The 56,196-nt window shown below is 67.3% G+C and carries 45 protein-coding genes and 1 tRNA gene; 24 read left to right on the forward strand and 22 right to left on the reverse strand.

Annotation, left to right across the window (positions count from 1 at the left end):
• Positions 1 to 247 (reverse strand): ABC transporter permease subunit (locus VB775_RS07165; protein ID WP_323216673.1); only part of this gene is annotated, 247 nt, incomplete at its 3' end.
• Positions 248 to 334: 87 nt separating this feature from the next.
• Positions 335 to 1,045, reverse strand: a complete 711-nt coding sequence (locus VB775_RS26395; protein ID WP_416235811.1) for a hypothetical protein — start codon at positions 1,043 to 1,045, stop codon at positions 335 to 337.
• Between VB775_RS26395 and VB775_RS07175 the strand changes: the two genes are divergently transcribed.
• From VB775_RS07175 to VB775_RS07185, 3 genes are all read left to right on the forward strand, one after another.
• Entirely contained in the window at positions 945 to 1,367 is a 423-nt protein-coding gene (locus VB775_RS07175; protein ID WP_323216675.1) for a hypothetical protein, read from the forward strand. The genes VB775_RS26395 and VB775_RS07175 overlap by 101 nt on opposite strands.
• A gap of 99 nt (positions 1,368 to 1,466) precedes the next feature.
• Positions 1,467 to 5,399, forward strand: a complete 3,933-nt coding sequence (gene dnaE, locus VB775_RS07180) for a DNA polymerase III subunit alpha (RefSeq protein ID WP_323216676.1) — start codon at positions 1,467 to 1,469, stop codon at positions 5,397 to 5,399.
• A gap of 66 nt (positions 5,400 to 5,465) precedes the next feature.
• On the forward strand, positions 5,466 to 6,107 hold the full coding sequence (locus VB775_RS07185; protein WP_323216677.1) for an ECF-type sigma factor: 642 nt from the start codon (positions 5,466 to 5,468) through the stop codon (positions 6,105 to 6,107).
• Here the strand turns inward: VB775_RS07185 and VB775_RS07190 are convergent.
• Entirely contained in the window at positions 6,104 to 6,466 is a 363-nt protein-coding gene (locus VB775_RS07190) for a hypothetical protein (protein WP_323216678.1), read from the reverse strand. The genes VB775_RS07185 and VB775_RS07190 overlap by 4 nt on opposite strands.
• A 229-nt stretch (positions 6,467 to 6,695) precedes the next feature.
• On the opposite strand from VB775_RS07190, the gene VB775_RS07195 reads away from it, so the two are divergent.
• On the forward strand, positions 6,696 to 7,769 hold the full coding sequence (locus tag VB775_RS07195; RefSeq protein ID WP_323216679.1) for a PhoH family protein: 1,074 nt from the start codon (positions 6,696 to 6,698) through the stop codon (positions 7,767 to 7,769).
• A gap of 73 nt (positions 7,770 to 7,842) precedes the next feature.
• Entirely contained in the window at positions 7,843 to 10,299 is a 2,457-nt protein-coding gene (locus tag VB775_RS07200; protein WP_323216680.1) for an HDIG domain-containing metalloprotein, read from the forward strand.
• A gap of 6 nt (positions 10,300 to 10,305) precedes the next feature.
• Here the strand turns inward: VB775_RS07200 and VB775_RS07205 are convergent, their stop codons facing one another.
• Positions 10,306 to 11,061, reverse strand: coding sequence for a type II secretion system protein (locus VB775_RS07205; RefSeq protein WP_323216681.1), 756 nt, complete (start codon positions 11,059 to 11,061; stop codon positions 10,306 to 10,308).
• 630 nt (positions 11,062 to 11,691) lie between these two features.
• Between VB775_RS07205 and VB775_RS07210 the strand changes: the two genes are divergently transcribed.
• On the forward strand, positions 11,692 to 12,381 hold the full coding sequence (locus VB775_RS07210; RefSeq protein ID WP_323216682.1) for a hypothetical protein: 690 nt from the start codon (positions 11,692 to 11,694) through the stop codon (positions 12,379 to 12,381).
• A 2-nt stretch (positions 12,382 to 12,383) separates the two neighbouring features.
• Here the strand turns inward: VB775_RS07210 and clpB are convergent, their stop codons facing one another.
• The 3 genes from clpB to VB775_RS07225 form a co-directional block, all read right to left on the reverse strand.
• On the reverse strand, positions 12,384 to 14,999 hold the full coding sequence (gene clpB, locus VB775_RS07215) for an ATP-dependent chaperone ClpB (RefSeq protein WP_323216683.1): 2,616 nt from the start codon (positions 14,997 to 14,999) through the stop codon (positions 12,384 to 12,386).
• 240 nt (positions 15,000 to 15,239) lie between these two features.
• Entirely contained in the window at positions 15,240 to 15,461 is a 222-nt protein-coding gene (locus tag VB775_RS07220; protein WP_323216684.1) for a hypothetical protein, read from the reverse strand.
• A 144-nt stretch (positions 15,462 to 15,605) separates the two neighbouring features.
• Positions 15,606 to 15,944: a DUF4286 family protein gene (locus tag VB775_RS07225; RefSeq protein ID WP_323216685.1), complete on the reverse strand. Its 339-nt coding sequence runs from the start codon at positions 15,942 to 15,944 to the stop codon at positions 15,606 to 15,608.
• 205 nt (positions 15,945 to 16,149) lie between these two features.
• On the opposite strand from VB775_RS07225, the gene VB775_RS07230 reads away from it, so the two are divergent.
• Both VB775_RS07230 and VB775_RS07235 read left to right on the forward strand, forming a co-directional pair.
• Positions 16,150 to 16,221 (forward strand) — tRNA-Gly (locus VB775_RS07230).
• Between the two features lie 205 nt (positions 16,222 to 16,426).
• Positions 16,427 to 17,569 carry an alpha/beta hydrolase-fold protein gene (locus tag VB775_RS07235; RefSeq protein ID WP_323216686.1) on the forward strand — a complete coding sequence of 381 codons (1,143 nt, stop codon included), beginning with the start codon at positions 16,427 to 16,429 and terminating at the stop codon, positions 17,567 to 17,569.
• A gap of 124 nt (positions 17,570 to 17,693) precedes the next feature.
• Here the strand turns inward: VB775_RS07235 and VB775_RS07240 are convergent, their stop codons facing one another.
• The gene (locus tag VB775_RS07240) at positions 17,694 to 18,488 is read right to left on the reverse strand and encodes a hypothetical protein (protein WP_323216687.1); all 795 of its coding nucleotides are present in this window, start codon (positions 18,486 to 18,488) and stop codon (positions 17,694 to 17,696) included.
• A 291-nt stretch (positions 18,489 to 18,779) separates the two neighbouring features.
• Here VB775_RS07240 and VB775_RS07245 point away from each other — a divergent pair, with 291 nt between their 5' ends.
• From VB775_RS07245 to VB775_RS07295, 11 genes are all read left to right on the forward strand, one after another.
• Positions 18,780 to 23,072: an integrin alpha gene (locus VB775_RS07245; protein WP_323216688.1), complete on the forward strand. Its 4,293-nt coding sequence runs from the start codon at positions 18,780 to 18,782 to the stop codon at positions 23,070 to 23,072.
• Positions 23,073 to 23,076: 4 nt separating this feature from the next.
• Positions 23,077 to 23,688, forward strand: a complete 612-nt coding sequence (locus VB775_RS07250) for a hypothetical protein (protein WP_323216689.1) — start codon at positions 23,077 to 23,079, stop codon at positions 23,686 to 23,688.
• Positions 23,689 to 23,811: 123 nt separating this feature from the next.
• A complete protein-coding gene (locus tag VB775_RS07255; protein ID WP_323216690.1) occupies positions 23,812 to 25,446 on the forward strand; it encodes a hypothetical protein in 1,635 nt (544 codons plus the stop codon).
• 182 nt (positions 25,447 to 25,628) lie between these two features.
• On the forward strand, positions 25,629 to 26,306 hold the full coding sequence (locus VB775_RS07260; RefSeq protein ID WP_323216691.1) for a hypothetical protein: 678 nt from the start codon (positions 25,629 to 25,631) through the stop codon (positions 26,304 to 26,306).
• Positions 26,307 to 26,552: 246 nt separating this feature from the next.
• Positions 26,553 to 29,198, forward strand: coding sequence for a hypothetical protein (locus tag VB775_RS07265; RefSeq protein WP_323216692.1), 2,646 nt, complete (start codon positions 26,553 to 26,555; stop codon positions 29,196 to 29,198).
• 60 nt (positions 29,199 to 29,258) lie between these two features.
• Positions 29,259 to 30,092, forward strand: a complete 834-nt coding sequence (locus VB775_RS07270; protein ID WP_323216693.1) for a type II secretion system protein — start codon at positions 29,259 to 29,261, stop codon at positions 30,090 to 30,092.
• A 15-nt stretch (positions 30,093 to 30,107) separates the two neighbouring features.
• The gene (locus VB775_RS07275) at positions 30,108 to 30,479 is read left to right on the forward strand and encodes a hypothetical protein (RefSeq protein WP_323216694.1); all 372 of its coding nucleotides are present in this window, start codon (positions 30,108 to 30,110) and stop codon (positions 30,477 to 30,479) included.
• 48 nt (positions 30,480 to 30,527) lie between these two features.
• The gene (locus tag VB775_RS07280; protein WP_323216695.1) at positions 30,528 to 31,703 is read left to right on the forward strand and encodes a HAMP domain-containing sensor histidine kinase; all 1,176 of its coding nucleotides are present in this window, start codon (positions 30,528 to 30,530) and stop codon (positions 31,701 to 31,703) included.
• Positions 31,639 to 33,012: a sigma-54 dependent transcriptional regulator gene (locus VB775_RS07285; protein WP_323216696.1), complete on the forward strand. Its 1,374-nt coding sequence runs from the start codon at positions 31,639 to 31,641 to the stop codon at positions 33,010 to 33,012. The genes VB775_RS07280 and VB775_RS07285 overlap by 65 nt, the downstream gene beginning before the upstream one ends.
• Positions 32,910 to 33,161, forward strand: coding sequence for a helix-turn-helix domain-containing protein (locus VB775_RS07290; RefSeq protein WP_323216697.1), 252 nt, complete (start codon positions 32,910 to 32,912; stop codon positions 33,159 to 33,161). Before VB775_RS07285 ends, VB775_RS07290 begins: the two co-directional genes overlap by 103 nt.
• 502 nt (positions 33,162 to 33,663) lie before the next feature.
• On the forward strand, positions 33,664 to 35,472 hold the full coding sequence (locus VB775_RS07295; RefSeq protein WP_323216698.1) for a M12 family metallo-peptidase: 1,809 nt from the start codon (positions 33,664 to 33,666) through the stop codon (positions 35,470 to 35,472).
• Between the two features lie 96 nt (positions 35,473 to 35,568).
• Here VB775_RS07295 and VB775_RS07300 read toward each other — a convergent pair whose 3' ends face one another.
• The 8 genes from VB775_RS07300 to VB775_RS07335 form a co-directional block, all read right to left on the reverse strand.
• Positions 35,569 to 36,039, reverse strand: coding sequence for a 6-carboxytetrahydropterin synthase (locus VB775_RS07300; protein WP_323216717.1), 471 nt, complete (start codon positions 36,037 to 36,039; stop codon positions 35,569 to 35,571).
• 51 nt (positions 36,040 to 36,090) lie between these two features.
• On the reverse strand, positions 36,091 to 36,870 hold the full coding sequence (locus VB775_RS07305) for a 7-carboxy-7-deazaguanine synthase QueE (RefSeq protein WP_323216699.1): 780 nt from the start codon (positions 36,868 to 36,870) through the stop codon (positions 36,091 to 36,093).
• Positions 36,867 to 37,619 carry a 7-cyano-7-deazaguanine synthase QueC gene (gene queC, locus VB775_RS07310; protein ID WP_323216700.1) on the reverse strand — a complete coding sequence of 251 codons (753 nt, stop codon included), beginning with the start codon at positions 37,617 to 37,619 and terminating at the stop codon, positions 36,867 to 36,869. The genes VB775_RS07305 and queC overlap by 4 nt, the downstream gene beginning before the upstream one ends.
• A gap of 162 nt (positions 37,620 to 37,781) precedes the next feature.
• Positions 37,782 to 38,375 (reverse strand): guanylate kinase, encoded by a 594-nt coding sequence (gmk, locus tag VB775_RS07315; protein ID WP_323216701.1) that lies wholly within the window; start codon positions 38,373 to 38,375, stop codon positions 37,782 to 37,784.
• Between the two features lie 28 nt (positions 38,376 to 38,403).
• On the reverse strand, positions 38,404 to 38,919 hold the full coding sequence (locus VB775_RS07320) for a hypothetical protein (protein WP_323216702.1): 516 nt from the start codon (positions 38,917 to 38,919) through the stop codon (positions 38,404 to 38,406).
• A 250-nt stretch (positions 38,920 to 39,169) separates the two neighbouring features.
• Positions 39,170 to 40,084 carry a hypothetical protein gene (locus VB775_RS07325; RefSeq protein ID WP_323216703.1) on the reverse strand — a complete coding sequence of 305 codons (915 nt, stop codon included), beginning with the start codon at positions 40,082 to 40,084 and terminating at the stop codon, positions 39,170 to 39,172.
• Positions 40,029 to 41,126: a hypothetical protein gene (locus tag VB775_RS07330; RefSeq protein WP_323216704.1), complete on the reverse strand. Its 1,098-nt coding sequence runs from the start codon at positions 41,124 to 41,126 to the stop codon at positions 40,029 to 40,031. The genes VB775_RS07325 and VB775_RS07330 overlap by 56 nt, the downstream gene beginning before the upstream one ends.
• Positions 41,126 to 42,175: an SUMF1/EgtB/PvdO family nonheme iron enzyme gene (locus VB775_RS07335; protein WP_323216705.1), complete on the reverse strand. Its 1,050-nt coding sequence runs from the start codon at positions 42,173 to 42,175 to the stop codon at positions 41,126 to 41,128. The genes VB775_RS07330 and VB775_RS07335 overlap by 1 nt, the downstream gene beginning before the upstream one ends.
• Positions 42,176 to 42,618: 443 nt before the next feature.
• Between VB775_RS07335 and metK the strand changes: the two genes are divergently transcribed.
• The 4 genes from metK (at position 42,619) to guaB (ending at position 48,104) form a co-directional block, all read left to right on the forward strand.
• Positions 42,619 to 43,794 (forward strand): methionine adenosyltransferase, encoded by a 1,176-nt coding sequence (metK, locus tag VB775_RS07340; RefSeq protein WP_323216706.1) that lies wholly within the window; start codon positions 42,619 to 42,621, stop codon positions 43,792 to 43,794.
• Between the two features lie 147 nt (positions 43,795 to 43,941).
• Positions 43,942 to 44,781, forward strand: a complete 840-nt coding sequence (locus VB775_RS07345; protein WP_323216707.1) for a DUF481 domain-containing protein — start codon at positions 43,942 to 43,944, stop codon at positions 44,779 to 44,781.
• A gap of 102 nt (positions 44,782 to 44,883) precedes the next feature.
• Positions 44,884 to 45,840, forward strand: a complete 957-nt coding sequence (locus tag VB775_RS07350) for a mechanosensitive ion channel family protein (protein ID WP_323216708.1) — start codon at positions 44,884 to 44,886, stop codon at positions 45,838 to 45,840.
• Between the two features lie 695 nt (positions 45,841 to 46,535).
• Positions 46,536 to 48,104 (forward strand): IMP dehydrogenase, encoded by a 1,569-nt coding sequence (gene guaB, locus VB775_RS07355; protein ID WP_323216709.1) that lies wholly within the window; start codon positions 46,536 to 46,538, stop codon positions 48,102 to 48,104.
• 140 nt (positions 48,105 to 48,244) lie between these two features.
• Here guaB and ychF read toward each other — a convergent pair whose 3' ends face one another.
• Positions 48,245 to 49,348, reverse strand: coding sequence for a redox-regulated ATPase YchF (ychF, locus tag VB775_RS07360; protein WP_323216710.1), 1,104 nt, complete (start codon positions 49,346 to 49,348; stop codon positions 48,245 to 48,247).
• Between the two features lie 319 nt (positions 49,349 to 49,667).
• Here ychF and VB775_RS07365 point away from each other — a divergent pair, with 319 nt between their 5' ends.
• Positions 49,668 to 50,909 carry a Fic family protein gene (locus tag VB775_RS07365; RefSeq protein ID WP_323216711.1) on the forward strand — a complete coding sequence of 414 codons (1,242 nt, stop codon included), beginning with the start codon at positions 49,668 to 49,670 and terminating at the stop codon, positions 50,907 to 50,909.
• Between the two features lie 10 nt (positions 50,910 to 50,919).
• On the opposite strand, the gene VB775_RS07370 is transcribed toward VB775_RS07365, so the two are convergent.
• The 5 genes from VB775_RS07370 to VB775_RS07390 all read right to left on the reverse strand — a co-directional run.
• Positions 50,920 to 51,768 (reverse strand): hypothetical protein, encoded by an 849-nt coding sequence (locus VB775_RS07370; RefSeq protein ID WP_323216712.1) that lies wholly within the window; start codon positions 51,766 to 51,768, stop codon positions 50,920 to 50,922.
• A 37-nt stretch (positions 51,769 to 51,805) separates the two neighbouring features.
• Positions 51,806 to 52,897 (reverse strand): NAD-dependent epimerase/dehydratase family protein, encoded by a 1,092-nt coding sequence (locus tag VB775_RS07375; protein WP_323216713.1) that lies wholly within the window; start codon positions 52,895 to 52,897, stop codon positions 51,806 to 51,808.
• A 246-nt stretch (positions 52,898 to 53,143) separates the two neighbouring features.
• A complete protein-coding gene (locus VB775_RS07380) occupies positions 53,144 to 54,181 on the reverse strand; it encodes a hypothetical protein (protein ID WP_323216714.1) in 1,038 nt (345 codons plus the stop codon).
• Between the two features lie 101 nt (positions 54,182 to 54,282).
• On the reverse strand, positions 54,283 to 55,842 hold the full coding sequence (locus VB775_RS07385; RefSeq protein WP_323216715.1) for a PQQ-dependent sugar dehydrogenase: 1,560 nt from the start codon (positions 55,840 to 55,842) through the stop codon (positions 54,283 to 54,285).
• Between the two features lie 85 nt (positions 55,843 to 55,927).
• Positions 55,928 to 56,196 (reverse strand): hypothetical protein (locus VB775_RS07390; RefSeq protein WP_323216716.1); only part of this gene is annotated, 269 nt, incomplete at its 5' end.

The raw sequence follows: 56,196 nt of genomic DNA on the forward strand, positions 1-56,196 counted from the left end.
TGCGCACCACCGCGATCGCGATCATCGCGTTGACGATGTTGGGGCCGAGCGCGGCCACGATCGCGATCGCCAGCAGGATGCCGGGAAGGGCGAGGATCACGTCCATCACGCGCATGATCACGTCGTCGACCCAACCGCCGACGTACCCGGAGACGGCCCCCAGCACGACCCCGAAGGCGAGGCTGATCACGGTCGCGATGAGCCCCACCATCAACGAGACGCGCGCCCCGACGATCAGCCGCGACAACAGGTCGCGTCCGAGCTCGTCGGCGCCCAGGACGAACTGGGTGTTCCACTGCCCGTCGACCCACAGGCCGCGCGGCGCCGCGTAGCGCTACCAGATGTCCTGGGCGTACGGGTCCATGGGCGTGACCCAGGGGCCGATGAGCGCCAGGACCACCAGCAAGGCGATGATCGTCGTGCCGAACACGACGTTCTTGTTGCGCCGGAGCCGGCGCCAGGTCGGGTTGCCGCGGCGCGCGGGCGCCGGCGCGGCGGCGGGCGGGCTGTTGGGCGGCGCGATCGGCGCCGCCATCCCCGAGCACGAGATCAAGCATGTGGAAGAGGCGATCTCGAAGGGCAGTGTGCTCGTCGGTGTGCACTGCGACGACTCCGACGATCGCGAGCGCGTGCGCAAGATCTTCAAGAACACGGGCGCCTCCAGCGTCTCCAGCGCCTGATCGGACTGAACCCCATGGGGTGTGACCGGCACGAACACCGCGCTCCCCGTCACCGCTGGTCGGGGATGCTCGGCGCAGCGGTTCTCGCGGCGATCCTCACCCTCGCCGGGGTGTGGGTCGCCGGGAGGGTCGCGGGTTTCCTGTCGATCGGGGACGAGCCGCCCTCGCCCCCGCCGCGCGAGTCGATGGATGCCGCCCCCGGCCCCGACAACACCCACACCACCATGCCCCCGCCGCCCCAACCCACCTGAGACGGAGTCACGCGTGACGCGCTTTGTCCGACGAACATCCCCGGCGGCGTTCGTCGTCGTCGTCGGCGCGATCGTGGGCTGCGGCGGCTCGTCGAACCCCAGCGGCGTGCGCATCGGCGATGAAACGCTCCGCCAGTTCAAGGCGGGCGTCACGACCGAGGCGTGGCTGATCGCGATCCTCGGTGAGCCGACCAGTTGGTCGGTCGTCGAGGGCATCCCCAACACGAAGGTCTTCCGCTACTCGCTCGACGAAGAGTCGAGCGGCTTCCTCTCCCTGTTCTCGGGGTCGTCCTCGCAGAACACCGCCGTCGTGTACTTCATCCTCACCGACGGCGTCATGACGCGCTACTGGACCGACCGCGACACCGAGCGGACCCTGCTCGGCAACCCCGTGCCCGACGCTGGCGGACAAAAAACCGGCGGGCTCATCCCGTGATCTCTTGAAACCCGGTGGACTGCCTGGCTGTTGCCGACCTGTCACGTGCGTCGCACTACAATGCGTCCACGCCCACCTGTAGGGCGCGGAGACCACGAGATGGCCGTAGAAGCACAAGATGTTGTATCGACGGTGGATGCGATCCCCCGCGAGCAGCAGTTCGTCCATCTCCACCTGCATTCGGAGTACTCCCTGCTCGACGGCGGGAACCGGCTCGACAAACTCATCGCGCGTGTGAAGGCCCTGGGGATGACCTCGGTCGCTGTCACCGACCACGGCAACCTGTTCGGCGCGATGGCCTTCTACTGGGCCGCCAAGAACGCAGGGATCAAGCCCATCCTGGGGTGCGAGGCGTATGTCGCGCCCAACCACCGGACCGACAAGGTCCACACCGGCGTGCAGGACGGCGGGTTCCACCTCGTGCTGCTCGCGGAGAACAACGCCGGCTGGCAGAACCTGCTGTACCTCGCGTCCGAGGCGTACCTGACCGGCTTCTACTACAAGCCGCGGATCGACAAGGAACTGCTGTCGACGCACGCCGACGGGCTGATCGCGATCAACGGGCACCTGGGCTCGGAACTCGCGCACCACCTCGTCGAGTTCGAGAAGACCAAGGACCCGGCGCACTGGAAGAACGCGATCGCGTGCGCCGAGTGGCACGCGCAGACCTTCAAGCCCGGGCCCAAGGGCCCTCGGTTCTATGTCGAACTGCAGCGCCATGTGCCCGAGCAGGAGGCGATCAACCCGCATCTCAAGCGGCTGGCGCGCGAACTCGAACTGCCCTTGGTCTGCGACAACGACTCGCACTTCCTGCTGGAAGAGGACTGGGACGCGCACGACACGCTGTGCTGCATCTCGATGGGCAAGATCAAGTCGGAAGAGAACCGGCTGAAGTACCCGAAAGACCTCTTCGTCAAGTCGCCGGCGCAGATGCGCGCGCTCTTCAGCGACTGCCCCGAGGCGGTCGACAACACGGTGTCGATCGCCGAACGCTGCGAGGTCGACATCGAGATCGGCAACCACGCGCCGGTCGTGCGCGTGGTTCGCCCGAAGAAGGCAAAGAAGTACGCGGGCGAGAAGGACCTGACGGCGTGGTTCAAGGCGTTCTGCGCCGAGTTCACGCTGGAGCCGTTCGATTCGACCAGCGCGAGCGACGAGAAGGAAGCGAAAAAACTCGAGAAGGAGTGCGACGACACGCTGCGCGACCTCTCGAACGCCGGGTTGATCTGGCGCTACGGCCCCGAGATCCTCAGCGACGAGGACGACGCGACGCGCACCGGCGAGGAGAAGCGCGCGATCCGCGCCCGGCTCGAGCGCGAACTCACCATCCTCGCAGACAAGTCGATCTCGGCGTACTTCCTCATCGTGTGGGACTTCGTGAACTGGGGTCGCCAGCGCGGCGTGCCTGCCATGGCCCGTGGCTCCGGCGTGGGGACCATGGTCGGCTACGTGCTGGGCCTCTCCAACGCGTGCCCGGTGCGCTACGGCCTGCTCTTCGAGCGCTTCACCGACCCGAACCGATCGGAATACCCCGATATCGATATCGACCTGTGCCAGGACCGGCGCGCCGATGTCATCAACTACGTGCGCGAGAAGTACGGGCATGTCGCGCAGATCATCACCTTCGGGACGCTGAAGGCGCGTGCCGCGATCCGCGACATCGGTCGTGTGATGGACATCCCGCTGCCGGAAGTCGACAAGATCGCGAAACTGGTGCCCGAGGGGCTGAACGTCACGATCGATGTCGCGCTCCAGCAGGAGCCCGACCTGAAGTCGATGTACGACGCGGACCCGCGCACGAAGCAACTGCTCGACACGGGGCGGACGCTCGAGGGCCAGGTGCGCCACGCGAGCGTGCACGCCGCGGGCGTGATCGTCGCGACGCGCCCGCTGCACGAGATTGTGCCGCTGTACAAGGCGCCGGGTTCGGACGACGTCGTGACCCAGTGGGACGGCCCGACCTGCGAGAAGATGGGCCTTCTCAAGATGGACTTTCTGGGCCTGCGCACGCTGAGCGTGATCGAGCGGACCAAGCACCTGATCCGCACGACGCTGCCCGAGGGCGCGATCCGCGCCGCCGTCGGGTGGGACGATTCGCGCGTGGGCGATCCGCTCGACCTCGACCGGCTCGCCTTCGACGACCAGCGCGTGTTCGAGTGCTTCCGGCGCGCCGACACGACGGGCGTGTTCCAGTTCGAATCCGGCGGCATGCGCCGGCTCCTTTCCGAGATGCGCCCCGACCGGCTCGAGGACCTGATCGCGGCCAACGCGCTCTTCCGCCCGGGTCCGATGGACCTCATCCCGACCTACAACCGGCGCAAGCACCGCGAGGAGCAGGTCCCCTCGGTCCACCCGATCGTCGATCGCTTCACCGAAGAGACCTACGGCGTGATGGTGTACCAGGAGCAGGTCATGCAGATCTGCCATGAACTGGGCGGCATCTCACTGCGCGATGCGTACTCGCTGATCAAGGCGATCAGCAAGAAGAAGCAGAAGACCATCGACGCCGCCAAGCCCGAGTTCATCGAGGGCGCGGTCAAGAAGGGGATGGGTAAGCGCGAGGCGGAAGAGCTCTTTGAACTGATCCTGAAATTCGCGGGCTACGGCTTCAACAAGTCGCACTCGACGGCGTACGCGATCACGGCGTACCACACCGCGTACCTCAAGACCTATTTCCCCAACCAGTACATGGCCGCGTTCCTGACCTACGAGAGCCAGGCGCTGAAGGTCGACGAGTGGATCAAGTATCTCGATGACTGTCGCAAGACGGTGTTCCCCGATTCGGTGAACGGCTCGCATGTTGGCGTCGAGGTGAAGCCCCCGGACATCAACCTGTCGGAGTCGGATTTCTCGGTCGTGTTCGTCGAGGGCGAGACGCGTGATAACTGCCACGGGCACGTTCGCTTCGGGCTGCGCGCGCTCAAGGGCGCCGGCGCGAAGGCGATCGAGGCGGTCATCGCCGAGCGTGTACGGTCGGGCCCGTTCACCTCGCTGCACGACTTCTGCGAGCGCGTGCCCGCGGGCTCGCTGAACAAGGCGACGATCGAGGCGCTGGTGTGCGCCGGCGCGTTCGATTCGGTGCACGGGCGAGAGAAGCGCGCCAAGATGGTCGCGACGATCGAGTCGGCGGTCGCGGCGGGGCAGACGCTCGCGCGCGATCGCGCCGCCGGGCAGAACGCGCTCTTCGGGTTCGGTGGGGGGGATGACGCCCCTGCGCCGACGCCGCCCCTGGCGAGCACCGAGCCGTGGGGCGAGAAGGAACTGCTGCAGCGCGAGAAGGAAACGCTCGGGTTCTACTTGTCGTCGCACCCGCTCGCGCAACACGGCGAGAAGCTCGAGCACTTCGCGACCGCGACGACCGCGACGGTGCGCGAGGCAAAGCAGGACGAACGACACGTGGTGGGCGGGCTGGTGAAGTCGGCGCGCATCATCGTCACCCGCAACGGCAAGACCGCCGGCTCGAAGATGGCGATCGTCACCTTCGAGGACCGCGCCGGGACCGTCGAGTCGGTGCTCTTCTCCGACTGCTACGCGAAGTACGGCCATCTCATCGTCGAGGACGCGATCCTGCTCATGATGGGCAAGGTCGACCACTCGCGCGGCGACGCGCAGATCATCGTCGACAAGGTCTGCGACCTGGAGACGGCGGCGACCGAACTCGGGCGGCGCATCGAGGTCGTCATCGACGAGCGCCGGCTCAACGGCTCATCCGAGAAGGCGCTGCGAGACCTGCGCCGGGTCGTCGAGGCCCACGCGGGGCGCGACGAGCCGGCGACCCTGCCCAGCGGGGAGAAGCGCCCCAGCGCCACGCCCCTTCAGATCGTGCTGCGCACCCGGGCCGGCAAGCGCGTCACGCTCGAAGCGTCGGCCTGGCGCGTCAGCCCCACCGATGACCTGCTCGCCGCCCTCACCAGGACGATGGGGAACCACAATGTTCGACTGGTGACCGACACCTCGCCGGGCATCGAAGAGCGACCCCGGTACCCGTCGCGCGGCCAGAGATCAGGGATGCGCGAACCGGCTTTCGCGTGAGGGCTAGTTTGCAGAACCGGGGCTTTTACCTGTCCAATTCGACGAAAGAGAAAGTACTTTCATAGGGTGGACAAAGATCCGGGATCCATCACGAAAGCGGTCAACACGCTGGGGACCGTGAGCGGTGGCTCCGCCGACGAGGCGGCTATCAATTTGTTGTACGAAGAGTTGCGTCGTCTGTCGGCGTCCGCGGTCCGCCACGAGCGCGTCGAGTACGGCGTGCTCACCACCGACATCCTCCATAAGGCGTTCGAGCGCCTGTTCCTGCGCCCTCGCGCCCAGGGCAAGCCGGTTCACTGGAAGGACCGGCACGAGTTCTACGGGGCGGCGGCCCAGACGGTGCGCAGGATCCTGATCGAGGAAGCCCGCAAGCGACTCGCGATCAAGCGAGGGGGCGGCATCAGGCATGTCCCGATCGAGAACATCCGAGACGCGCTCGCGGCCCCCCCAGACTTCCTGCTCCGGCTGGATGAAGAACTGGCGGCGTTGCGCACGCTGAACGACCGGGCGGCCCGCGTCGTGGAGTTGCGCTTTTTCGGGGGGTATTCGTCGGAAGAGATCGCCGAGGCGCTGGGCGTCTCGGCGCGCACGGTGCGGCGGGACTGGGACATCGCGCGTCTCTGGCTCTACCGGCGCATCCGGGACGAGGACACCGGGGAGTACGCGGCGCTGGCCGAGGGCGAGGATGCCCCCGAGGAAAGGGCCTAGCGATCGTGCGCGGGTCGATAGGCGAGCAGGTCGGCGCGCAGGGCGTGTCGTCGTTCGTCCTCGCCGAACGCACCGAGGGTTATGTCGAACGTGATCCAGGGGTCGGAGGGCAGCGAGTTCTCGACGGTCCGCGACGCCTGGACGCGCACGACGCCGCGCTCGCCGCGGATGCCCAGCAGGTGGAATTCGCGCGCCGTCTCGGTGCGATCGACGACCTCGAGGACCGCGAACCCGCTGCGTCCGGACGCCCAGTGGACGCTTGAGAGGATGTCGCGCCACGACGCGTGGACGACGGGCCAGGGTGGGGGCGTGTCCCCGGTCCACTCGACGCGGCCGCGCAGGTCGCCGGGGCTCTGCACGCCCAGCGGCGTCGGGTCGCCCCGCGAGTCGGCGCCCCCGGCGCCCCCGGTCCCCCCGGCGCCCCCGGTCCCCCCAGTGTCGGCGCCCCCGAACAGACCCCCTGCGCCGAGAAGGATCAGCGCGAGCGTCCCTCGCGTACAATGACGCGGTATGAGCCGCGTGACGATCGGGCCCCTCGCTCTCGGTGGGAGTGTGTTCAGAGGGGTCGGTCCCTGGAGTTTCCTGCGAGTGGATGTCACCATCCGTGTCCCTTCCGGCGCCGACCGTGTGACCTTCCTGGGCTCCGGCGACCGCAACCTGAAGATGATCCGCGAGGCGCTGGGCGTTCATGTCGCGGCGCGCGATGACGATATCCGAGTTTCGGGCGAGCCACAGGCCGTCGCCGCCGCCCGTCGAGTGCTGGAGCGCATCGGCGTGCTGACGGGCGAGACCGGCGCGTCGGGGAGCGAGCGGATGCTGTCGCGCCGCGAGGTGCTGAACATCATCGCCGACGCGGCGTCCGACACGGTGGGCGAGGGCGCCGAGTTCGAGAGCGAGGACGCGATCGAGTACCACCTGCGACAGGACGACCGCGCCGCGTGGGAGGGCCCGCTCGAGGCCTACGCCGCCGGTCGGCGCGTCGCGGGCAAAAGCGACAATCAGACCGCCTACCTCGAGGCGATCCGCACGCACGACATGGTGTTCTGCATCGGCCCGGCCGGCACGGGCAAGACCTACCTCGCGGTGGCGGCGGCGGTGCACGCGCTGAAGACCGGACGAGTGAAGAAACTCGTCCTCGTGCGCCCGGCCGTCGAAGCCGGCGAGAAACTCGGCTTCCTCCCGGGCGACCTGCAGGCGAAGGTGAACCCCTACCTGCGCCCGCTCTTCGACGCGCTGCACGACATGATGGACTTCCCGACCATCAAGCGGTTCATGATCAACGACGTGATCGAGGTCGTCCCCCTCGCGTACATGCGCGGGCGCACGCTCAACGACGCGTGCATCATCCTCGACGAGGCGCAGAACACCACCGTCTCGCAGATGAAGATGTTCCTGACGCGCATGGGCCAGCGCTCGAAGATGATCGTGACGGGCGACACCACCCAGACCGACCTCGACGACCCCACGCAGTCGGGGCTCATCGACGCCGCCCGGCGTTTGCGGCGCGTCCCGGGGATCTCCTTCGTCGCCCTGGATCGCGCCGACATCGTCCGCCACTCTCTGGTTCAGAAGATCGTCGAGGCCTACGGCGACGACCGGGCCGGCGAGAGGCCCGAGAACCATTCGCAAGCCCCGCCCGGACCGGGCGGGCCCACGTCCTGAAATCACGAATCGGCCCGATCGGGCCGATGGAGCATGAACGCGCCCCATGGGGGGCGTGAGCGAAGATCAACGCATGGCAGAGCGCCCCGTCATCCGAAGCGCACGCACCGCGCCCTCGCGAGGAGTCGCTGCGCGCCGGCGCGAGCTGCGCAAGGCGCTCGAGCGCCGCGAGGGGAACCTGCTGCGTGACCTGGCGCACAACCCGCAGGCCGGGCTGGCGCTGGCGATCGCGTTGTCGTTCGCCGTGCTCGCGGGGCTGGTGGGGGCGTGGGCGCACGATCGTGCTCGTGTCGCGATCGGGCGTACGGCGCAGGATTCGCAGCTCGTGCGCGTGGAGTTCACGCGCGAGAACACGACGGCGACGGAGAGCCGTCGCGAGTCGGCCCGCCAGCAGTCGCCGCGCGTGTACGTGGGCGACCAGGCGATCTTCCAGGAGTTGGAGTCCTCGTTCGCGCGCCTGCCGCGCTCGCTGGCGCAGGCCGAGTCGCTCGAGAACGTCGCGCTGGAGATCCGCTCGCTTTTCCGGCTGGACGAGGCGTCGCTGAGCGCGATTCGCGCGCAGGCGACAGCCGACGACGGCGTGAGCGAGCGCTGGTCCGCCGCCGTCAAGTCGTTCATCCGCGAACTGGAACGCACGCCGATCCTGCGCGCCGAGGAATACCAGGTCCAGGACATCTCGCCGGGCAACCGGATGGAGCTGCGCCTGCCGGGCGTGGTGAACCCTGTGCCGAAGGACCGCGCGCTGAGCGTCGCGAACGAGGAGCGCCTGCGCGAGGAATTGCGCCGGCTCGCCCGGCGCGCCGGCTTCGACGACGCCGAGGCGCGCCCGCTCGTCGACCGGATCGCGCCGCCCCGTGGCGCGCGCGCGACCTTCAGTTTCGACGAGGTCGCGACGCAGATCGAGCGCGAGCGGGCCGCCAACGCCGTCCGTCCGGAACTGCTCGTCTACAAGAAGGGCGACGTACTGCTGCGCCGGGGCGAGATCATCGACGCGTCGCGCGCCGAACTCATCCTCGCCGAGCGAGAGGCGTACCGCGCCGCCGAGGCGCGCGAGCACCCGCTCTCGCGCCCGCTGCGAGGGCTCGCCACCGTCACGCTCTTCGCGATCGCCACGCTGGGCGCCTCGCTCTACATCGTCGTGTTCTACCCGGCCGGCGAGCGCCGCCCGTCGCGCCTGTTCCTGGTCGCGCTGCTGGCGCTGGTGACCTTCTTCGTCGCCGCCTGGGCGGCCGAGGTCAGCCCGGGCGCGATCTACCTCGTCGCGACACTGCCGACGCTCTTCTTCGCGTCCGTGCTCGTCATCGTGTACGACCAGCGCTGCGCGCTTCTCATGGGCGGGCTGCACGCGGCCCTCCTGGCGGCCACCCTCCAGTTGCCCCTCGCCTTCGCGATGGCCCTGCTCGTCGCGATTGCCGCCATGATCGCGCAACTCGCCGAGATCCGCCAGCGCACCACGCTGATCCGCGCTGGGCTCATCACCGCTGGCGTGGCGTTCCTCATCGTCTTCGCCACCGGCGTCTTCGAGCGACCCGTCTTCGACCCCACCCGCGACGACGCCGAGCTGCTCACCCCCGCCCGGCGCGAACTGGTCGTCGACGCCTCCCTCTTCGCGGTCTCCGCGATGCTCGTCTCGTTCCTCACGCTGGGGCTCCTCCCGGCGATCGAGCGCCTCTTCGATGTCCTCACCGGCATGCGCCTGATCGAACTGCGCGACCCCAAGCAGCCCCTGCTGCGCAAACTCGCCCAGCGCGCCCCCGGCACCTACACCCATTCCATCACCGTCGCGGCTCTCGCCGAGTCCGCCGCCGACGCCGTCGGCGCAGACTCCCTCCATGTCTATGTCGGCGCGCTCTACCACGACATCGGCAAGATGAACAAGCCCGACTATTTCGTCGAGAACCAGGGCGGCGGCTTCAACCGCCACTCGCGCCTCTCGCCGGCCATGTCGCTGCTGGTCATCGTGGGCCATGTCAAAGACGGCGTCGAGATGGCCTACGAAGAGGGCCTGCCCCGCTCGCTGCGCCACTACATCGAGTCCCACCACGGCACCACGCTCGTCGAGTACTTCTACCACCGCGCCAAAGAGCAGGCCGAAGAGAACAAAGAGGGCGCGCCGGCCGAGATCGGCTACCGCTACCCCGGGCCCAAGCCCCAGACCAAAGAGGCCGCGATCCTCATGCTCTGCGACGCCGTCGAGTCCGCGACGCGCGCCCTCGCCGAGCCCACGCCCTCGCGCATCGAGTCGGTCGTGCGCACCATCTCGCTCAAGCGCCTCATGGACGGCCAGTTCGACCAGTGCGACCTGACCCTCCGCGAGCTCCAGGTCATGGAGGACGCGGTGATCAAGTCGCTGAACTCGATCTACCACGGGCGCATCGCGTACCCCTCGTCGTCGGGCGGCGAGAAGAGCGAGAAAACGCGCGGGCACAGGGCCGGTCAGAGCGTGCCCGCGCAGCAGACGCAGTCAGCGCCCACCAGCGGCGCCCCGGCGCCAGAGACGGCGCAGGCCGCGAAGCCGACGGGGACCTGAGCGCGTTCAGATGTCGCGCCCGAGCACGCCGTTTTCGGTGGTGAGGACGGGCGCTTCCCAGATGACACTTGGCAGGTCGACGCCGGGGAGCATGGTGTCGAACGAGCGCTGCTCGCCGTGGCCGTCGACGAAGTGCACGAAGTGCTTGAGTTTGTTGAACTCGCCCTTGCGCACCGTGTTCCACCGGATGAGCAGCCCCTTCGCGCCCGGGAACGCGACGGCGTGCTCGGGCATGGGCTGGTGGTTGCGCACCTCGGGCGTGCGCCCGTGCTCGAAGAACCAGGGCGTCGCGAACGCGCCGAACATCATCAAGTCCCGGGCGGCGGCGTCGTAGGGGCGCGCCGGGACATCCCACTCGGGATCGACCTCGGGCCCGTTGCGCGCGAGGGCGCCGTCGTAGCCGTCGAGGATGAGTTTCCACCACCACGCGAGCGGCTGGCCCCAGTAGGTCCCGTCTGGGTCGAACCCGCCGATGCCCTGCGGGTTGTCGAGCCGGGGCGTGTACTCGATCGGGGCGAGCGCCGTTCCGGGCACGCCGTAGTAGGGGTACCACCCGCGCCGATCCGTCGTGTATCGCTGGAGTTCCGCGTGCACCTGGCGCTGGTGGGCGAGAACAGTGCGCTCCTTGGCGATAAGCCGGACCTCACGCAGCGTGGGGATAAGGATGCCCAGGAGTATCGCGATGACACCAATGGAGACGAGGAGTTCGAGGAGGGTGAAACCCCTGCCGCGTAGATCCCTGAGAAATGTTCTGCTGGCCATCGCAAAATCTCCGGAAACAGTCTTGACAGCATACCCCCCCCCGCGGTAGGGTGCAAGACTGAAGGTGGCCACCGGGGCCGCCGAAGGGGAACTTCTGGAGAGGATCAACAGGTGAAGAAGAGCAACGGCGTCGTGGCAGCGATGGGTCTCGTGGTCGGATTGGCGATCGGACTTCTTGGTGTCCCTTCCAGCTCTGCGTATGCGGAGCTTGACGGTCCGTGTGACCCAACGGGTCTTCCTGAGCCATGCAACGGCAACGGCACCACGAACTGCACGAGCTGTACAGCCCGAACCACTAACTGCCGTGGTGGCAAGCTGGCATACTGCTGCGGCAACGGTCAGACTCAGCGTGACTGTGAGTGTCACTCTGCGACGAACCCGCCGAGCAATTGCAGCGGCGCTTGAGACGCCACGGCGATTAGATTCAGAGGAGAACTCACAATTCAGAAGCAAACATTGGCTCTGGCCACTTGCTTTGTCGTGATCGGCATAGTTGGAGGCATTGTAGTTCGGCAGGCCTTGATCAGAGGCCCTAAGCACGATCTGCCTGCCGAGGCAGTGCCACAAGCACGCGCCGCGGTGAAGCATTTCGAATCGACAAGGCAAGTCCCAGCAACAGATGTGCGGCAGATGGCCGAGGCGATTTCGCGTGCGCAGCCAATCAAGGGGCAGCGCGACGAGATCGACCTCAATGCTGATGCCCGTGCAGCATTTTTCACTATGGTCGCAGAATGGCTTTCGTATCGGGCGAATCTCGATCACGATGGCTATGTTGCATGGATGCACAGCAGAGACTACTCCCTCGCGCTCGACGATGTTGGAGGAGAGTCGCGGCGCGGCCTCTCTCGTGAAGATCGGGAGATGGCCTGGCGCTATTACACGGGAGAAGATCTGCCGGACAACCTGGCCCCCGCCGAGTTCTTCCGGGTCTGCTTCGTGGGCTGTCTGAATGCAAAAGGATCCTTTTTGCGCCCCGCCGCGGTATCTGAAGACGCGTTGGTATCTTTCCGCGCGATCCAGTCCGTGCGGTCTAATCCCTTTCCGCTTCCGATCGATGAGTTTCCCGAGGAGGAAACCTGGGTCGGTTTCGCGTCATCGGGAGACCGGGAGCACTGGAGGCCTCCGATATCGTATGCGGAGGTGCTCAGCCGGGATCGTGTCGCAGTAACTGCTGTGCTACTGATGGCTGTGCGCGGGCAGGGGGGGCAATGGGTGCCTACCACGCTCGCCGCATATTACGACATGGGCTCGAGCGAATGGCACATTCTCACCGTTGTCTACTCTAATTCGTTTTACCGTGGCATCGCCATAGAGCGCTGACCTCACACCGCCCCGAAGGTGAAACTCTTCCCCTCGTACCCCACGCGCACCGTCTGCCCGTCGGCGATCTCGCCCGACAGGATCCGCGCGGCGATGGGGTTCTCGAGGCGCTGCTGGATCACGCGCTTGAGCGGGCGGGCGCCGTAGACGGGGTCGTAGCCCTCGTTGGCGATCGCGTCGATCGCCTCGCGCGTGAGGTCGATGCTGATCTCGCGCTCGCTGAGGCGCTGGCGCAGGCGCGCGAGTTGGATGTCCACGATCTGCGCGATCTGCTCGCGGCGCAGCTGGTGGAAGATGATCGTCTCGTCGATGCGGTTGAGCAGCTCGGGGCGCAGGAACGCCTTCAATTGCTCGCGCACCGCCGCCTCGATCTCCCAGTCGTCCGCGCCCTTGCCGGTCAGTTCCTGGATCTGCTGGCTGCCGATGTTGCTCGTCATGACGACGACGGTGTTCTTGAAGTCGATGGTGCGCCCCTGCCCGTCGGTCAGGCGCCCGTCGTCGAGCATCTGCAGCAGCACATTGAACACATCGGGGTGGGCCTTCTCGATCTCGTCGAAGAGCACCACGGCGTAGGGCCTGCGCCGGATCGACTCGGTCAGGCGCCCGCCCTCCTCGTAGCCCACATACCCCGGGGGCGCGCCGATCAGACGGGCCACGGCGTGCTTCTCCATGTATTCGCTCATGTCGATGCGCACCAGCGCCTCTTCCGTGTCGAACATGAACGACGCGAGCGCCTTGCACAGTTCCGTCTTGCCCACGCCCGTCGGGCCCAGGAACAGGAACGAGCCGATCGGGCGCGCCGGGTCGCCCAGCCCGGCGCGGCTGCGCCGGACCGCGTCGCTCACGGCGCGCACCGCGTCCTCCTGGCCCACGACGCGCTTGCCCAGTTCGCCCTCCATCTGCAGCAGTCTCTCGCGCTCGCCCTCGACGAGTTTGCTCACCGGGATGCCCGTCCAGCGGGCGACGATCTGCGCGATCGCCTCGGCGTCGACCTCCTCGCGGATGAGCGAGTCGCCGCGCTGCTGGCGCTCGTCGATGGCCTTCTCGGCGCCGTCGAGCCGCGCCTGCAGGTCGCGGAGTTCGCCGTACTGGATCCGGGCGGCGGTCTCGAGGTCTCCCCGGCGCTGGGCCTGCTCGAACTCGACGCGCTTGGCGTCCATCGTCTCGCGGATCGACTTCACCTCGTCGTGAAGAGACTTCTCCTCTTCCCAACGCGCCGTCAGCGCGCGGTTCTTCTCGTTGAGGTCCGACAGTTCCTGCTCGACGCGCTCGAGTTGGCGCGCGCTCTGCGCATCCGCACCGGCGCCGCCGGACTTCGCCTCCATCTGCAGCGCCTGGCGCTCGATCTCCAGTTGCATGATGCGCCTGCGAAGTTCGTCCAGTTCGGTCGGCAGACTGTCCGCCTCGATGCGCAGGCGGCTCGCGGCCTCGTCGATCAGGTCGATCGCCTTGTCGGGCAGGAAGCGCTCGGTGATGTAGCGGTTGCTCAGCCGCGCGGCGGCGACGAGCGCGCTGTCGACGATCCGCACGCCGTGGTGCGCCTCGTAGCGCGGCTTGAGCCCGCGCAGGATCGCGATGGTGTCCTCGACGCTGGGCTGATCGACATACACCGGCTGGAAGCGGCGCTCGAAGGCCGGGTCCTTCTCGATGTGCTTGCGGTACTCGTCGAGCGTGGTGGCGCCGATACAGCGCAGCTCGCCTCGCGCCAGCGCCGGCTTAAGCAGGTTCCCGGCGCTCACCGCGCCCTCGGCCTGCCCGGCGCCCACGATCGTGTGCAGTTCGTCGATGAACAGGATCACGCGCCCCTCGCTGGCGGCCACCTCGCGCAGCACGGCCTTGAGGCGCTCCTCGAACTCGCCGCGGTACTTCGCGCCGGCGAGCAGCTGCCCGACATCGAGCGCCACGATGCGCGCGTCGCGCATCGACTCGGGGCAGTCGCCGTTGACGATGCGCAGGGCCAGGCCCTCGGCGATCGCGGTCTTGCCCACGCCCGGCTCGCCGATGAGGACGGGGTTGTTCTTCGTGCGCCGGCTGAGGACCTGCATGCAGCGACGGATCTCTTCGTCGCGCCCGATCACGGGGTCGAGTTTGCCGGCCGCAGCCTTCTCGGTCAGGTCGATGCCGTACTTCTTGAGGGACTCGTAGTTGGACTCGGCGCCGGGGTCCTGCACGCTGGTCACGCCGCTGGCGGCGCGCACGGCCTTGATGGAGTCCATCAGGCGCTTGTGCGAAAGCCCGACGACCGAGAGCGCCTGCTTCGCGTCGGTCGCGACCTCGCTGAGCGCGAGGAGCAGGTGCTCGGTGGAGACATAGGCGTCGCCCATCTCGCGCGCGTCGGCGTCGGCCTTCTGGAGGATGGAGAGCATCGCGCGCCCGGGCTGGGGCGGCGTGCCGCTGACCTTGGGCATGCGCGAGAGTTCGGCGTCGACGACCTGCGTGACGCGCTCGGGCTGGACGCCGGCCTTGGCGACGATGGACGCGCCTGTGCCGCCGCGCTCCGAGAGCAGGGCCGAAAGCAGGTGCATGGGCGAGACCTCGGCGGCCTGTCGCTCGAGGGCGAGCCCCTGCGCGTCGGCGAGCGCCTGCTGGGCGAGGGTTGTGAAACGGTCTGGGCGCATGGCGTGTCTCCTGAGGCCATGCAAGGGTACAAGCGCGGCGCCAGACGGCGCGTGCGGATTCGTGCCCAGTCGGCCTGCTGCACAACGCCCATGGCGTGCACAGGAGAGTACGCCTGCCGGAGTGGCAGGCTGGCTCGCCAGAGTTGTCGGATCTGGGAAGTATGCATGACGCAACGAAAACGCCCCCGAGTTGCTCGGGGGCGCGTGGGTCGATCGTGAAGGTGTGGTGCGCCGGCGTCGCTAGGCGTTCTTGTCGATCAGGTTGCCGGAGGTTTCCTCCGGGCCTCGCACGCCGCTGACGGCGCCGCGGGAGGCTTCGCCCTTGGGGCCGGCCTCGGCGGCGTCCTTGATCATCGCGACGGCCAACTCGCCCTCGAACTTGGCGTTGTCGAGCGCCTTCTTGGCGACGGCGGTCCCGATGCTGCTGCGCAGGTTTGCGCCCGTAACTTCAGAGAGTGACATGCACCCTTCATCGACACGATCCGCGAGGGGATCGACCGGCCTGCGCGCGGATGTCGGGTGTGGGCGATGTTCTCGGACGGGGGGTGGCGGCGGGCCGGCTGGGGAAGTGGGGGTGGTCCGCGAACGAGCCGGGCTTGGCGCCGGTCAGTTTTTCGGGCCGTGGATCTCGCCGACGGTGCGCTGGTAGTGGATGCTGGGGCTGCCGTCGCCCTTGGGGGGGAAGAGTTCCATGCCGCGTGCGCGCAGGCGTGGGGCGTGTTCGCGGACATAGGTCATGTACGCGGCGCGGTCGGCGAAGACATAGCGGCACTCGATCACGGGCACGGGGCCGGTGCTCTCGATGTCGAGTCGCACCGCCTCGGCGCTCAGGGCGCCGGCGTCGAGCAGGTCGCGCAGGTGCTCGCCGGTCATCCAAGAAAGGAATCGATCGGCGGTGGCGGCGTCGGGGAGCGCGGCGCGGACGGTGTACGCGATCTTGGGCATAGGGCGAAGGGTAGGGGGCGGGGGCCGGAGGGGCCTCAGGGAGCGGATAACCGAACCTGCCCGGGTTCCTTCGCGGATCGTTGACACCCCGGGGGACCCCCTCTAGTCTTCGCGGCTCGCAACGGGCGGTCTGGACTCCGAAAGGGGGCCAGGCCGGTGGGACCCGTCGGTTCATGCCGTCATCCCCTCGTCGCGGCGACATCTCGCGGGTGTAGCTCAGTGGTAGAGCGTCACGTTGCCAACGTGAAAGTCGAGGGTTCGAGTCCCTTCACCCGCTTTCGGCGCACAGCCAGGCGTCGTCGCGATGCGCGATGACCCGTCGATCCGGGGTCTCCGGGCTCTGGATGCCGGCGTTGCCGCTGGGGCACATTCCTTCCTCGTATCGCAATATTCCGGCCTGTGGGGCGTTGTGCCGGGGCGTCATTGCGTGGCGTACGCCCGGTCGGGCGGGTTGCGCTGACTGGCTCTGAATCGAGGAACGAATGCAGTTCGATCGTCACCAGGACACATCTTCGCAGCGGCGATCACCTCGGCCCGAGCGGGCGCTGTCGTGGCGAACGGCGGCGGGTGTGATCGCGCTGGTCTGGGCGGCGCCGGCGATGGCGCAGTGGGTGATCCCGCCTGTCGACGCCGAGCGCGTGGAATACCGCCTGTTCGACAGCGACGCCGCTGGAGTCGAGGTCAGTTACCACATCTATACCCCGCCGCAGTATGACACCCAGACGGATCGATGCTTCCCGGTGCTGTACTGGCTCCACGGCAGCGGGGCGCAGACGACCAGCATCATCCCCATCAGCCGGCTGTTTCACGACGCCATCGTCGAGGGGCGCATCCCGCCCATGATCGTGGTCATGCCCAACGGCATGAGTTATCGCATGTGGTGCAACTCCTTCAACGGCCTCGTGCCGATGGAATCGGTTGTGCTCGACGACCTGATTCCCGAGGTCGACGCCAACTTTCGCACCATCGCGCGGCGCGAAGGGCGCCTGATCGAGGGCTTCAGCATGGGTGGGCAGGGAGCGGCGCGGCTCGGTTTTCGTCGCCCCGATCTGTTCGCGGGCGTGTCGATTCTGGGCGCCGGCCCACTGCAACTCGACTTTCTCGATGCGCCGAAGGGTGGTTCGATCCCCCCGGAGCTGCGTCTGCAGATCTATCAGTTCGTCTGGGGGAGCAGCCCGGCGTACTACCTCGAGCAGCATCCTCGCACCGTCGCGGCCATGAACGCGCAGGCCATTCTCGCCAGCGGGCAGATGATCCGTCAGGCGGTGGGAGAACTTGATTATGTGCTCCAGATGAACATCGAGTTCGATGCGCATCTGAACGGCCTGGGCATTGAGCATGATTTCAGGATCATTCCCAACGCGGGTCACTCCCTGGCGCAGGTCGTCGCGGGCCTGGGTGACGACAACTGGCTCTTCTACAACGATCTGTTCGGCGCGTTTGTCAGCATCGCCGGCGACGCCAACGGCGACGGCGTCGTGGATTTCGCGGATCTCAACCTCGTTCTCAGCCAGTTCGGCCAGGCCGTCGCCCCCGGTTCGGGAGGCGATGTGAACAGCGATGGGGTGGTGAATTTCGCTGACCTCAACGCCGTCGTCAGCGCATTCGGCGCGCCCTGCCGCTGAGCGCATCGAGCGGGGCGCTTTCGCGCGCACGCGATCGGTTGAGTCGTGTCGGCGACGCCGGAGGGGGGAACCCGAGCGTGCCGCTGGAAAGGAATTGGCTGTTGGTGAACCTGGGGCGGGCGCCTCAGTCCTCCGGATCACCCGGGCGCCAGGTGAAGGCTTCGGGATGGTGCTTGAGCAGCCAGCGGGTTTCGCGCCGCTGCTTCCAGAACTCGTACCGCCTGCGCAGCGAGCGCGCGGGCACATCGGGGTACGAGCCACGCAGCAGCATGGACGCGCGCCGGATGATCCGCCTGTGGATGGGGTGCTCCACGGTCTGGCTTCGCCACATCATCGCCTCGAACTCGATGTGATCGGGGGTCCACCACGGCTCGACGGCCCCGAGCGCGCCCATGAAGTCGTAGAGCTGGTCGGCGTCGAAGTGGGGGAATCGGTCGCTCTCGTACGCCTTCCACCCGCGTTGCACGCGGTGGTCCGTGCCGCGCCAGTCGACGAAATAGCGATCGACGCGATCGAGTGCGATGCCCCAGACCCGTTCGAGATCTTCGGGCCCGACCTTGCGCCATGGTCGCGGCGTGCCGGGTCGGTCGTCGTAGTACGCGACGTCGGCGACGAACTCCCCGGCGTGAAACAGCCCGAAGTCCCAGTGCTCGCTCTCATGGCAGCGCAACTCGAGAAGCGGGCACGAGTACCTTCTGCTCAGTTCGATCGCCCAGGGGGCTGCGTGGTTGGTGATGCAGAGCGTGTCGCCGTTCCACTTCGCGCGGAAGGTGACGGGCGTGGGCGTCTGGACCCAGTCTCCCCACGCAGAGCCCGGGCGCGGCCCGTTCATGAGTTCTGCCGCGGCTTCGATCGCGACGCGCGGGAAGTTATCGCGCGGGATTCCCTTCAAGATGCTGTACGTCGAACGGTTTGCCATGCTGCAGCGTTCCTCGAGAGACGGGCCGGCCCCGGCGCGCTCGCGCCGGCGTGCGTGCGGACGATACCGGAAGCGCGCGTGATGTTGGGCAGGCGCGTCGTGCATTGTGGACCATTTTTGTAACACTTCGGTCGTGTTGTGTAACAAAAATGAAAAAGCACATATTTCTTCTGGAACGCGCTTGACGCTGTGACGGATCCCTGTATCTTCCGCTGCATTCGATGCGCCGCGTGTCGAAGCGGGCGGGTCAAGCCCGGGGGGATGCGCGGCGAAACCACGAGGGGATCTCCCATGCTTTGTGCGCTCCGCACTGTCGGCGCGACGGCGTTGTCCGTTGCCCGTCGCCTCGCCGCGCTCTGCGCGATCGGTCTGTCTGCGTCCGGTTCGCTCGCGTCGAACCCGTCGCCGCTCGGCGACCTCGACGCCGACGGCGTGGGGGAGTACTTCGCGCTGCGCCCGGTGCGTTCGGTCGACGCGCCGGTGGTCGGGCAGGTGCGCGTGTATTCCGGCGCGACGCGCGTGCTCCTGCGCTCGTTCACCTCGCGCGAAGCGGACGACGCGTTCGGCGTCTCGGCGTGCTTCATCGCGGACTTGAACACGGACGGCGTGGGCGATGTCCTGATCGGGGCGCCGCGCGCCGCCACGCTCGAAGGCCTGCGCACCGGGCGCGTCTACGCGCTCTGCGGCACGACCGGCGAGGTGATCTTCACGGTCGATGGCGAGGCGTTCTCTGACTTCGGCAGGACCGTCGCGCCGGTGGGGGACCTCAACGGCGACGGTGTGCCGGATTTCGCGGCCGCGCAGCGCCGTATCGGCCCGCTCGGCGAGTGGTACGGCGTCGTCACCCTGCACTCGGGCATCGCGGGCGAGGTGATCGGCGGTTTCTGGAGCGACGAGGGCGACGGCGCGTTCGGCTACAGCATCGAGAGCATTGGCGATTTCGACGGCGACGGCGTGCCTGACCTCGTGATCGCCTCGCCGCTGGTCGAGACGGGGCCGGGGCTGATCGGTGGCGTGCATGTTTTCCTGAGCGGCGCGGCCGGCTTCGGCGACGGGCGTGCCTCGTCGAGCGCCGATGGGTCGATCGCCAACACCACGCTGCCCTCGGCGGTGTTCGGTTCGGTGCTCATGCTCGGGCGCGACCTCAACGGGGACGGCGCACCGGAACTCATCGTCGGCGCGACGATCGTGGATCCCGGCACGGGCCTGCCGCTGGCGGCGACGCTGACGTCGTACGACCTATCGACGCTGCGCCCGGTCGGATCGGCGATGATCGATCCCGACACGCTGCGGGTCGATGTGACGGGCGACCTGGTCATCGACGAGCGCGATGTGATCGAATCGCTGCTCTCGCTCGGGCAGGCGGCGGACACGAAGAACCCGATCAACCCGGACGTCGACGGCGACGACGAGGTCACGACCAACGACCTGCTGCACGTGCTGGGCGCGACGCCCGGCGCGTTGTCGCCGGTGGAGTTGATCGATCCGACGAGGGCGCCGCAGCTCGCGGTGGCGCTGCTGAACATCCTGGACATCATCCGCACCTGCATGGGCGTGAGCGCCAGCGACGACCGGATCCGGCTGAGCGCGCTCGATCCGCCGGATCTTGGCCCGCAGACCGAGCCGATCAGCCCCGCCGAACTGGCGTGCTGCATTTACCGGCTGGTGTTCTGGCTCGTGCCGGAGGATCTCCGCCCGCCGCCTCCGCCGGGGTGCAGCTTCGACGACGGCTCGGGTGGAGGCGATGGCGGGGGCGGAGGTGATGGCGGCGGAGGTGACGGGGGCGGAGACGACGGCGGCAACGGCAACGACGACGAGTGTCAGTTCTCGATCATCGGCCCGGATCTGCTCGTCGTCGGGCAGGGCACGGGCGTGTACTCGATCGTCGGACAGACCAACGGCACGCTGACGCTGTGGAGTTTCTACCCGCCCATCAGCCCGGTGGTGCAGTTCGCGGGCTCCGGGATGACCGGGCCTTCGGCGAGTTTCCGGGGCGTGCGCCCAGGCGTCGCGCACATCATCGCGACCTCGTACCGCAACGGGAACGCGCAGTGCTCGGCGACGAAAGAGGTCATCGTCTCGGGCCCGTGCGAAGTGGAACTCAGCGGCCCCGGCTCGGTGCTCGTCGGCGCGAGCGCGACGGTGACGGCGGCGAACCTGGAGCAGGGCACGGTCCTGTTCTGGTCGGTCGAGGGCCCCGGGCTCGTGACCGGCACCACGCAGACGACAGCGACGGTGCGCGCGCAGGGCGTGGGCGCGCTGCGCGTTGTCGCGTCGGCGCGCCTAAACGGCGTGGAGGTCTGCCGTCGCGTGTTTGTCGTGCAGTCCTCGTGCCCTGGTGATATCAGCGGCCCGGCGTCGCTGCCGTTGGGCGGGACGGCGACCTACAGCGTCAGCGGGCTGAACGCGAACCACTCGATCGACTGGACGGTCAGCGGCGGGCTGTCGATCGTGTCGTCGTCGTCGAACAGCGTGACGGTGCACGCCGGCGATTGCTGGTCGGGCACGGTGCGCGCGCGCCTGCGGGTGGATAACGAGCCGACCTCGTGCGTGACGACGCGCGCGGTGGAGATCGTGGTCAGCAACGTGGCGCTGACGCTGAACGGGCTCCCGGAGGAGGGCTTCGCGCAGATCCAGCCGGGCGGTCCGTCGCTGGAGTTCGTGCTGAGCGCGTCCGGCGTGGGTGATTTCGAGTGGGTGGCGACCTCGTCGACGCCCGGCGCCGCGACGCTGACCCCGGCCGGGGGTGTGTGCCTGCTGCGCGTGGACGCGCCGACGGCGCTGGAGATCGAGGTCAGGCGCACACGCTGCACGACGACGACGATCGCGCGCACGCTGGTGGTGGTTGGGCTGGACCTGGCGATCGACTCGAACAACGACGGCGTGATCAACGCGCAGGACGAGGAGATCGAGGAGAGCGCGCCGGGGCATGTGATCCTGGCGAACACGCTGGATTATGACGCGGATGGGATTCCGGATTATGCGGATGGGTTTGGTCTCATCGCAGAATACGAGGAAACACAGCAGATAGCGGGCGGAACTTTCTCACGTGTCATTCTGGCTCTTAGTGATATTTCAGAACTTCCTTTCAATGCACTTAGGTTGGAGTATGACGCGTCTGATCCGCACGGAATCTATATCTCGGATTCCGACTTCTTCGCCATGCCGCATGGTGCACTGCGACTCTGGAAGAAGAATGCAGACCAGTATCGTGATCCGCGTCGGGTACAGGACGGCGGTGATTACATTCCCTCTGGTTTGACATCACTGACTGACCTGGGCCTAGTCGAAAGTGGGGGAACCGTAACTCTCTATCTGGAGTCACTGCGACCGAGCGTCGCGGAGGGCGACCAGTCGATCCGCGTTGAACTGGCGCAAGTCGGTCCAGGTCTCGACTCTCCGCAACCATCACTGCCCTTTGATGTGGTTCGGCTTACATCAACCGAGATCAAGATATTAGGAAGAGGCAAGCGCGACACCGAATTCATTCCCATGGACATCTTGTGGCCTGCGACGCTCCAGATGGAGGACGATCCTCCGCTGCCAGACAACATCCTCGCTGGGACATGGGTAACGTATCGGGTTCAGGTGATCGACCCTCGCGATGGGCTGACTCAGATCAGAATTGCAGGACATCCTGTATCCATGACGCGTGGCGATGCGGGCTATATAAGTTCCGAGTTTATCTGCGTCGACCTCGATACACCTGCCGAAGCGCATTTCCCTGATCTGCCTGCGATATGGCTTCAGGATCTTCCAACAGTCGAGATCGAGTACAACCCCAAAGGTCGTCAGAAAAAAGGAAAGAAATTCACAAGACTCGACGCTTCCTACTCCGTCATTGCCGATCTTGTGAACAACACAATCGTTCGCCCGCTGCTCGATGACGCCGGATGGGCGCCGCCTAATCACGCCAATGACACCGGAGCATTCGGCAAATATGTTCATGCTCAGGCCGCGCATCACCTGCGAGACCACCGGAACTTCATCTTTGATCTTGTTGTTGATCCTGATGACCGGCGCGTTATTCGGTACGGCTCTACGGGGGGTAGCGGAGTGGGGCAGTTTGATGTCATATATGTTAAGGATGGGTACCGACCTGCCGTCAACGAAATCCTTGACCGCAATCGCGCTTTGCGAGCGTTTGAACTCAAGGCTGGCATGAATGGCTTGAGTGCCCAGCAGCGAGTCTACTATCCTGCTGTCTTTCAGGAGGACTGGGACGTGGTGCGCTCCGAATGGCGATGGACCACGGCGGGGTGGCAGCGGATTCCGCCAATGCGGTTCAACTACCCCACCATGACCCGCGCTCTTGGGGCGACCGGCGCTCTGGGGGCAGGATCCACTGTAGGGGGCCTGGCAGTGCACGCTTTCTATGGCAAGGACGACCGCGACTTGTCTGTTCATGCGTTCGTGAACAAGCTCATGTTGGCGGTGCACGCCCCGAGTCACGCCCTTATGAGTAACTTCGCCCACGACGGATTCGAGCACCTCGTTGCGTACTTCAACACTTTCTCAGGCGGTTCTACTGGCGTGACCGTCGGTCTGACGATGGGTATGGTTCGATTTCTCAAGGCGAACTAACCTCATGAGCGGCACGGGCACACTCTGGCTTTACACGCAGACCCGATTCGACTCTGACTGGGAGGACCGCTTGTCCGCTGCACTTGCAGAGCTTGGAGTCGAGAATTCTGGTGTGATGGGATCGGTTCACGATAGCGATCACGAACCGGATCTCCTCGTGGCGCTTGACCGGTGGCGAAGTGGTGCGGGCGATGCGCTTGAACTTCTTGAGTTGGCCAATCATCAGGGAGACATCCGATTCTCTGTGAAGAGCATGCAGTTGGCTTGGCAATACATCGCCAGTGCTCCAAGGTTCTATTTCTTCCTCCGCCCGAATGCGTTCTCACAGCGTCTCGCTGATTATCACGAGCAGAACGCGTCGCCGCACCGCGGCACACTCATGCTCACCGACCTGTCTGTGTTCCGTGGAGCGGGTCTTTCGTGGACGGAGAATCGCGATGGCAGGCTCGTAGTCCATGACTGGTGCCGGTGGCGGTTCGGAATCGATGGTTCGGGCTGGCTTGGTTCGTGGGACTATGAAGCGGAGTTGATCAAGTCACCCTTGGTCGTCGAGTGGCGGGCAGCCTTTGAGCGTCAGTTTGGGGCAATGGACATCGCCCTTAACTGGGGATGTTGAGCGAGTGTGGAGTATCCGCGTTGTGTAAAAAATAACTTGCACCCCGCCCCCGCTTCTGCGATGATGGTCTCCCCGCGGCCATCTGTTCCGGTCGTGGTTCGCCGCTGGCTGGAGAGGTCGCCCATGTCTTCTGTCCCCCGCTTGTCCCGTGTTGCGCGTGCGTTCCCGGTTGGGGCACTCCTGGTCGCTCTCAGCGGCGTCGCGGTGGGGGCCTCGTTCCCGGGTGATCCCTCGGTCAACCTCGGGGTCGCGGTCAAGCCGGGGAGCCAGACCGTGCAGAAGGCGGCCACGCTGCCGGACGGGACGACCTGGGTCGCGTGGTTCGATGCCGCCGACGGGTCGTTCCGGGTGTACGCGCAGCTGCTGAGCCCGACGGGCGACAAGGCGTTCGCGGACGACGGGTTGCTGGTCTCGAGCGCGCCGCAGTCCACCTCGCTCGTGGACTGGGACATCATCGCCGACGCCGACGGGGCGGCGGTGCTGGTGTTCACGGATACGCGCGACGGGGCGGACCGCGACGTGATCGCGCAGCGCATCCTGCCCGACGGGACGGCGCAGTGGGGGACGAACGGCAAGCAGATCTCGATCAACGCCGATTTCGAGGCGGCGCCGCGGGTCGTGCAGGACGCGGTCACCGGGCAGTACCACATCTCGTGGCTGCGCAGCGACTCGGCGCGCGGCATCTATTACCAGCGTCTGGACGCGAGCGGCGTGGAGCAGGTCGAGGTCGGGGGCGTGCGCATCGCGGGCGACGGCGTCGAGGGCCCGGGCTTCCACACGAAGGTCGCGCATCCCTCCGGCGGGTTCATCATGGTGTACGTGCGCGACACGCGGACCTTCGCGTCGCCCCGGCACGTGTACGCGCAGCGGTTCGATTCGTCGGCCGGCGCGTCGTGGAACATGGGCGGCCCGGTGATCGTGTCGAACGCGTCGAGCATCCCCATCGCGCAGTACCCCCAGATCGCGCTGGCGTCGGACGGCGGGGCGGCGTTCGCGTGGAGCGATTCGCGCGAGGGTCCCTCGCGCGTCTTCGCGCAGCGCGTCGACGCGAGCGGCGCGCCCCAGTTCGCGGCCAACGGGGTGTCGGCGTCCACGCGGGCGGATCGCATCCAGTTCGAGCCGGCGATCGCGTTCGTGGACGACACGCTCGACCTGATGCTGTTCTTCAACGATCGCAACGGCGCCCAATCGATCCGCGGCATCGGCGTGCAGCGGTTCGGTCCTTCCGGGGCGCGGTCGCTGGGTGATTTTGGGGTCGAGGTGCTGCCGTTCAATGCGGAGAACAAGACGGCGCCGCGGGCGGCACGGGCGTCGGGCGGGGCGACGATGCTGGTGACGGTCGAGCCGAGTTTCGGCGTGGTGAACCTGGTGGCGGTGCGGGTCGACGCGGCGGGGCAGTTCGTGTGGGACAACGGGGGCGTGCGGATGGTGTCGGACGCGAACGGCTCGAAGAGCCGCCTGCTGGCGACGACCGACGCGTCGGGCGTTGTGCGTGCCGTGTGGGAGGACGGGCGCAACGATTCCGGCGATGTGTTCGCGCAGAACATCAATCCGGACGGCACACTGGGCGCTGCGACGACGCCCTGCCCGGGCGACACCAACGGCGATGGCGTGGTGAACTTCTCCGATCTGAACGCGGTGCTGAGCGCCTTTGGTCAGAGCGGCGCCGGCATCCCCGGTGATCTCAACGGCGACGGCGTGGTGAACTTCTCCGACCTGAACATCGTGCTGAGCGAGTTCGGTTCGAGTTGCGACTGAGCCGGGGGCGGCGTCGCGGGTCTCGAGCCCGGCGGTCCCCGGTTTCGCCTTCCGCCCTGAGATTTCTTTGGCGGGCGTCCGGCCGCGCCACGCATGAAGGGGTGGCTGGCGCGATTTGGCGTCGTTTTCCGCTTGGAGAGGGTGCCGGGCCGGCGCATACTTGGCCCGTAAGGAGCATCGCCGTGAGGGTCGCCCTGACTGTTACGCTGATAGCGTTCGCCCCATCGCTCGCCTTCGGGGCGCCCAGCAACGTGAGCCCGACCAACAAGTTCGCGTGGTCGGAGAACTGCGGCTACCTGAACTTCCGCGACGCCGGCTCGCCCGGTGCGTCCCAGGGCGTGGTCATCGGCGCCCGGTTCCTGTCCGGGTTCGCGTGGGGGGAGAACATCGGGTACATCAACTTCGGGGACGGGACGCCCGCCAACGGCGTGTCGTACGCGAACATCGACGGCACGGATTTCGGCGTGAATGTCGACCTGGACACCGGGGATCTCACCGGGCTGGCGTGGGGTGAGAACGTCGGGTGGATCAACTTCGACACCCGCGCCTCGCTGGCGGGCTTCGCGCAGCAGGCTAGGGTCGACGCCCCGGCGCAGCGCCTGCGCGGCTACGCGTGGGGCGAGAACATCGGGTGGGTCAACCTCGACGACGCGCAGGTGTTCGTCGGCTTCATCCCCCAGTGCCCGGGTGACACCAACGGCGACGGGGTGGTCAACTTCGCGGACCTGAACAACGTGCTGTCGACCTTCGGGCAGTCGGGCGCGCCCGGGTTCACGGGGGCCGACCTGAACAACGACGGCGTCGTGAACTTTGCGGACCTGAACATCATCCTTTCCAACTTCGGCGTGGACTGCGGCTGAAACCCCTTCCGGGCTGTCTCTCCGGACCTTGCCCCTCTTCGTCGGACCCTAAGTCGCCCTTGCCGGGCGATTTTTCTTGACACCACCGCCGGGCGAGGGACACTGCAAGAGGATCAGCTTTCGAACATGTTGGGGTAAACCATGCGTCACCGCGGTATTCGTTCGGTCCTCCCACTGGCTGTGTGCGCAGTCGCCGCGTCTTCGTCATGGAGCGTGGGCGGGGTTTCGCTGGGAGATGCCGCGTTCGTGTTTGACGGCGAGTTCCGGTCACGAGGGGGGCTGACTTTTTCTTTCTCGCGTGCGACGGAGGCCAAGGACCCCGAGGGCAACAGCGTTGGTGTGGACGAGCCCAGGTTCGGCAGGCCACGCCTGCTCGCGCCGACTCCGATCCCCGAGACGGTGCGTCAGACCTCGAACCGGACGCTGCTGCTGGGTTCCGGCCTCGATCACGATGGCGTGACGCCTTTGCTGATTGTGTCCGAGGGGAACCGGCGGTATCTGGATGTGTTCTGGGTGGCGGACGATGCGCTGCTGGAGGCGGAAACAACCGGCGAAGGTCGGGTTCGCACGGTCATGGTCCGGCCCGGTGGGGGGAGCGTGATCGACCTGATGCGCGGCGCTGTCGAAGGGCGTGCTTTCTCGCCCAAGGCCGGCACGATCTGTCACGGGCTGTTGGTGCTGATGTGCGAGGTCTCGCACGAGACCGAGGTTGACGGGGCGACCGTCTGGCTGCCCGGTTCGGTTGCGCTGGTGATCTCTGCTGATCGCGGCGAGACTTGGCAGGTCGTGTACGAGGAGCCGGTGGATCAGCTGGGCAACGACCGGGTGCGTGAGTGGTCGCTGCAGAACTGGTGGCCTCTGGTCAGGGGCGAGGCGCCCACGGAAGCGTGGTTCGCAGGCGCTGACTACCGGCACCAGGCGGGGGCGGGCGGGGAGCCGCCGCTGGGCGGCGCGGTGTATGTGTTCCGCGCGACGCGTGCGCAGGTGGGCGCTCCCTGGGTGGTGGAGCCGGTGGTGCGTCCGATCATTATCACGGACGGGCCGAATTCTCATGTGCACGCCGCGGGCGTGATGCCCTTCGGCAACGGGGGCATCCGGGTGTTTGCCGGGATCGGCGACTCGCTGACCTACCAGCGGATCGTGAGCGCGACGCTTGAGGACGCTTCGTCGTATGACACTGCGCAGGACTGGGATTACAAGGATGATTACCACGGGTCTTTCGGGACGCGCGGTCTGCAGTTCGTGGGCTGCGCGCCCGGGCCGGACCCGTACAAGGCGATCCTGGGTTCGGACGAGAACGGCGACCAGATCGTGATGCTGCAGGCGGACGACAACGCGGGCTCGCGCGCCGATCTGCGTCACCTGTATGGTTTCGGGCTCACGAACGCGACTGGTTCGCGTAATTTCGTAATCCGCACCCCGACGCCCGAGCTGGGGGGACCCTACGTCTCGAACTTCGAACCGGGCAACAGCACGCTCGCGGCCAGCGCGAAGCGTCTGCAGTTCTCACCCGACGGCGAGCGCTGGGCTGAGGCCTGGTGCCCGGCGACGGCGGCGATGCCATCGGCAGCGGTGCACGGGAATCACATCTATGTCGATTCGCGCGTCAACAGCACTGGCATCCGGCGCATCCCGGTCCCCGAGACGCTGGAGATCCGTCCGCTCCTGCTCAGCTCGGGCGTCGAGAACAAGGCGACGGCGTCGATGAGCGCACCGCTGCCGACCGATTCCTCGAACGAGTTGACGCTGCTCGACCAGGCGTCCGCCGAGGCGCTCGATCCGCCGACCGATGGCCCGGTGTACCGGATCGGCTCTCTCGCGAACGGGTCGTCGAATCTGGCGCGGTTCCGCCCGGTGGCTCAGGGCACGCAGCACGCCTTTGGCGCGGTGGTGTTGCGGTTCTGGCTGCGGGTGGAGGGCGCGGAGGGCGCGCAGGTGATTATCCGTCGGAACACGCCGGGGTTCCCGGCCGGGCCGTGGTTCAGGTATCCCCTGCAGCAATCGGCGAATGTCTGGGCGCCCTTCGTGCTGCGCGACACGCCCTTCCCGGGCGAGTGGGAGACGATGGAGTACCAGGTTCATTCGTCCAGCCCGAGCGATCCGTTCGTGTGCTATCTGGCGGTCGACACGCTGACTGCCGATGGGCCGCTAACGGGGATGAGCGTGCCTCCGGAGCAGACCTACGCGAGCGAGTTCGCCTCGGTGGGCTCGTTCCCTGCGCTGGGCGACGAGTGGTCGGTGACGCTGTCGGGGCACGCGCTCGAATACTTGTGGGACTCGGTGAGCACGGGCGGGTACGAGTACCCGCTGGCCCGGATCGTTTCGGACGAACTGAACTACATTGAGTTGATCGCGCGCCCTTCCTCGCAGGATGTCCTGGTGCGCCCGGTCGTGAACGGGCAGGCCCCGGGATTCGGCGCGATCCTCCCGGGGACGTGGCTCAGGGGCACGCAGCTGCGGGTGTGCATCTCGCGTAAGACCGATGGGCAGCTCGAGTTCACCTCGAGCATCGGGCACCGGCTTATGACCCAGGGGGTCATCCTGGGCGAGGCCCCGCTTCCCCCGGTCCGCATCGACTTCTGGGGGGGGACCCAGAGTCAGCCCGGCGCGTTTGCCTGGCATGGGGGGCGCGTGGATGCGCGAGCGTTCACACAGCAGGAACGCTCAGCGGTCCTCGCGACGCTGTTGTGGCTGGACATCCCCAGCGTGGATTGCCCGGGTGACACCAACGGCGACGGGGTGGTCAACTTCGCGGACCTGAACAACGTGCTGTCGACCTTCGGGCAGTCGGGCGCGCCCGGGTTCACGGGGGCCGACCTGAACGACGACGGCGTCGTGAACTTTGCGGACCTGAACATCGTCCTTTCCAACTTCGGCGTGGACTGCGGCTGACTCGTTCCGGGGCGCGCGCTGTTCCCGGGTCGTGCCTTGCATCCGGCTGGCGGTCGTGCGATGATCGCCTTCGTGAAGAACGACACGCTTCGGTCCGCGACGACCGTGGCCATCAGATCGAGCCGGCGTTGCCGTTTCGCGGGGGGTGGGTGCGCGCGAGAGCGCGGTGGCGGGTTCACGCTCGCGGAGTTGGTTGTCTCGCTTTCGATCCTGGTGCTGCTCGTCGCGGTGCTGACGCCTTCGCTGACGTCGAGCGTGCTGAAGTCGCGGGATCATCGGTGTCAGACATCGTTGCGGCTGGCGGCGTGCGATTTCACGGTGTTCGCGATGGAACGTGGTGCGCGTCGGACGAGCAAGGGCGAGCGGGGTTTTCGGCTGACGGACTTCATGGCGTCGCAATACCGGGTGCTCGCGTACTGGGGGCACGCGGACGAAGGCCCGGTGAGGGTGTCGATGAGCGACGTGTTCGGATGCGCCAGGGTCGAAGCCATCGCGACGCTTGACCCCGGGGCGACCTGCATCACGAAGGCCGTCGGTCCTGGGTCGAGCGTCAGTTACGCCTTCAACGCGCGCCTCGTCCGGGCGGAGAAGATGGGCAAGCGGAGGTTGGTGGCGACGACCGACGTCCGGCTCGGGTCTTCCATCGTGGATCAGGGGCGTGTGCCGCTGGTGTGGGACAGCGACGGCGGGGGTGCGGAGCGCGCGGGCAAGAGCGCGCATTTCAGCGCGCCGCCGCTCGGGACTGGGCGGCTGTATGACGACGGTTCGCGCTGGTTCCCGGCGAGGCGCCATTCCGGCGTGATGCAGGTAGGCTATGTGGACGGGAGCGTGGGCGCCTCGCGCGACCCGGTGCGCGAGGATGCTTCGCTGTGGGGCTTTCAGGCGGTCAGGTAACTCAGGAGCGTGGGATTGGGACTTCGCGAGTCGTTGCTGGTCAAGTTTGCGATCCTGCTGGGTCTGTTCGTGTTGACGATCGCGAGCGGTCTGGGGGTCGCGGTCGTGTTTGCCGGGATCCAGGAGAGGCAGATCACCGGTCCGTTTCGTGCGCTGACCTGCGCGCTCACGGACCTTTCGCGGCTGGAGAGAGACATCGCCACGCTCGAGCGGGCGGTCGGGCATTCCGGGCTGCAAGCGGGTCGTCCGCCGCTGGAGCCGCTGGCGTCGTCGGCGCTCTCGGCGCTCGACGAGACGATCGAGTTCGCGAGGGCTTCGCCTCGTGTCGAGGCGACGATCGGCGCGTCGGCGCTGCGTCAGTTGGTGCATCTGATCGAGGAAGCGTAGGCCCGCTCGCGAGAGAGTCTGGCGGATCCCGGCGCCGAGGACGCCAGGGTGGTGGCGCTGTTGGCGCTGGGCGGCGTGCGTGAGTTCGTGGGCGTCGTGGAATCGAACGTGCTGATCGACGCGGCGCGCGCCGTGAGTTTCGGCGAGGAGATGCGTCGTACGCAGGTCTACACGCTGCACGCCGGGATGTTGTGCTCGGCGTTGATCGGCGTGTTGGCGCTGCTGCTGGTGCGACGGTGGGTGATGACGCCCTTGGCGCGCCTGCGCGAAGCGACGGAGCGGTTCGCATCGGGCGACCTGACGCACCGGGCGCTGGTCTCGGGGGTGGACGAGATGGCCGGGCTGACGGCGCAGGTGAACACGATGGCCGAAGCGATCGGGCAGATGCAGGAGCGCGAGGTCGAGCGCGAGCGTCTGGCGGCGGTGGGGGAGATGGTGCGCCGGCTCGCGCACAACATCAGGAATCCGATCGCCGGCATCCGAAATCTGGCTGAGTTGACGCATATGCGAAGCGCCGACGAAGGCGCGGTGCGCGAGATGCAGACCGAGATCATCCAAGCCGTCGACCGGTTCAACGTTTGGCTGCGCGAGCTCTTGGACGTGACGAGTCCTCTGGCGTTGCGCCCGGACACGCACGAGGTCGGGCCCTGGATCGAGGGCGTGGTGGGCGCGGTGCGTCCGCTGGCGACGATGTGCGACGTGGAGATCGCAGTGCGCGTGGCCGATGCGTCGATGCGCGCGGTGTTTGACGCGCAGCGTCTGGACCACGCGGTGGTGGTGGTTCTGACGAACGCGATCCAGGCGTCGCCGCCCGGTGCGCGGGTCGAAGTGGTCGTGACGGGCATGAACGAGGATTCATTTCCGGCGCGCGCGTGGCAGGTCGAGGTACTCGATGAGGGGGAGGGCGTGCCGGAGGAGATCAGAGATCTCGTGTTCCACCCGTACTTTACGACGAAGGCCGACGGCAGCGGCATAGGACTTGCAACAGCCAAGCAGATCGTGGCTGGCCATAGCGGACAAATCGAGCTCTTGACCCGCTCGGCTGGTGGCTCACGATGCGTTGTGCGGATTCCAGCCGAACCGCACGTCCAGTCTCTGGCGAAGCCACTGGCTGAAAGAGGCCGCGTGGCTGAAGTAAGCCGAAGGGATCGGGTGAATCGTGGCGAGCATACTGGTCATCGAAGACGAGCGGAACCTGCGCGTCACGATCCGTCGGGGTCTTGAGCTCGCGGGCCATGTTGTCTCGGAAGCAACGACACTCGCCGAGGCGCGCGAACAGACGAAAGAGCGAGAGTTCGACGCTGTCCTGTCGGATGTGAATCTTTACGGGCAGTCGAGTCTGGACCTCGTGCGTCAGCTGCGCGCTGATGGGTACGAGGGGGTGGTCGTGGTGCTGACGGCCTACGGCACAGTCGACAATGCGGTCGAAGCGATGAAGGCCGGGGCGGACGACTATCTCCAGAAGCCAGTCGGGATCGAGGAACTGACTCTGCTGCTGGGGCGGTCGCTGGAGAACCGGCGCACGCTGTCGCGGCTGCGCCTGTATCAGCGTCTGGAGCGTGTTCGCGCCGGGGGGGATACGGACGAGGCGCTGGGACAATCCGAGCCATGGCGGCGCGCCGTTCGCTTCGCGGAGCGGTTCGCGGAGTTGCCGCTGCCGACGCCCGGGCCGGGCGGGTCATCGATGTCGCTCGATCTGCCCACGATCCTGCTGCTGGGCGAGACGGGCACCGGCAAGGGCGTGCTGGCGCGTCACATCCACGCGACGGCGCCCGGGGTGAACGGGAAGGACCCGCCCCCGTTCGTGCACTTGAACTGTGCCGCGCTGCCTCAGTCGCTGATCGAGTCGGAGTTGTTCGGGCATGAACGTGGCGCGTTCACCGATGCGCGTGAGAGTCGCGCCGGCCTGTTCGAGATGGCCGAGGGTGGGACGATCTTCCTCGACGAGATCGGCGACATGTCGATCGGGGTGCAGGCCAAGCTGCTGACGGTGGTCGAGACTGGCCGGTTTCGGCGTCTGGGCGGCCAGCGCGAGCGGACCGTGCGCGTGCGCATCGTGGCGGCGACCAATCAGGACCTCGGCGGGCTCACGGCGCGAGGCGTCTTCCGGCAGGACCTCCTGTACCGGCTCAACGCGCTGACCATCCGTCTCCCGGCGCTGCGCGAGCGAGGCGAGGACTCGGTCCTCATCGCCCGGCGCACGCTCGCCCGCCTGGCGTCGCAGTATGGGCGCAGCGAGCTGGTCTTCGACGAGGACGCGCTCAACGCGATCGCCCACCACGACTGGCCCGGCAACGTGCGCGAACTCCTCAACTGCGTGAAACGGGCGGCGGTGCTGGCGGAGGGGCCCCGGATCAGCCCGAGCGACCTGGCCTTCGCTCCGACGCGCCGACGCGCACGCTCCAGTCGCCACTGGACCTCCAGAGCATCATGCGGATCTCGAGCAACACGCTGGTCAGAGACCCCGACGCGCTGCGATACGACTTCAGCGGCGGCCCCCTGGACATCGACCAGCTCGAACGCCGCTTCCTGATCGAGGCGATCAAGGCCGCCCGGGGCAACGTGAGCAAGGCAGCGCGCATGGTCGGGCTCAACCGCGGCGCGCTGCGCTATCGCATCGAGCGACTCCAGCTCGAGGGCGTGCTGGACGAAGCGTCGGCGCGGGCCTCGGACGCGGACTGAATCCCCCCGGATTGGCTCCGGCGCTGTCCACGACACGGAACCGGGGGCCGGGAGCGCTCGTACCGGAGGGCGCCTCGGTTCCCTTCCTTCACACGCCTGCCCCGGCTTTGTTGCGGGGGCGGGCGTTTTCGATCCCAGCGCCCGTGCCGGCCCGCCCGCGACGTTCCCCGACCGGTCCGAACGCCGATTCAGAGCAGCAGGGCCCGAAAATCGGCGCCTGGGGGTTTGGGGCGACCGGGACGCCTGGAAGCGTTCCTCTTCATCGGGAAGTCCGAGAATGAGGAGAAAGGGCACTCTCTGGGCGAAAACCCGCCGATTTTTGTTGCGGGATCGTGAAATCCGGGGTAGGTATGGTGCGTAGCGAATTGTGGAGAGGTCGCGCGCCGCGTCCCGAACTGTCCCCGTTCATGAACGCGGGAGTTCGGGGAGCGTCGGACCAGTAGCGGTAGTTCTGATCAGGACCGTCCAGCCGGAGACTATGCAGATGCGGAAGGCAAACCACATGACCCGTTCCCCCCTCGTGCTCGCGATCGCTGCGGGCATGTCTCTTGGTGTGACCGGCGCGGCCATGGCTGCCCCGAGCGCCGCCGATCTCGGCGCCGACGGCGCCCGTCCCGTGCTGTTCGAGGGCGCCCCGCGCGACGCCGCGATGCCCCTGCCCGATGGCTGGAGCATCAAGCGCGAACGTGTCGTGCGCATGACCGACCCCTCGCTGCTGCTCGACGGCGACAAGAACGCGGTTCTGTCGCTGAACCTCTTTGACGACCTGATCCTGACCGCCAACGCCGATCGCATCTTCGCCGAGGGCGTCGCGGACTTCAACTGGGTCGGCTCTCTCGTGCAGGACGAGCACGCGATCATGTCGATCGCACGCGTCGGCGACGCGATCGTCGGCGACATCAGCAGTCCCAAGTACGGCGAGTTCAAGATCCTCCCGGCCGGCGATGGCGTGTTCCGCATCCTCCAGGTCGATGTCGAGGGCCTGAACCCCTGCGGCAAGTCCGAAGCCGAGAACCTGTGGTGGGACCCCACCGCGACGGCGTTCGAGCCCGGCAAGCCCCTGCTCCCGCCCGATCACTACCGTGACATGCCCGCCGATGCGCCCAGCTTCGTCGATATCCGCGGCACGGAGCCCGTCACGGTCGACGTGCTCATCCTCTGGACCCCTCGCGCGCAGCTCTCCACCGGCTCCGAGGCCGCGATGCAGGCGGCCCTCGCGAACTTCATCAACAACACCAACACCTCGTACATCAACAGCGGCGTCGACCAGCGCGTCCGCCTGGTGCACTCGCAGCGCACCGAGTATGTCGAGGCGACCGGCAGCAGCGGCACCCCCATGGGCACCGACCTGTCGCGCCTTCGCAACAACGGCGACGGCGTCATGGACGAGGCCCACGCGCTGCGCAACCAGTACGGCGCCGACCTCGTGCACCTGGTGTCCGGCGTCGCCAACGGGGCCTGCGGCATCGCGTACCTGCTCTTCCCGGGCGGGAACTCCAGCACTGGCTTCGGCGTGACCGCCTACTCCTGCGGCTGGTCGACCTTCGCCCACGAGCTCGGTCACAACATGGGCTGCGCGCACGACCGTAACAACGCCGGCAGCGGCTATCGCTGCTGGTCCTTCGGCTATCGCACGACCAACAGCGCGTGGCGCACCATCATGGCCTACGCCCCCGGCACACGCATCAACTACTACTCCTCTCCCGACGTGACCTGGAACGGCTTCACGATGGGCATCGGCACGACGACCTGCCCCTCCACCACCGCCGCCGACAACGTGCGCACGATGAACGAGACGCGCAACGTCGTCGCGAACTTCCGCTCCAGCGTGGTCGGCAACCCCGCCCCGACCGACTTCTCGGCTGTCGCTCCCGCGAACAACGCCACCGGCGTTGCCCTCAGCGGCTTCGGCATCCAGTGGCAGCCCGCGCAGTTCGCGCAGACCTATGAGGTCCTCATCTCCACCAACGAAGACATGGTGGATCCCATCGTTTCGGTCACCGGCCTCACCACCAACGCCTGGCCCGTGCCCCCCGGCACGCTCCAGCACGGCACCCGCTACTACTGGTCCGTCATCGCGACCGGCTCGGGTGGCCAGAACACCATCTCGCCCGACCCGTCCACCTTCGTCACCCGCCCCTACGCCGACCAGAACGGCGACGGCACGGTCAACTTCAGCGACCTCAATCTCGTGCTCTCGCAGTTCGGCCAGTCCGGCCCGACGCTCATCGGCGACGTGAACCGCGACGGCACCGTCAACTTCAGCGACATCAACGCCGTCCTCTCCAACTTCGGCAACACCCCGAACTGATCGGGCGCCGAACGATCACACGGATCTGAAACCGCGGCCCCGACCTTCCGTCGGGGCCGCGTTGTTTTTTGATCGGTGTGCGCCGGCGCGTTCCGCTCAGGACACGCCGTACTCGGCCCAGCTCGAGGGCGTCTCGCCAACGCGCACGCGTTCGAGCCGGACGCCCGGGGGGAAGGCGTAGCGCACGCTGTCCTTCGGGTCGGTCATCTCCTCGCGGCGCGACAGGATGCCCGAGAGGTGGTCGAAAATCAGTTTCGCCATCGCCTCGGTGGTTGGGTCCTGGTTCTCGAACGCGACGAGGCGCTCACCGGCGAGCGCGCGGAGCTGTGCGGCCCGCGGGTCGGCGCTGTTGATCGCCATCGCGTGGTCGAAGCGGTCGATGAACCCATGCACCGCGAGTTTGATCGCCTTGAAATCACACACCATGTCGCGCTCGTCGAGCGACTCGCTCGACAGAACGACCTCGACCACGCGCGTGTGCCCGTGGGGATAGCGGCACGCGCCGGGGTGCTTCGAGAGCAGGTGCCCGCTCTCGACGGTGAACGATTTGCAGACGCGATAGACCACTTCGAACAACGCTCCGCGTGGGGTGGGCGACGGGCTCGACCCGGGCTCTGGTCAGGTTCCGCGGCGGTTCCCGAAGAGCTCGATGTGGAGCCGCTGACAATAGCGCCAGCCCCGCTCCACGCACGCCGACGCCACCCAGGCGCTCCGCTGGCCGATCTCCTCCCGGGTCCGCCCCTCGGGCATCAGCAGCACGTCGGACGCCTCCCAGCCCTCCAGACGGGCCAGCAGGGCCTCGATCTCCGCGAGGTCGCCCGGGCCGGTCACGACGAACTTGAGTTGCAGGTCCCGTCCCGACTCGCGCTGACGTCCCAGAAGCGAACGGAGCACGGGCAGGTTCTCGCGCCGGGACTCGTGCATCGCGTGCTCGCGCGGGAACGCGACCGGGTCGGGCGCCGAGTTCGACAGTTTCGGGCTGACGCTGAGCAGGTCGCAGGGCGCCCCGGGGGCGGGGTCAAGGGTCCCCGCGGTCTCGACGGTCACATGCATCCCCTGCGCGCGCAGGCCCTCGCACAGCTCGACGACACGGGGGAAAAGCAGTGGCTCGCCCCCGGTGACGACGGCGTGGCGCACACCGGTGCGACGCGCCTCGTCGAGCAGGTCGGCCATCGCGCGGGTCTGTTTCTCGGGCGCCCAACTCGCGTAGGGCGTGTCGCACCACGCGCAGCGCAGGTTGCAGCCGGAGAGGCGCACGAACCACGAGGGCACGCCGGTCAGTTTCCCCTCGCCCTGCACGCTGACGAAGGTCTCGGCGATGGGCAGCGCGTCGGAGGGTGGCGGCGGCGGTTCCGATGGGTCCCTCGCGTCGCGCGCCTGAGGGAGTGGGACGGTCACGCGTCGGCCCCGTCCCACACGCGCTTGCCGGCGGCTCGGACCTTGATCGCCGCGCGCACATCGAAGCGGTACTTCGTCGGGTCGGGCACACCGGCGTCCTCGAACCCCTTGCGCCGCAGCGTGCACGCGTCGCAGCGCGCGCAGGCGAGGCCCTGCTCGTCGGGGTCGTAGCACGAGTGCGTGAGCGACAGGTCGACGCCCAGCGCGGCGGCGCGCTTCACGATCGCGCCCTTCGACAGCCCGGCCAGGGGCGTCTCGATGCTGATGGGCCTGCCCTCCACGCCGGCGCGCGTGCCCAGGGCCGCGGCACGCTGGAACGCGCCGATGAACTCCGGCCTGCAGTCGGGGTACCCGCTGTAGTCCACCTCGTTGACGCCGATGTACACATGCCCGGCGTCGACGGTCTCCGCGAACCCCATCGCGAGCGCCAGGAACAGCATGTTGCGCGCCGGGACATAGGTCACCGGGATGTCCGCGCCCATGCGCGCCTCGTCGCGGTCCTTCGGGACCGCGATGTCGCCCGTGAGCGCCGAGCCGCCCACGGCACGCAGGTCCAGACGCACCACCGTGTGCGACGACGCCTCCAGGTGCTTCGCGAGGGCGGCGGCGGCCTCCAACTCTCGACGGTGACGCTGCCCGTAGTCGATGCTCAGCGCGCACACCGTCTTCGCGTGCTCGCGCGCGGCGACGCCCAGCGCCACGGCGCTGTCCAGCCCGCCCGACAAGAGCACGACCGCTTTCCCGCTCATGCCCACCATCTTAGTCGCAGCGCCGTGCCCGACCCACGCCTTCGGGGGCCCCCGGACCCGTCGCTGCCCGTCTTTCACCGGGAAATCCGCCGGTTTTCCGCGCCCCGACAGGGTTCTCGGCCCTTGGGAGCGTCCGTCGGGGGGTCGTCGCGGGGGTGGCTGTCAGCCCAGGCGTTCGCGCACGCTCTGGATCGCCTCGCCGATGGCCCGGTCGAGGTCGTCGTTGAGAATGAACCGGTCGTAGACGGCGCACCGGCGCGCCTCGGCCATCTCGTCGCGCGCCCGCGCGAAGCGTTTCTGGATCACCTCTTCGCTGTCGCGCTGGCGCGAGCGCAGGCGCTCGAGCAGCGCGTCCTCGCTGGGGGGCAGGACGAACAGCCCGAACGCGTCGGGGATCTGCGACTTGACCTGCTTGGCGCCCTGCACATCGATCTCGAGGATGACCAGTCGACCCTCGCGCATCGCGTCGTCGACCGGGGCGCGCAGCGTGCCGTAGCGCTTGCCATAGACGCCGGCGTGCTCGAGGAACTCGGCGCGATCGATGCGCGCGAGGAACTCGTTCTCGTCGACGAAGCGGTAGTCCACGCCCTCGGTCTCGCGCGGGCCGGGCGGGCGCGTGGTGAGCGAGACCGAGAGCAGCGAGCCGGCGAAGGCGTCGTGGACGGCACGCGCGATCGTGGTCTTCCCGGCCCCGGAGGGCCCGGAGACGATGACGAGGAGTCCCTGCTTCGATTCGTGCGCCGGCGTGGGGGGCATGGGGGCAAGGGTATCGCCCCCGAACGCGTCACGCGTTGGCCGGGCGGGCGTCGTCGTCGTTTTCGTTCGATGCCAGGAGCGTCAGCGCCAGGGCGAGGCGCTCGGCCGCGGCGCTGCGCTGCTTGGGCACGCTGATGGTCTGGGCGTCGTCGTGCTCGTCGAGGGCCACGCGGAAGCGCCGGGGCTCCTCGGTCTTCACCACCGTGACGCCCCCGATGGGCGCCTCGGCGACGACGCGGATGGACGAGGGCTTGTCCATCGCCAGGCGCAGCATTTCGTTGCCCGAGGCCTGCGCGTCCAGCACCAGCAGGCGCGAGTCGGTCAGGATCAGGAACCGTCGCCGGGGGTTCATCATCGCCGCCACCAGCAGCGGGCCCACGAGCGGCGCCATGCTGAGCCCCAGTTGCAGCGTCATGGTCGCCCCGCTCGAAGCACGCTCCACCACCCCCCAGCCCACGACGGTCTCCTCCGGCAGCAACTTGGCGCGCAGCAGCCCACGCAACTGGAAGGGCCCGAAGACGCAATTGGCGAACCGGCGCGGCATCGTGTCATTCTTCGGCGTTCAACCCGCCGCGGATCGGACCACGCCGGGTTCGTCCCTCAAATGGCGCGCCGGGCGGACGCCGCCTCCGGGAGCGGAGAAACCTGCCAAACACCGGACAACGCACGCGCCTCCCGAGGGGCCTCGCGGGCGGAAGGCCGGTCCGCGCCGTGCGCGCAACGCGAACGCGGCGGGCGACCCATGAGCCGCCCGCCGCGTGTGTTCTGTCAGAGCAAATCGATCCTCACGCGTTTCAGTCGAGACTGTTGTACAGGTTGATCGCCTGTACCAGCCGGGCGACATCCTGCGAGCAGGTCGTCTCGTCGCCGTTGAGGTCGACGGGGTTGTTCATCCACTCGGCCACATCCTGGGTGCACAGGTCGTCGTCGGCGTTGAGGTCGAATCCGAGCAGGAGTTCGGTTTTGCAATTGTTTTCACGCACCAGCGAGATGGTGAACGACTCCTGGCGGGGTGAGCCGGTCACATCCTGCAGGGTCAGGCCGCCGCGCTTCTGAAGCGCAGTGATGCTCGACTGATAGTCGTTCGTTGGGCTCTGGGCGTAGCGGATCTCGTAGGCGCCCGTCGAGCTGTAGGTCCCCGTGGTGCGGCTGATCTTGAGATAGCCGCGCCCCTGGACGGTCTGGAAGTTGAAACTGAACTTGTTCGTGATCTCCTGCATGTCCCCGGGACTCAGAACATTCTCAGCGTTCGACCAGATCGACACGGGCCAGCCGTTGTCACTGGTGCCGGGGAAGGTCTGCTCCACACCACCGTAAAACTGCAGTACGACATCGGGGGTCTGAGGCTCGCATACCCAGAGTTCGGGGTCGGCGATGGTGCCGGCAGGCCCCGATCCCGGACCCCACTCGAAGGTGACGATGGGGTTGCCCAGCACGCCCTTGGATTCCGCGGTGTAGATCTCAAAGGGCGCGAGACCGGCGACACCGCCGCCGACGCTTGCGCGGGGGATGTTGTAGACGGGGTCATCGAGAACCAGCGAGGTCCCGAGTTTGATCTTCGCCTCCGGGTGCCAGACGCCGCCGTCATCTTCCGCGTTGAGGATCATGCGACCGACGAGCCCTGACTGAGGCAACTCAAAGCGTGAGAAGTTCTCAGGATCGATCTGCGGATCCGGCGTCGGGGACGCGAAGTCCTTGCCGACTCTCACGATGATGTCCTCCGGCGACTGACCCCAGAGGCTCCTCGGTGCGAATGATCGCAGGGACAGTCGAGGACCCCAGGTTGCGGTGAATCACGAGACCGTCGTTCGAACCCCCCAACCCGATCTGCTTGGCGTCGATCAGGCCGATGAAGTCGCCCGTTGTGCTGTTGTCTCCGGTCGTGCGAAGCGAGCGGAGCACACCCTTCCCAGGCCCCAACTCTCCGGGTTCGACGGAAGCGTGGATCTCGCCAGCCGTAATTTCGTCGATGAATGAGTAGCTCCGAATCACGACTGGACTCGTGGGCGTACCTAGGGATTCACCTACTTCGATGACATTGATGCCCCCACTAGGAGCATCGATGGCACCGAAGACACTGCCCACACACTCCAGTCGCTTGAGCTGCGAGCTCGTTGAGAAGAGTGACTCGTCGTTGGTGCTCAAAATGACATCGCCCAAAACATACCCGTCGACGGCGAGTCCAGCAAGTCCCGCGCCGATCTTGTCGTCACCGATTCCAGTGACATTTGGGGTTGCGTTGACTCCCAACTCGCCCAAGTCACCCGAGATGCTGCCGCCGACATAAAGCTCTTCGAGCTGCGCGCCCCGACGGACTGATCGGATATGGTTGAATCGGTATATGCCAGCCGAGAAGTTATCGATCTCGCCAAGCGACAGGATCGCGATACCAGCGGCGCTGTTCTCGCCTTTGTCGATGCGGATTTCCTCGATGTTCACCCCGGGTGTCGTGGCAAGGATCTTGATGACGACAAAGTTCTGTGCGCCGTGAGGCGGGGCGGTCTCAAGAATGATAGTCCAGAACCCTGTAACCAAATCCTGACAGAACGCCGCCGCCTCCACCCCGTCGTACTCGACATAGATCGTGGGGTTGTTGCAGTCGTTCGCCCAGTAGAGGTGAGAGGGATTGTTTGGATCGACGCAAGGCACGCTGGTGCCGGTGCACGGCGTAATGGGGTCTGCGATCGCATTTGGGGTCCCTGCTGCCGCCAAAATGAATGCTGCCAGCCAGAGCATTACTCGATTCATCATCATCTGCTCCTTCGGAAAAGAACAACCACGGCGATTCCACCTATCCCCAGAACACCCGGAGAAGGGACCGCCATTGCGAAGCGTGCGGTCACATAACGTCCACTCGCGAGTGCGGAATCCACATGAAACAACTCGATCCGGTCTCGGTACAGCTGGTCCCCCGGCGTCAACTCCGTCGGGCTACGTCCCGTCGACAGCACCAGACGGCTCGTGTTGAAGGGTGAACCGCGGTCCTCCGTCCATTCCCTCGCGCCCCCCGACGCGTCCAACAAACCCCAGGGCGTCTGTACATCCCCGTAACTTCCGACATCCCATGGACGAAACTGCTCCGAGGGCCACTCGACGGCGTTGCCGGCGCTGGTCTCTCCGCCCATCGCAGGATCGCCCGGCATCAACTGCTCGTCGCTCGCGTCTGGGAAGAGCCAGTAGCCGCCCTCGCCCGGACCGTTTCGGTTGGGATCCCAGTGGGCGGCCTTCACCCACTCGTCGCGAGAGGGGATCCACACCCGCGCGCCGGGCGTGCGCGTGCCCGTGACGGTGTCGTCGTAAGCGCCTACGGCGAAGGTGTCGTGGCTGGCGTTGGCGAGGTCGGGGGCACCGTGATGGAGCCAGTTGGCCATGCGCGCAAAGTAGCGGAAGCTCGCGTACGCCGGGCGGCTCTCCCATCCGGAGGGGATCGCGTAGGCTGGCGAACCAGCGGCGTCGTTACCGAGCCATCCCAATGAGTTCCCAGCGAGATTAATCGCCTCGTTCTGTGGCACGAAATGGCGATAGACATCCACGAACCGTGCGTACTGCGCCACGGTCGTCTCGGTCGTGGCGATGCGGTATTCGTAGTCCACTCGACCCACGGAGGCGGTCTGGTTGATGTTGAAATAGGTGTAAGCGGGGTTGCCAGCGTCGCCGATGGTGCTGAAGGTGATTCCGTGCTCCTGCGTGAACCGCAGGTGCTGGTTGTTGTGCACGCCCTGCGCAAGCGCGACGCTGCTCAGCGAGAGGCCCGCGATCAGGAGGGCACACACGACGGGTTTGGACTGGCACACTGACATTGCGCTCGGACTCCTCTCAGAAGTCTCGGTCCCGTTCGCTCGCTCGTGGCCTTCGTCCCCGGTTGCCCCCATGGCCCCCGAGAGACAACCCGCTCATCTTGACAGACGCAAGATACCAAGCCCTCGCGCCGCCGCAAGCCCCAAAGGACCGAGAATCACAAAAACTTCTCGGACCGGCCACACGCCGGTCGCTCCTTGTGCTCTTTCAAGGTAGCGGCGGGCCTTCCCGACGCAAGACAAAACCCCAGAGATTGCAGGGATTTCTGGCGTCGGGCCGGGGTCCGTGAACGCGGGCGGCGCGCCGGCGGCCCGGACGCCCCTTGCCGACGCGCCCCGCCGCCTCTACCCTCGGTGCCCGGCCCGCGCGATCCGCCCGTTTATCCGGATGAACGGGCGGATGGTCGCTCTCCCCGCCGTCACCGACCCACCCTCGGAGTCTCCCCATGTCGCGTCGTCTGTTCACCTCTGAGTCCGTCTCGATGGGGCACCCCGACAAGGTCGCCGACCAGATCTCCGACGCGATCCTCGACGCGATGCTCGCCGTCGACCCCCGGGCGCGCGTCGCGTGCGAGACGATGGTCTCCACCGGCATGGCGGTCATCGCGGGCGAGATCACCGTCGACGGGTGGGTCGATGTCGACACCGTGGTGCGCGACACGGTCCGCGAGATCGGCTACACCGACCCGGCGATGGCGTTCGACGCCGACTCGATGGCGGTCCTGCAGGCGATCAAGAAGCAGTCGGCCGACATCGCGATGGGCGTGGACAAAGACGGCGCCGGCGACCAGGGCATGATGTTCGGCTTCGCGTGCCGCGAGACGCCCCAGTTGATGCCCCTGCCCATCGAACTGGCCCACCAACTCGTCGCGCGCCAGGCGAAGGTCCGGCGCGAGGGGATCATCCCCGGCCTGCGCCCCGACGCGAAGAGCCAGGTCACCGTCGAGTACCCCTCGCACGACACCACGGCACACCCCGACAAGGTCAACACCGTCGTGCTCTCCACCCAGCACGACAAGCGCTGGAACGATAAGCAGGGCGCGCTCAAGAACGAGATCATCGAGCATGTCATCAAGCCCGTGCTGGGCGACTGGTTCCACCCCGGGATCATCATCCATGTGAACCCCACCGGTCGCTTCGAGATCGGCGGGCCCCACGGCGATGTCGGGCTGACCGGGCGCAAGATCATCGTCGACACCTACGGCGGGCGCGGTCGCCACGGCGGCGGCGCGTTCAGCGGCAAGGACCCGACGAAGGTCGACCGCTCCGCCGCCTACATGGCGCGATACATCGCCAAGAACATCGTCGCCGCCGACCTCGCCGATGTGTGCGAGGTGCAACTCTCCTACGCGATCGGCGTCGCGGAGCCCACCAGCGTGCTCGTCGATTGCATGGGCACCGGGAAGGCGAGCGACGACGCGATCGCCCGGGGCGTGCGCGAGGTCTTCGCGCTCACCCCCAGGGGCATCATCGAGTCGCTCAAACTGCGCGCCCCGATCTATTCCCCGACGGCGCGCCACGGGCACTTCGGGCGCGACCCCGGCGCCCGCCCCGGCGGCGCCCCGACCTTCACCTGGGAGAAGACCGACAAGGTCGACGCGCTGCGCGCCGCGGTCCGCTGAACGCTCCGGACGAACACCTCGCCTTTCCTCGCGCCCCTCTTTCGGCGTCCGTGAGGATGCGATCCCGCGCGCACCCGGCTACCCTCGCGTCTGGCCCGGTCGCGGACCGGCGTTGTTGCATTCCTTCTGACAGTCAGGGAGACGGCCGTGACCAGTTCCACGCTTTCGCTCGCTTCGTGCACCTTGATCGCCCTCGCCGGCGCGGCGTCCGGCGCCGAGTTCCACACCTCGCTCGCCCTCGACGCCGCGGAGGTCATGCGACAGGACGCCGCCGCCGCCGCGCAGACGGACGCCGACGCCCTCGTCGTCCCTGCGCAGCCCACGTCCTGGTCCGAGGGCTGGGCTGGCTCCGTGGAGCTGGGTCTCAACGGCACCACGGGCAACAGCGAGCGCGTCTCGTTCCGCGGCGGGGTCAGCGGGCGACGCCAGACCGACGACTACGACACGCGCCTGGGCTTCTTCTTCCTGTACTCGCGCGACGACGGGGACACCTCCGACAACCGCGTCGCGCTCGACGCGCGCAACGACTGGCTCTTCGACGATTCCCCCTGGCGCTTCTTCGCCACGCTGCGCTCCGAGTACGACCAGTTCCAGGACTGGAACACGCGCACCGCCTTCTTCATCGGCCCCGGCTACGAGTTCATCAAGAACGACAAGACGCTCCTCGTCGGGCGAGTCGGTATCGGCGGCAACTACCGCACCGGCGGCAACGACGACGGGTTCACCCCCGAAGCCCTCATCGGCGCCGACTTCGAGCAGAAGATCACCGAGCGTCAGAAGATCTTCCTCACCGGCGAGATCTACCCCAACCTCGACGACGGCGGCGAGTTCCGTGGCCTCGCGCGGGGCGGCTGGGAGATCCTCGTCGACCCCGATGTCAACATGACGCTCAAGATCGGCTTCGAGAACCGCTACGACTCCGATCCCGGCGGCGACGCCAAGAAGAACGACTTCGATTACTACCTCGCCCTCGTGTGGGCGTTCTGAACCGGCGCGCATTCATTGATTCCGACGCGCCGGGGCCGACGCCGCGGCGCGTTCTTTGCAGCGACCACGACCGTGACCGCACGATCGACGAGGATTGACGCGATGATCGCGACCGCACCGACCGCCCAGAACCCAGACCAGATCGCGCAGGCCGCTCAGGCGGCGGCGGAGAAGGCCGCCGTCGCGTCGCTCTCCCCGCCCCCGCCCCCGGCCCCCGAGAACAAGCCCCTCATCGACATCTCCAACCTCGACTACAACACGATCGTGCACGCGGCCGAGCAGTACGGCATCCCGACCGTCAAGGCGCTGCTGATCTTCCTGGCGGCGATCATCATCTCCTCGTGGGCCAGCCGCACCATCCGCAAGGCGCTGCTGCGCACGAAGTTCGACATCACGCTGTCGAAGTTCCTCGCGAACGCGGCCAGGTGGGGCATCCTCATCTTCGCGCTGCTGGCGATCCTCAGCGTGTTCGGCATCCAGACCGCGAGTTTCGCGGTGGTGATCGGCGCGATGGGCCTGGCGATCGGCCTGGCTTTCCAGGGCACGCTGTCCAACTTCGCGTCGGGCATCATGCTGCTCGTCTTCCGGCCCTTCAAGGTGGGCGACGTCGTGAACGCCGCCGGCGTGTTCGGCAAGGTCGACGAGATCGAACTGTTCTTCACGACCATCGACACGCTCGACAACCGTCGCCTCATCGTGCCGAACACGAAACTTTTCGGCGACACGATCGAGAACTTCACCTACCACACCAAGCGCCGCGCCGACATCAACGTGGGCGTCGCGTACGGCGCCGACATCGACGAGACCCGGCGCGCACTCGAGCGCGCCGTGCAGCGCGTCGAGAAGCGCTTGAAGGACGACGACCACATGGTCTGGCTCGATTCCTTCGGCGATTCAGCGATCAACTGGCAGGTGCGCGTGTGGGTGCCGACCGCGGACTGGGCGCCGGCGCGCCAGGAAGTGATCCAGCGCATCAAAGAGTCGCTGGACGACGCGAAGATCACCATCCCGTTCCCGCAGCGCGATGTGTACCTGTTCCGTCCCGGCAAGGGCGGGTGAACCAGATTTGTGTCTTCTTGGGGTTAAGTGACACACTCGCCCACCGTGCCCCTCGGTGATTCTCTCGAGTAAATGTGCCGATGAGCAACAAATAACGGCATCAGAAAAACGGCAACTTAATTCTTCGGAGGTGACCACCGAATCAAGTAGCGTCGATCATCATCGTAGGATCGGCCCCGTGCAGAAGGGGGGAAATCTGCTACAGAGAACTCATCTAGATAGTCAAATACTACAAAGGCACCTTCATGATCCGGGTAATACCACCCGATCTCGCCAGTCGTTGTAAGGCCAGGCGCAGTTGTTCGAAGGTCCCGAGATGTGATCAATGGTGGTTGACCAAGGAGGGCTTCAACTTCAGCCTCGCTCATGCCAAGCCGAACTGATTCCCATGCACGATGAGAGTGCCACTGATAGGTGGGAAAGGAAGAATTGGTCGTTACTGTCGCCGGCTGCCGCATAGCGTCAATTGATTCAACAAGAGAACGGACTGTCGCTTCTAGCGACCTAACCTGATTCTCAAGGTCTCGGATCCTCTCGTTCGTCAAGTTGTCGACAGGCGTAGCGGTCTCAGGCTGACAAGCGGCAAGGGGCACCAGGGCCACGATCATTAAGCCCAATCGCATCATCGCAGGTGGCTCCTCATAAGGAATCGATTCTACCGGTTGACCCGCCACTGCGGGATGCCAAGATTCTTCATGGCGGACCGAACGATTCCCTCTCTCGCGACCGACCCCTCCACCCTGGCCCAGAGCAAGATCCTCGCCGAGGGGCTGACCTTCGACGATGTCCTGCTCATCCCCCGCCGCTCCAGCGTGCTCCCGGGCGAGGCCGACACCTCCACCCGGCTCACCCGCGGCATCCGGCTCAACATCCCCATCCTCTCGGCCCCGATGGACACCGTCACCGAGGCCCGCCTCGCCATCGCCCTCGCCCAGGAGGGCGGCATGGGCATCATCCACAAGAACCTCTCCCCCGAGACCCAGGCCCGCGAGGTCGCCAAGGTCAAGCGAACCGCCAACGGCGTCATCACCGACCCGCTCACCCTCGGGCCCGACGACACCGTGGGCGACGCGCGCCGGCTCATGGCCCGCTACGGCGTCTCCGGCTTCCCCGTCACCGCCGACGGCTCGCTCGGGGCGCGCACCAAGGGCAAACTGCTCGGCATCCTCACGCGGCGCGACCTCAAGTTCATCGAGAACGAGGGCACGCCGGTCAAAGAGGTGATGACCAAGGACAACCTCGTGACAGCGCCCTCGAGCGCGACCCTCGCCGAGGCGTACCAGATTCTCAACCGGGGCAAGGTCGAGAAACTGCCGCTGGTCGACAAGGACTTCAACCTCGCCGGGCTGATCACGATGCGCGACATCGAGCGCCAGGAGCAGTTCCCGCGCGCGTGCCTCGATGAGCGGGGGCGCCTGCGCTGCGGCGCCGCGGTGGGCGTCAAGCAGTTCGAGCGCGTCGAGGCGCTGCTCGAAGCGGGCGTCGATGTGATCGTCGTCGACACGGCGCACGGGCACAGCGAGAATGTGCTGCTGACCGTCGCCGAGATCAAGAAGAAGCACGACATCCAGGTGATCGCCGGCAATATCGCGACGGCGGAGGCGGCGCAGGCGCTGATCGACGCGGGCGCGGACGCGGTGAAGGTGGGCATCGGGCCGGGCTCGATCTGTACGACGCGCATCGTGACGGGCGTCGGCGTGCCGCAGGTCACGGCGATCTTCAACGCGGTGAGCGTCGCGGAGAAGCGGGGCGTGCCGGTGATCGCCGACGGCGGGGTGCGCTCGTCGGGCGACATCGCCAAGGCGCTCGCCTGCGGCGCCAGCGCGGTGATGATGGGCTCGCTCTTCGCCGGGCTCGACGAGTCACCGGGCGAGGTCGTGATCACGCACGGTCGTCGCTACAAGACCTATCGCGGCATGGGCAGCGAGGGCGCGATGTTCGCCGGCTCGGCCGATCGCTACGGCCAGGCGGAGAAACTCGCGCAGGCGGAGGCCGACAAGAACGGGCGCACCGGGCAGCCCAAGTTCGTGCCCGAGGGCGTCGAGGGCATGGTGCCGTACCGCGGGTCGCTGGCGGAGTTCGTGTATCAGATGGTGGGGGGCGTGCGGAGTTCGATGGGGTATCTCGGATGCCGCACGATCGACGAGTACCGCGAGCACGCGCGCTTCGTGCGCACGACGAGCGCGGGCATGGTGGAGAGCCACCCGCACGACATCACGATCACGAAGGAATCGCCGAATTACTCGGCGCAAAAGATGCGGTGAAGAAGGCACGGGGCACGAGGCACAGGGCATAAGGGGAGACGATCTACCGGTTCTCTTCTCTGCGACCTCTGCGTTCTCTGCGGTGAATACATCGCCGCGGCATCACACTCGCTGCGCTCGTGTGATGGCGCCGGAGCAGGTCACACATTGAACAGGAAGTGGCACACATCCTTGTCGCGCATGACATAGGACTTGCCCTCGATCCGCATGCGCCCCTTCTCGCGGATCGCCTTCTCGTTCTTGAACTCCACCAGGTCGTCCACCGAATAGATCTCGGCGCGGATGAAGCCCTTCTGGAAGTCGGTGTGGATCACGCCCGCCGCCTCGGGCGCGGTCGCGCCCTGCTTGATCGTCCAGGCGCGGATCTCCTTCGGGCCCGCGGTGTAGAACGACTGCAGACCCAGCAGGTGGTACGCGGCACGCGTCACCGAGTGCAGCGCCGGCTCCTCGAGCCCGATCGACTGCAGCATCTCCATCTTGTCCGCTTCGTCCAGTTCCGCGAGTTCGCTCTCGATCTTCGCGCAGACGGGCACCGCCTCCATGCCCTCGCTCTCGGCGCGCTCGCGCACCTGCTTCGAGAGCGGGCCCTCGCCGTGGAGGTCGTCCTCGCTCACATTCATCACATAGAGCACGCGCTTGGCGCTGAGCATGCCAAGCGCGCGGGCCGACGCGAGCCCCTCGGGGTCGTTCGCCAGCGCCTGCAGGGCCGAGGTCCCACGCTCCAGCGGCTCGAGGAGTTTCTTCAGCGTCTCGTGTCGCGCCATCGCCTCCGGGTCGCGGCTGCGCGCCGCCCGCTCAGCCTTGGGCAGCGCGCTCTCGATGGTCTCGAGGTCCGCCAGGATCAGTTCGGTCTCGATCGTCTCGATGTCCCGGATCGGGTCCACCGTGCCGTCGACATGGGTGATGTCGTCGCCCCCCGTCGCTTTTTCGAAGCAACGGACGACATGGAGCACGGCGTCGACCTCGCGGATGTGGGAGAGGAACTTGTTGCCCAGCCCCTCGCCCTTGCTGGCGCCGCGGACGATCCCGGCGATGTCGACGATGCGCATCGACGCCGGGATGATCTTCTCGCTCTGGATGTGCTCGCGGATGACCTTGAGCCGGGGGTCGGGCACGGCCACGACGCCGATGTTGGGCTCGATGGTGGCGAAGGGATAGTTGGCCGCCAACGCCCCGGCAGAGGTGAGGGCGTTGAAGAGGGTGCTCTTGCCGACATTGGGCAATCCGACGATTCCGGCTTCCATGGGGGTGAGGGTAGGCGGGGTGATCGAGGAGACTCGCACAGAGCAGTGCGCGCGGTGATCGCCGCGCCATCACACTCGCTGCGCTCGTGTGATGGCGCCGGGGGAATGGGTATGGGAGTCGCTGGCGGGTTCTCGTGGCACGGGCTGCGCCCGTACCACGCCACCCCCATCTCATCCCGTCTCCCCCTCCGCGACCTCCGCGGCCCTCCGCGGTGAAATCGCTTCTTCTCATACTAACAAAACACAAACTATTGCAACCGCCCGGCTTAAGTCTGCGGAAGGGTTGGTTAAATGGAGCCGATGGATTTAAAGTAACGCTATGGACGACCTGGATCTGGACATCGCGGGTGGGGGGGAAGGGCGCGTGGAGCGTCGGGGGCATCCGCGTGCCGGGGCTCTCTCCCCTCTGACCACAGGCGGTTATCGCACCTTTGAGCCGGTCGGGCTGCCGCCGGTGGGACTGGATCTCGGGCGTCTGGAGCCGGCGCTGTCGGCGGCCAATCTGGCGGTGGGGCGCCTCGACGGGCTGTCGCGGTTCGTGCCCTCGGTGGACTTGTTCGTCGCGATGTTCATCCGGAAGGAGGCGGTGCTGTCGAGCCGCATCGAGGGGACGCAGGCGACGCTGGACGATGTGCTGCGCTTCGAGGCGGGCGCGTTGGTGCGGGCCGACGACCTCTCGCGCGACGACGAGGCGCTGCTGGCGGATGTGGGCGAGGTGTTCTCGTACATCCGCGCGATGCGTGAGTGTCTGCGGCGAGTGCGCAGCGGCGAGCGCGTCTCGATGGGGATGATCACCGACGCGCACGCCACGCTGATGGGTGCGGGGGGCGGCGTAGGTAGCGGATGCGTGCGCGAGACGCAGAACTGGATCTCGGCGCAGGGCGGGTCGCCCTCGCGCTCGGGGGTGGGTGACGCGATCTTCGTGCCGCCCTCGCCCGAAACGCTGGGCGCGCACCTGGACGACCTGTTCCAGTTCATCCGCGTGGATTCGACGGGGACTGGCGGGCTGCCCACGCTGGTGCGCGCCGGCGTGGCGCACGCGCAGTTCGAGACGATCCACCCGTTCCTCGACGGCAACGGGCGACTCGGTCGCCTGCTCGTCACGCTGATGCTGGTGCGCGAGGGCGCGCTGCGTGAGCCCCTGCTGTACCTCTCGGCGTTCCTGACGGCGCACAAGCCGGACTACTACGCGAAACTCACCGCGATCCGCGAGCGCGGCGACTGGGAAGGGTGGCTCGCCTTCTTCCTGCGCGGCGTGCGCGAGGTCGCGACCGACGCGTGCGCCGCCGCCGAGAAGATCCCGAGTCTGCTCGACGAGCACCGCGCGCTGGTCGAACGCGAACTGCCCGGCAAGCCAACGGCGGCCCGCTTCGTCGATGCGCTCGCGCGCAGCCCGGTCGTCACCGTGAAGAAGATCGCGGAAGTGATGGATGTCACGATCCCCACCGCGAACACGCTCGCGTCGGACTTCGAGCGGATCGGTCTGCTGGAAGAGGTGACCGGTCGTCAGCGCGACAGGGTGTTCCGGTACGCGCGGTACCTGAGCGTGCTGGGCGAGTAGGGGGGCGTGGTCACCACGCGAGCGCCTGCGCGAGGAAGGAGAGCCCGGCGACCCAGAGGGCCAGCGTCCACAGGATGACCGCGCGTTCCCATGCGCCGCGGGCGAAGGCCGGCCCGCTGGCGAGCCCGGCGAGTGCGATGCCGGCGCTGACGACCCAGCCCCACCAGCCCCAGGACGCGCCCATCGCGCTGAGGAGGACGGCGGCGACGATCCAGACCCAGGCAAGGCGCGTCGCGCCCCTGCGTCCGAGGTTGGTCGCGGTGGTGCGCACGCCGGTGAGGGCGTCGGTGGGCTGATCGCGAAGCAGGCACATAAGCAGCGTGAGCCCGAGGAGTGTTGCGCCCAGGAGCGTCGCGCCGATCGCGACGGTTCGGGCGGGCGAGTCGTCGCGATCGACGCCGGGCCCGAAGACGCTGAGCAGGAGCATGGGGACGATGAGCACGCCCAGGGGCGCGAGGAGTTCGACCATCACGAGTTTGCGCCGTGTGTCGCGCGTCGCCTGCCAGAGCCCGAGCGCGAGCACGACCGCCGACGCGAGCCCGAGCGCAGGGGCCGCGATGATCAGCGCGACGCCCGAGACGAGCGTCAGCAGCGCGAGGACCGGCAGGGCGACCGGGTTGGCGTGCTCGCGCTCGCCTAGGGGGAAGCGCCAGAGCGCGAGGGTGCGCCGGCCGGTGCGTTGCTCGTCGGCGCGATCGGCGCAGAGCATGAGCAGCAGGACGCCCAGCGCGTGGGTGGCGACGAAAAGGGCCGAGGCGGCGCCCGGGGCGTCATCGATCAGGGCGTGCGACCAGAGCAGCGCGTAGGGCACGCTCGCGAACAACGCGTAGAGGCGGAGTCGCTCGAAGGTCTCGATCATCGCCCGATGCTAACAGCGTGCGTCGGGGGCGGCGCGATCACCGGCCCGGGCGCCGCCCGTGGTGGGGCGCCCCGGTGTGACGCACGCGGACCTCGGGGGAGCGGGGCTTGGCGTGGGGGTGGCCGTCGTCGTCGGGCTCACCGGAGGGATCCGATGGGGTCTCGGGGGAGTCGCCGCGATCGGCGTTCGCGGCGCGGAGCCATTCGACGGTTTCTGCGAGCCCCTCGTCGAGCGAGGTCGCGGCGTGGAAGCCCAGGGCGCTGGCGGCGAGGGAGACATCGGCGCGCGAGACGCGCGGGTCACCGGCTCGTCCGGGGGCGCGCATGGGATCGACGCCCGGCTTGCCGCAGGCTTTGGCGCAGGCGGCGAGGAGTTGGTTGACCGTGGTCGTGCCGCTCGTGCCGACATTGATCGCCACGCCCCCGAAGGGCTCGGGTCGGGAGCCGGCGAGGAGGAACGCGCGAACGACATCGCGCACGAAGACGAAGTCGCGTGTCTGCTCGCCGTCGCCGTAGACGACCGGCGTCTCGGCGCGTTCGAGGGCGTGGAGGAACGCGCTGACGACCGCGCCCTCGTCGCCGGCGCGCAGGCGCTGGCGCGGGCCATAGACATTGAACAGGCGCAGACTGAGCGTGTCGATGTCGGCGTAGGCGGCGGGCCAGGCGCGCACGACGGCTTCGCCGGCGGCCTTGCTCGCGCCGTAGGGCGAGGCGGGTTCGATCGGCGCGTCCTCGCGCGAGGGCGTCCTGGGCGTCAGCCCGTACACCGCGGCGGTGCTCGCGAAGATGATCCGGCGCGCCTTGGCGATGCGCGCCGCCTGGATGCTCTCGATAGTCCCTCTCGAGTTGACCGCGAAGCAGCGCTCCGGGTCCGAGAGGGACTCGGGCGCCGACGACATCGCGGCGAGGTGATAGACGATCGTGGCGCGCTCCATCGCGTCGTCGAGGGCGTCGCGATCGAGGATGCTGCCGTGGATGAAGCGGAGCCGGTCGGGCGCGTCGTCGAGTCGCGCGAAGAGCCGGTCCGCGTCGCCGGTCAAGAGATCGTCGACGACGGTGACCGTCGCGCCGACATCGAGAAGCGCGTCGACCAGGTGCGAGCCGATGAACCCGGCGCCCCCGGTGACCACGACACGCGCCCCACCGAAGGCGGACTCGAAGCGCTGACCCGGGCTATCCGCCGAGGGGGACATGAAGTGAAGGATTGTACAGACCTTTCCGGTCCGGGGAATCGGTCTGGGTCTCGGGCTCAGGAGATCACCGGGCCTCGCTCGGAGCGTGGACCACCGGCGGCGAGCGTGGCGCACGCGATCTCTACGGGCAGGGCCATCGGGGCCGGCCACGTCATCGTGAGAGCCGACTCTGCCCGGAGCCGATCAGTCGCAGGACTGCCCGAACGCCGAGAGCACGACGTTGAGGTCGGCGAAGTTCACGAGGCAGTCGCCGTTGGTGTCGCCCGGGATGGGGTCGGCCGACTGCCCGAAGTTGGTGAGCACGGTGTTGAGGTCGGCGAAGTTCACGACGCCGTCGCCGGTCACGTCGCCCGGGCAGGGCCGGTTGAACCCGCGCACCACGATCACGCGGTTCCCGCCGCCGAAGGTCGAGAAGAGGAAGTCGTTGGTCGCCGGATCGATCGCGGCGCCCTCGGCCCCGCTCAGCCCGGAAAGGAATGTGCGGCGTGACGCGACAATCGGATCGGCGTTCGCGTCGATATCGAACGCGCTGACGCGACCCGCGCTGAACTCGCTGACGAGGAGCGTGTCGTTGGTGAACTCGGGCGAGCCGGCGCGGATGTAGACGAATCCCTCGGGGCCGGTCGCGGCAGACGGCACGCGCACCTGCCCGCTCGTGACGAGGAAGGTCCCGTCACCGGCGGGCTCGAGCTCGACGCCGCTCCACGCGCCGCCGTTGAAGGTCATGAGCCGGCACGCACCGGCGTTCGGGAAGCCCTGGGGGATGAAGTTCACTGCGCCGACGGACGACGGGACGCCGAAGTCGTTGAGGTTGATCAGTCGGTCTGGCGCAACGCTCCCGGGGAGGATCTGCCCGAGCCCATTCATCGAGTATCGCGTGAAGAAGAGCACGCCGTCGGGCCCGTACGCGAGCCCGCCGTCGATGTTGGGCGCAGTGGCGAAGAACTCGGCGTCGCCGTCGAAGCCCACGATCCTGCCGCAAGCGCGCACGAGGCGCACGCGATAGATCGCGGCGCCCGCCTGGTTGGCCGAGCCGCCGATGAGCAGGACGTTCGGGTCGTCGGCGCTGATCACCAGCCCGCCGTATGGCCCGGGAACACCCGGGATCGTGCCGAGGTCCACGGCGCTGTAGAACTGATCGAACGGCGCGTTGACAACCTGCGCGTTCGACATCGAGCAGCACGCGAGCGCGACGACAGGCAGGACGAAGCGGGTATTCATGACAAACCTCTCCTTAATGCGCGGCGTGCGCACGGGATCAATATACCGCGATGGCCCGGCGAATGGAAGCAGATTTCACGTTTGTGAGCCGGTGCGCCACGCTACTCGCAGCTCGTGCCGAAGGCGCTCAGAACCAGGTTGAGATCGCTGAAATTCACCAGCCCGTCGTTGTTCAGGTCGCCGGGGATTCCCTGGCCCGCGGCGCCGAAGGAACTGAGGACTGTGTTCAGGTCGGCAAAATTGACGATGTCGTCGCCGTTGGCGTCGCCCGGGCATGGGTCGGCGCTCGCGCCCACGATCTTGAGGACGAACGCGTTCGAGCCGCTCGCGTTGCCCCCGAGGATGTAGATCCCGCCCGATTCGTCCTGCGCGAAGGAGTAGAGGCGCGCAGGGGGCGCGGCGCCGTTGGGGTCGATGCGCAGGCGGGTGATGACTCCCCCATCGGGCGCGCGTACCGAGAAGAGTCGCCCGTTAATGAAATCGCCGAACACGTACCGCCCGTTGAGGCGCGACGCCGAGGCGCCTCGCGCGACAAACCCGCCCGTGACCGATAACCCCTCGACATGGTCGTACTCGGCGATGGGGTCGATCAGTCCGAGGCGCTGTGCGAGCGTCAGCCCGTCTTTGCCCGGCAGATCCGGCAGCACCGAGTTGGGGGGCCCTGAGAAGTTGATCGCCGGGTCGTACAGGAAACTTCCCTCCTTCAGGTTCCAGCCGTGATTGGCGCCGGCGACGACGCGATACACCGACTCGACGCTGCGCTGGCCCACGCTGCCCGCGAACAGGTCTCCTGTCGCGAGGTCGAACGACATACGGAACGGATTGCGGAAGCCATAGGCGTAGATCTCTTTCGCCTCGGTCCCGCCGGACTGCGCGAATGGGTTGTCCGAGGGGATCGCGTACTGCCCGTTCGCGCTCGGCGCGTTTACGGGGAGGCGATCGACGTCGATGCGAAGGATCGCGCCGAAGACGGTCGAGGTGTTTTGCCCGTTGGTCGAACTCGCGATGGTGTTTCCCCCGTCGCCCGACGCGATGTACAGCGTGCCATCGGGCCCGAACGCGAGGTCGTTGAGGTTGTGGTCCTGACGGGGCTGGCGTACGCGCATGAGCACGCGACGCGACGCGGGGTCGACGCTGTTGGGGTCGTCGGCTCGCACGCGCCACTCGGCGAGGACGTCCTGGTGGCTCTCGCCGGTGGGGTTTGTCGTGAAGTCGGGCGTCCCGGCGCCCGCGATCTCGGTGGTGACCGTGTAGAGTGCGCGGAAGCCGGCGCTGCCGGGATCGGCGAAGCCGGGGTGAAAGACGAAACCGGTCATGCCATAGTTGCCCGGTCGCGAGAGGTCCGCGAGCGGGTTGCCGCTGGTGGTGTCGAGCAGGGGCGTTTCGAGCAACGCGCCCTGCGCGTCGACGATGCGCACGACGCCGCCGAGCGTGGCGATTGCGAGCCGGCCCGACCCGTCGGGGAACTCGCGCAGCATCGTGGGCGCGAACTGCGTGGGACCTCCGGGAAACGCCGGACCCGACAGCCCCGACGCGACCTGCTCGAGTGTGATCGTGTAGCGCCCCTCGAGGATCTCGGGAAGGATGCGCTGCGCCGGAGCGGACGCGGTGATCGCGAGACAACCCAAGGCGGCGAGCGTGAACCGTCGTGTCGTTCGCATGGCGCGTCCTCCGCACCTTTCCTACCACGCGGAGCCCGGGGACACAAGACAAACTTGCGTCAAGTTGCTGTTCACCCGGAGCCGGTCACTCGCACTCGGTCCCGAACGCCCCGAGGACCGCGTTGAGGTCCGCGAACCCCACCACGCCGTCGGCGTTGATGTCCCCGGCGAGCGCGCCCGGGACTCCTGTCTGGCCGAAGGCGCTCAGGACCGCGTTGAGATCCGAGAAGCCGATCACCCCGTCGGAATCGGCGTCTGCGGCGCAGCGCAGCGCGGTCGCGACGAGCCGGGCCGGCCGCCCCGACTCGCGAGACGCCAGTCGCTTCACGCTCCCGGGGGGCGCGCTCGAGACCA

Source organism: Pseudanabaena sp. CCNP1317, from assembly GCF_034931345.1.
Lineage (GTDB): Bacteria > Cyanobacteriota > Cyanobacteriia > Pseudanabaenales > Pseudanabaenaceae > Pseudanabaena > Pseudanabaena galeata.

Coding starts and splice junctions, on each gene's coding strand:
- VB775_RS07240 (WP_323216687.1), bottom strand. CDS start 18,488: ATGGCAAACCGTTCGACGTACAGCATCTTGAAGGGAATCCCGCGCGAT.
- VB775_RS07205 (WP_323216681.1), bottom strand. CDS start 11,061: ATGGCCAGCAGAACATTTCTCAGGGATCTACGCGGCAGGGGTTTCACC.
- VB775_RS07270 (WP_323216693.1), top strand. CDS start 29,259: ATGATCGCCTTCGTGAAGAACGACACGCTTCGGTCCGCGACGACCGTG.
- VB775_RS07255 (WP_323216690.1), top strand. CDS start 23,812: ATGTCTTCTGTCCCCCGCTTGTCCCGTGTTGCGCGTGCGTTCCCGGTT.
- VB775_RS07335 (WP_323216705.1), bottom strand. CDS start 42,175: ATGTCAGTGTGCCAGTCCAAACCCGTCGTGTGTGCCCTCCTGATCGCG.
- VB775_RS07200 (WP_323216680.1), top strand. CDS start 7,843: ATGGCAGAGCGCCCCGTCATCCGAAGCGCACGCACCGCGCCCTCGCGA.
- VB775_RS07350 (WP_323216708.1), top strand. CDS start 44,884: ATGATCGCGACCGCACCGACCGCCCAGAACCCAGACCAGATCGCGCAG.
- clpB (WP_323216683.1), bottom strand. CDS start 14,999: ATGCGCCCAGACCGTTTCACAACCCTCGCCCAGCAGGCGCTCGCCGAC.
- VB775_RS07370 (WP_323216712.1), bottom strand. CDS start 51,768: ATGATCGAGACCTTCGAGCGACTCCGCCTCTACGCGTTGTTCGCGAGC.
- VB775_RS07365 (WP_323216711.1), top strand. CDS start 49,668: ATGGACGACCTGGATCTGGACATCGCGGGTGGGGGGGAAGGGCGCGTG.
- guaB (WP_323216709.1), top strand. CDS start 46,536: ATGGCGGACCGAACGATTCCCTCTCTCGCGACCGACCCCTCCACCCTG.
- gmk (WP_323216701.1), bottom strand. CDS start 38,375: ATGCCCCCCACGCCGGCGCACGAATCGAAGCAGGGACTCCTCGTCATC.
- VB775_RS07290 (WP_323216697.1), top strand. CDS start 32,910: ATGCGGATCTCGAGCAACACGCTGGTCAGAGACCCCGACGCGCTGCGA.
- VB775_RS07245 (WP_323216688.1), top strand. CDS start 18,780: ATGCTTTGTGCGCTCCGCACTGTCGGCGCGACGGCGTTGTCCGTTGCC.
- VB775_RS07385 (WP_323216715.1), bottom strand. CDS start 55,842: ATGCGAACGACACGACGGTTCACGCTCGCCGCCTTGGGTTGTCTCGCG.
- VB775_RS07295 (WP_323216698.1), top strand. CDS start 33,664: ATGACCCGTTCCCCCCTCGTGCTCGCGATCGCTGCGGGCATGTCTCTT.
- VB775_RS07220 (WP_323216684.1), bottom strand. CDS start 15,461: ATGTCACTCTCTGAAGTTACGGGCGCAAACCTGCGCAGCAGCATCGGG.
- ychF (WP_323216710.1), bottom strand. CDS start 49,348: ATGGAAGCCGGAATCGTCGGATTGCCCAATGTCGGCAAGAGCACCCTC.
- VB775_RS07380 (WP_323216714.1), bottom strand. CDS start 54,181: ATGAATACCCGCTTCGTCCTGCCTGTCGTCGCGCTCGCGTGCTGCTCG.
- VB775_RS26395 (WP_416235811.1), bottom strand. CDS start 1,045: ATGCGCACGCCGCTGGGGTTCGACGAGCCGCCGCAGCCCACGATCGCG.
- VB775_RS07320 (WP_323216702.1), bottom strand. CDS start 38,919: ATGCCGCGCCGGTTCGCCAATTGCGTCTTCGGGCCCTTCCAGTTGCGT.
- VB775_RS07225 (WP_323216685.1), bottom strand. CDS start 15,944: ATGCCCAAGATCGCGTACACCGTCCGCGCCGCGCTCCCCGACGCCGCC.
- VB775_RS07330 (WP_323216704.1), bottom strand. CDS start 41,126: ATGATGAATCGAGTAATGCTCTGGCTGGCAGCATTCATTTTGGCGGCA.
- metK (WP_323216706.1), top strand. CDS start 42,619: ATGTCGCGTCGTCTGTTCACCTCTGAGTCCGTCTCGATGGGGCACCCC.
- dnaE (WP_323216676.1), top strand. CDS start 1,467: ATGGCCGTAGAAGCACAAGATGTTGTATCGACGGTGGATGCGATCCCC.
- VB775_RS07235 (WP_323216686.1), top strand. CDS start 16,427: ATGCAGTTCGATCGTCACCAGGACACATCTTCGCAGCGGCGATCACCT.
- VB775_RS07210 (WP_323216682.1), top strand. CDS start 11,692: ATGGCCGAGGCGATTTCGCGTGCGCAGCCAATCAAGGGGCAGCGCGAC.
- queC (WP_323216700.1), bottom strand. CDS start 37,619: ATGAGCGGGAAAGCGGTCGTGCTCTTGTCGGGCGGGCTGGACAGCGCC.
- VB775_RS07250 (WP_323216689.1), top strand. CDS start 23,077: ATGAGCGGCACGGGCACACTCTGGCTTTACACGCAGACCCGATTCGAC.